This window comes from Kocuria nitroreducens, assembly GCF_042879195.1.
GTDB classification, from domain to species: Bacteria; Actinomycetota; Actinomycetes; order Actinomycetales; family Micrococcaceae; genus Kocuria; species Kocuria nitroreducens.
The window spans coordinates 1-56,131 of record NZ_JBHZTC010000009.1; the positions used below are offsets into that span (position 1 = coordinate 1).

At 72.7% G+C, this 56,131-nt stretch carries 50 protein-coding genes, 2 pseudogenes and 2 riboswitches (1 of these 54 cut by a window edge); of the genes and pseudogenes, 28 read left to right on the plus strand and 24 right to left on the minus strand.

What is annotated here, in order from left to right:
* Positions 1–536 precede the first annotated feature (536 nt).
* On the plus strand, positions 537–767 hold the full coding sequence (locus tag ACFYE1_RS07580) for a hypothetical protein (protein WP_387741517.1): 231 nt from the start codon (positions 537–539) through the stop codon (positions 765–767).
* 203 nt (positions 768–970) lie between these two features.
* Here the strand turns inward: ACFYE1_RS07580 and ACFYE1_RS07585 are convergent, their stop codons facing one another.
* Positions 971–1,399: a hypothetical protein gene (locus ACFYE1_RS07585; protein WP_387741519.1), complete on the minus strand. Its 429-nt coding sequence runs from the start codon at positions 1,397–1,399 to the stop codon at positions 971–973.
* 212 nt (positions 1,400–1,611) lie between these two features.
* Here ACFYE1_RS07585 and ACFYE1_RS07590 point away from each other — a divergent pair.
* Positions 1,612–1,740 (plus strand): annotated as a pseudogene (locus tag ACFYE1_RS07590) (hypothetical protein); the annotation flags it as partial.
* A gap of 390 nt (positions 1,741–2,130) precedes the next feature.
* On the opposite strand, the gene ACFYE1_RS07595 reads toward ACFYE1_RS07590, so the two are convergent.
* The 3 genes from ACFYE1_RS07595 to ACFYE1_RS07605 are packed head-to-tail and all read right to left on the minus strand — an operon-like array spanning position 2,131 to position 4,753.
* The gene (locus tag ACFYE1_RS07595; RefSeq protein WP_387741521.1) at positions 2,131–3,321 is read right to left on the minus strand and encodes an acetyl-CoA C-acetyltransferase; all 1,191 of its coding nucleotides are present in this window, start codon (positions 3,319–3,321) and stop codon (positions 2,131–2,133) included.
* Entirely contained in the window at positions 3,318–4,019 is a 702-nt protein-coding gene (locus tag ACFYE1_RS07600; protein WP_387741523.1) for a CoA transferase subunit B, read from the minus strand. The genes ACFYE1_RS07595 and ACFYE1_RS07600 overlap by 4 nt, the downstream gene beginning before the upstream one ends.
* Positions 4,016–4,753 (minus strand): CoA transferase subunit A, encoded by a 738-nt coding sequence (locus ACFYE1_RS07605; protein WP_387741525.1) that lies wholly within the window; start codon positions 4,751–4,753, stop codon positions 4,016–4,018. Before ACFYE1_RS07605 ends, ACFYE1_RS07600 begins: the two co-directional genes overlap by 4 nt.
* A gap of 142 nt (positions 4,754–4,895) precedes the next feature.
* Here ACFYE1_RS07605 and ACFYE1_RS07610 point away from each other — a divergent pair, with 142 nt between their 5' ends.
* Positions 4,896–5,675, plus strand: a complete 780-nt coding sequence (locus tag ACFYE1_RS07610) for an IclR family transcriptional regulator (RefSeq protein WP_387741526.1) — start codon at positions 4,896–4,898, stop codon at positions 5,673–5,675.
* 64 nt (positions 5,676–5,739) lie between these two features.
* On the opposite strand, the gene ACFYE1_RS07615 is transcribed toward ACFYE1_RS07610, so the two are convergent.
* On the minus strand, positions 5,740–6,495 hold the full coding sequence (locus ACFYE1_RS07615) for a 3-hydroxybutyrate dehydrogenase (RefSeq protein ID WP_387741528.1): 756 nt from the start codon (positions 6,493–6,495) through the stop codon (positions 5,740–5,742).
* 171 nt (positions 6,496–6,666) lie between these two features.
* A riboswitch (SAM riboswitch) is annotated at positions 6,667–6,769 on the plus strand.
* Between the two features lie 13 nt (positions 6,770–6,782).
* Here ACFYE1_RS07615 and ACFYE1_RS07620 point away from each other — a divergent pair.
* The 4 genes from ACFYE1_RS07620 (at position 6,783) to ACFYE1_RS07635 (ending at position 12,813) form a co-directional block, all read left to right on the plus strand.
* On the plus strand, positions 6,783–7,985 hold the full coding sequence (locus ACFYE1_RS07620; protein WP_387741529.1) for a cobalamin-independent methionine synthase II family protein: 1,203 nt from the start codon (positions 6,783–6,785) through the stop codon (positions 7,983–7,985).
* Positions 7,986–8,061: 76 nt separating this feature from the next.
* Positions 8,062–9,279: a cobalamin-independent methionine synthase II family protein gene (locus ACFYE1_RS07625; RefSeq protein WP_387741531.1), complete on the plus strand. Its 1,218-nt coding sequence runs from the start codon at positions 8,062–8,064 to the stop codon at positions 9,277–9,279.
* Between the two features lie 308 nt (positions 9,280–9,587).
* The gene (locus ACFYE1_RS07630; RefSeq protein WP_387741533.1) at positions 9,588–10,997 is read left to right on the plus strand and encodes an MFS transporter; all 1,410 of its coding nucleotides are present in this window, start codon (positions 9,588–9,590) and stop codon (positions 10,995–10,997) included.
* 151 nt (positions 10,998–11,148) lie between these two features.
* A complete protein-coding gene (locus ACFYE1_RS07635; protein ID WP_387741535.1) occupies positions 11,149–12,813 on the plus strand; it encodes a thiamine pyrophosphate-binding protein in 1,665 nt (554 codons plus the stop codon).
* 36 nt (positions 12,814–12,849) lie between these two features.
* Here ACFYE1_RS07635 and ACFYE1_RS07640 read toward each other — a convergent pair whose 3' ends face one another.
* Positions 12,850–13,341 (minus strand): alpha/beta fold hydrolase, encoded by a 492-nt coding sequence (locus tag ACFYE1_RS07640; protein ID WP_387741537.1) that lies wholly within the window; start codon positions 13,339–13,341, stop codon positions 12,850–12,852.
* Between ACFYE1_RS07640 and ACFYE1_RS07645 the strand changes: the two genes are divergently transcribed.
* Positions 13,336–14,157 (plus strand): hypothetical protein, encoded by an 822-nt coding sequence (locus ACFYE1_RS07645; RefSeq protein ID WP_387741539.1) that lies wholly within the window; start codon positions 13,336–13,338, stop codon positions 14,155–14,157. The genes ACFYE1_RS07640 and ACFYE1_RS07645 overlap by 6 nt on opposite strands.
* Before the next feature lie 24 nt (positions 14,158–14,181).
* Here ACFYE1_RS07645 and ACFYE1_RS07650 read toward each other — a convergent pair whose 3' ends face one another.
* The 3 genes from ACFYE1_RS07650 to ACFYE1_RS07660 all read right to left on the minus strand — a co-directional run bounded on the left by ACFYE1_RS07650 (position 14,182) and on the right by ACFYE1_RS07660 (position 17,350).
* A complete protein-coding gene (locus ACFYE1_RS07650; protein WP_387741541.1) occupies positions 14,182–14,562 on the minus strand; it encodes a DUF1622 domain-containing protein in 381 nt (126 codons plus the stop codon).
* A gap of 78 nt (positions 14,563–14,640) precedes the next feature.
* A complete protein-coding gene (locus ACFYE1_RS07655; RefSeq protein ID WP_387741543.1) occupies positions 14,641–16,350 on the minus strand; it encodes an FAD-dependent monooxygenase in 1,710 nt (569 codons plus the stop codon).
* A 31-nt stretch (positions 16,351–16,381) separates the two neighbouring features.
* Positions 16,382–17,350, minus strand: a complete 969-nt coding sequence (locus ACFYE1_RS07660; RefSeq protein ID WP_387741545.1) for an MBL fold metallo-hydrolase — start codon at positions 17,348–17,350, stop codon at positions 16,382–16,384.
* Between the two features lie 277 nt (positions 17,351–17,627).
* Here ACFYE1_RS07660 and ACFYE1_RS07665 point away from each other — a divergent pair, with 277 nt between their 5' ends.
* The 4 genes from ACFYE1_RS07665 (at position 17,628) to ACFYE1_RS07680 (ending at position 21,383) form a co-directional block, all read left to right on the plus strand.
* The gene (locus ACFYE1_RS07665; RefSeq protein WP_387741547.1) at positions 17,628–18,836 is read left to right on the plus strand and encodes a thiolase family protein; all 1,209 of its coding nucleotides are present in this window, start codon (positions 17,628–17,630) and stop codon (positions 18,834–18,836) included.
* A complete protein-coding gene (locus ACFYE1_RS07670) occupies positions 18,836–19,633 on the plus strand; it encodes an enoyl-CoA hydratase/isomerase family protein (RefSeq protein WP_387741549.1) in 798 nt (265 codons plus the stop codon). The genes ACFYE1_RS07665 and ACFYE1_RS07670 overlap by 1 nt, the downstream gene beginning before the upstream one ends.
* Positions 19,634–19,646: 13 nt before the next feature.
* Positions 19,647–20,516: a 3-hydroxyacyl-CoA dehydrogenase family protein gene (locus tag ACFYE1_RS07675; protein ID WP_387741550.1), complete on the plus strand. Its 870-nt coding sequence runs from the start codon at positions 19,647–19,649 to the stop codon at positions 20,514–20,516.
* Positions 20,517–20,672: 156 nt separating this feature from the next.
* Entirely contained in the window at positions 20,673–21,383 is a 711-nt protein-coding gene (locus ACFYE1_RS07680) for a tyrosine-protein phosphatase (RefSeq protein ID WP_387741552.1), read from the plus strand.
* A 49-nt stretch (positions 21,384–21,432) separates the two neighbouring features.
* On the opposite strand, the gene ACFYE1_RS07685 is transcribed toward ACFYE1_RS07680, so the two are convergent.
* Positions 21,433–21,870: a hotdog fold thioesterase gene (locus ACFYE1_RS07685; protein WP_387741553.1), complete on the minus strand. Its 438-nt coding sequence runs from the start codon at positions 21,868–21,870 to the stop codon at positions 21,433–21,435.
* Positions 21,871–22,023: 153 nt separating this feature from the next.
* Between ACFYE1_RS07685 and paaZ the strand changes: the two genes are divergently transcribed.
* The gene (gene paaZ / locus ACFYE1_RS07690; protein ID WP_387741555.1) at positions 22,024–24,114 is read left to right on the plus strand and encodes a phenylacetic acid degradation bifunctional protein PaaZ; all 2,091 of its coding nucleotides are present in this window, start codon (positions 22,024–22,026) and stop codon (positions 24,112–24,114) included.
* A 180-nt stretch (positions 24,115–24,294) separates the two neighbouring features.
* Positions 24,295–26,145, plus strand: a complete 1,851-nt coding sequence (locus ACFYE1_RS07695; RefSeq protein WP_387741557.1) for a gamma-glutamyltransferase family protein — start codon at positions 24,295–24,297, stop codon at positions 26,143–26,145.
* A gap of 70 nt (positions 26,146–26,215) precedes the next feature.
* On the opposite strand, the gene ACFYE1_RS07700 is transcribed toward ACFYE1_RS07695, so the two are convergent.
* The 3 genes and pseudogenes from ACFYE1_RS07700 to ACFYE1_RS07710 form a co-directional block, all read right to left on the minus strand.
* Entirely contained in the window at positions 26,216–26,839 is a 624-nt protein-coding gene (locus ACFYE1_RS07700; RefSeq protein ID WP_387741559.1) for a TetR/AcrR family transcriptional regulator, read from the minus strand.
* Between the two features lie 105 nt (positions 26,840–26,944).
* Entirely contained in the window at positions 26,945–28,288 is a 1,344-nt protein-coding gene (locus tag ACFYE1_RS07705) for a phenylacetate--CoA ligase family protein (RefSeq protein WP_387741561.1), read from the minus strand.
* Positions 28,289–28,382: 94 nt separating this feature from the next.
* A pseudogene (locus tag ACFYE1_RS07710) lies at positions 28,383–28,781 on the minus strand (hotdog fold thioesterase); the annotation flags it as partial.
* 211 nt (positions 28,782–28,992) lie between these two features.
* Between ACFYE1_RS07710 and paaA the strand changes: the two are divergent.
* The 7 genes from paaA to ACFYE1_RS07745 all read left to right on the plus strand — a co-directional run bounded on the left by paaA (position 28,993) and on the right by ACFYE1_RS07745 (position 35,840).
* Positions 28,993–30,009 carry a 1,2-phenylacetyl-CoA epoxidase subunit PaaA gene (gene paaA, locus ACFYE1_RS07715; protein ID WP_387741562.1) on the plus strand — a complete coding sequence of 339 codons (1,017 nt, stop codon included), beginning with the start codon at positions 28,993–28,995 and terminating at the stop codon, positions 30,007–30,009.
* A gap of 2 nt (positions 30,010–30,011) precedes the next feature.
* Positions 30,012–30,329, plus strand: a complete 318-nt coding sequence (paaB, locus tag ACFYE1_RS07720; protein ID WP_387741564.1) for a 1,2-phenylacetyl-CoA epoxidase subunit PaaB — start codon at positions 30,012–30,014, stop codon at positions 30,327–30,329.
* A complete protein-coding gene (gene paaC, locus ACFYE1_RS07725) occupies positions 30,326–31,153 on the plus strand; it encodes a 1,2-phenylacetyl-CoA epoxidase subunit PaaC (RefSeq protein ID WP_387741566.1) in 828 nt (275 codons plus the stop codon). The genes paaB and paaC overlap by 4 nt, the downstream gene beginning before the upstream one ends.
* Before the next feature lie 13 nt (positions 31,154–31,166).
* Complete coding sequence (gene paaD / locus ACFYE1_RS07730) at positions 31,167–31,721, plus strand: 1,2-phenylacetyl-CoA epoxidase subunit PaaD (RefSeq protein ID WP_387741568.1); 555 nt, start codon at positions 31,167–31,169, stop codon at positions 31,719–31,721.
* Positions 31,721–32,881, plus strand: coding sequence for a 1,2-phenylacetyl-CoA epoxidase subunit PaaE (gene paaE / locus ACFYE1_RS07735; protein WP_387741570.1), 1,161 nt, complete (start codon positions 31,721–31,723; stop codon positions 32,879–32,881). Before paaD ends, paaE begins: the two co-directional genes overlap by 1 nt.
* 113 nt (positions 32,882–32,994) lie before the next feature.
* Positions 32,995–33,771 (plus strand): enoyl-CoA hydratase/isomerase family protein, encoded by a 777-nt coding sequence (locus ACFYE1_RS07740; protein WP_387741572.1) that lies wholly within the window; start codon positions 32,995–32,997, stop codon positions 33,769–33,771.
* An 86-nt stretch (positions 33,772–33,857) separates the two neighbouring features.
* Positions 33,858–35,840 carry a M13 family metallopeptidase gene (locus ACFYE1_RS07745; RefSeq protein WP_387741574.1) on the plus strand — a complete coding sequence of 661 codons (1,983 nt, stop codon included), beginning with the start codon at positions 33,858–33,860 and terminating at the stop codon, positions 35,838–35,840.
* Positions 35,841–35,914: 74 nt separating this feature from the next.
* On the opposite strand, the gene ACFYE1_RS07750 is transcribed toward ACFYE1_RS07745, so the two are convergent.
* Complete coding sequence (locus tag ACFYE1_RS07750; protein ID WP_387741576.1) at positions 35,915–37,450, minus strand: DUF2142 domain-containing protein; 1,536 nt, start codon at positions 37,448–37,450, stop codon at positions 35,915–35,917.
* Position 37,451: 1 nt separating this feature from the next.
* Positions 37,452–38,258, minus strand: a complete 807-nt coding sequence (locus ACFYE1_RS07755; RefSeq protein ID WP_387741578.1) for a carbon-nitrogen hydrolase family protein — start codon at positions 38,256–38,258, stop codon at positions 37,452–37,454.
* 208 nt (positions 38,259–38,466) lie between these two features.
* Here ACFYE1_RS07755 and ACFYE1_RS07760 point away from each other — a divergent pair, with 208 nt between their 5' ends.
* The gene (locus tag ACFYE1_RS07760; protein ID WP_387741580.1) at positions 38,467–38,853 is read left to right on the plus strand and encodes a YidH family protein; all 387 of its coding nucleotides are present in this window, start codon (positions 38,467–38,469) and stop codon (positions 38,851–38,853) included.
* Between the two features lies 1 nt (position 38,854).
* Entirely contained in the window at positions 38,855–39,223 is a 369-nt protein-coding gene (locus tag ACFYE1_RS07765) for a DUF202 domain-containing protein (protein WP_387741582.1), read from the plus strand.
* A gap of 74 nt (positions 39,224–39,297) precedes the next feature.
* On the opposite strand, the gene ACFYE1_RS07770 is transcribed toward ACFYE1_RS07765, so the two are convergent.
* The 6 genes from ACFYE1_RS07770 to ACFYE1_RS07795 form a co-directional block, all read right to left on the minus strand.
* Positions 39,298–40,584, minus strand: a complete 1,287-nt coding sequence (locus ACFYE1_RS07770; RefSeq protein WP_387741584.1) for an adenylosuccinate synthase — start codon at positions 40,582–40,584, stop codon at positions 39,298–39,300.
* Positions 40,585–41,062: 478 nt separating this feature from the next.
* Positions 41,063–41,560, minus strand: a complete 498-nt coding sequence (locus ACFYE1_RS07775; RefSeq protein WP_387741586.1) for an SRPBCC family protein — start codon at positions 41,558–41,560, stop codon at positions 41,063–41,065.
* Positions 41,561–41,585: 25 nt separating this feature from the next.
* On the minus strand, positions 41,586–42,068 hold the full coding sequence (locus ACFYE1_RS07780; protein ID WP_387741588.1) for an SRPBCC family protein: 483 nt from the start codon (positions 42,066–42,068) through the stop codon (positions 41,586–41,588).
* A 3-nt stretch (positions 42,069–42,071) separates the two neighbouring features.
* A complete protein-coding gene (locus tag ACFYE1_RS07785) occupies positions 42,072–42,428 on the minus strand; it encodes an ArsR/SmtB family transcription factor (protein WP_387741782.1) in 357 nt (118 codons plus the stop codon).
* 46 nt (positions 42,429–42,474) lie between these two features.
* Entirely contained in the window at positions 42,475–43,884 is a 1,410-nt protein-coding gene (locus tag ACFYE1_RS07790) for a hypothetical protein (protein ID WP_387741590.1), read from the minus strand.
* Positions 43,881–44,873 carry a glycosyltransferase gene (locus ACFYE1_RS07795; protein ID WP_387741592.1) on the minus strand — a complete coding sequence of 331 codons (993 nt, stop codon included), beginning with the start codon at positions 44,871–44,873 and terminating at the stop codon, positions 43,881–43,883. The genes ACFYE1_RS07790 and ACFYE1_RS07795 overlap by 4 nt, the downstream gene beginning before the upstream one ends.
* Positions 44,874–45,076: 203 nt before the next feature.
* Positions 45,077–45,183: riboswitch (SAM riboswitch) on the plus strand.
* A 72-nt stretch (positions 45,184–45,255) separates the two neighbouring features.
* On the opposite strand from ACFYE1_RS07795, the gene ACFYE1_RS07800 reads away from it, so the two are divergent.
* Both ACFYE1_RS07800 and metE read left to right on the plus strand, forming a co-directional pair.
* Positions 45,256–46,182 (plus strand): methylenetetrahydrofolate reductase, encoded by a 927-nt coding sequence (locus ACFYE1_RS07800; RefSeq protein WP_387741594.1) that lies wholly within the window; start codon positions 45,256–45,258, stop codon positions 46,180–46,182.
* 55 nt (positions 46,183–46,237) lie between these two features.
* Positions 46,238–48,643, plus strand: a complete 2,406-nt coding sequence (gene metE, locus ACFYE1_RS07805; protein WP_387741596.1) for a 5-methyltetrahydropteroyltriglutamate--homocysteine S-methyltransferase — start codon at positions 46,238–46,240, stop codon at positions 48,641–48,643.
* A 73-nt stretch (positions 48,644–48,716) separates the two neighbouring features.
* Here metE and ACFYE1_RS07810 read toward each other — a convergent pair whose 3' ends face one another.
* Positions 48,717–50,642, minus strand: a complete 1,926-nt coding sequence (locus tag ACFYE1_RS07810; RefSeq protein ID WP_387741597.1) for an ABC transporter ATP-binding protein — start codon at positions 50,640–50,642, stop codon at positions 48,717–48,719.
* A gap of 73 nt (positions 50,643–50,715) precedes the next feature.
* Between ACFYE1_RS07810 and ACFYE1_RS07815 the strand changes: the two genes are divergently transcribed.
* Complete coding sequence (locus ACFYE1_RS07815) at positions 50,716–51,216, plus strand: MarR family winged helix-turn-helix transcriptional regulator (protein ID WP_387741599.1); 501 nt, start codon at positions 50,716–50,718, stop codon at positions 51,214–51,216.
* Between the two features lie 25 nt (positions 51,217–51,241).
* Here the strand turns inward: ACFYE1_RS07815 and ald are convergent, their stop codons facing one another.
* Positions 51,242–52,336 carry an alanine dehydrogenase gene (gene ald, locus ACFYE1_RS07820; RefSeq protein WP_387741601.1) on the minus strand — a complete coding sequence of 365 codons (1,095 nt, stop codon included), beginning with the start codon at positions 52,334–52,336 and terminating at the stop codon, positions 51,242–51,244.
* Positions 52,337–52,412: 76 nt separating this feature from the next.
* Positions 52,413–53,414: a D-2-hydroxyacid dehydrogenase gene (locus tag ACFYE1_RS07825; RefSeq protein WP_387741603.1), complete on the minus strand. Its 1,002-nt coding sequence runs from the start codon at positions 53,412–53,414 to the stop codon at positions 52,413–52,415.
* Between the two features lie 64 nt (positions 53,415–53,478).
* Here ACFYE1_RS07825 and ACFYE1_RS07830 point away from each other — a divergent pair, with 64 nt between their 5' ends.
* Both ACFYE1_RS07830 and ACFYE1_RS07835 read left to right on the plus strand, forming a co-directional pair.
* On the plus strand, positions 53,479–55,041 hold the full coding sequence (locus tag ACFYE1_RS07830) for an NAD-dependent succinate-semialdehyde dehydrogenase (protein WP_387741605.1): 1,563 nt from the start codon (positions 53,479–53,481) through the stop codon (positions 55,039–55,041).
* Positions 55,031–56,131 carry the 5' portion of a M24 family metallopeptidase gene (locus ACFYE1_RS07835; protein WP_387741607.1) on the plus strand. It continues 144 nt past the right edge of the window, so only the first 1,101 of its 1,245 coding nucleotides appear in the window; its start codon is at positions 55,031–55,033; its stop codon lies off the right edge, out of view. The genes ACFYE1_RS07830 and ACFYE1_RS07835 overlap by 11 nt, the downstream gene beginning before the upstream one ends.

Sequence of the window (56,131 nt, forward strand, 5' to 3'; positions counted from 1 at the left end):
GCGGTGGCCGCCTCACGTTCGGAACGCCACGCCCCCAGGGCCCGGCGTACACCACGCTAGGGGACGCTACTCACCTGATTGCCTGATTCATACAAGATCTCAGACGAGGAAGGAGTGAACACATGCGGGGATCAAAGATGCAGGGGCTGCTTACGGGGATGACCGCCCCTACAGCCCTGGCGGCTGCTGGTTGCTTCGCGGCTGGGTACACGCTCTTGGGGCTGGGACTTGTCGTACTGACTCTTGGTCTGGTCTATGCCGGTTGGCGCGCTGTGAAGCGCGGCCGGACGACTGAAGCGTTGGAAGCCAAGGCCGAGTACGACCGCTTGCACGAGAGAGAGCATCATGACGAGTCCAGCTGAGCCGCTGACACCCCGGGGGTGGGGATACTCCCGATCGGGAAATCGGCGCGCCCGGCGGTGCCTAGCAGGTCGAGGCCGGTACGGGTTCTGGACCTCGCCTTAGTAGTACTTCGTGAGGTCCGTCGTGGGGTGTTGCGTTCTGCGCTTCGGATAAGCAGACCGACAGGGGACATCGTGGCCACTGGAAAAGCTCCGATCAGCGGGAGCATCGCAATCGTCTTAGGCGTTCTGGCTGTGGTTCTCTTGGTCATCGCGATTTTCGACGGGCTTTCCTGGAGCACGGTGGTGGGTGCCTTCCTCAATTTCACAGTTTTCGTCCTGGTGTGGCGAGGCGCGAAGAAGCAGGATCGGGAGTACCACGAGCGCATCGAGCGTCTGGAGAAGCGCCTGGGAGGCGACCACTAGTTATACCCGCTGAGCCCCTGAACTTGCCCGCCATACGCCACGACTCCCACCGGCCCAGCTGATGGAGCACGTTCTTCCGGGACGGATGCACGATCAGGTCAGCGCTGGGCAGGAGAGCGCTGCAACCGAGGAAGTGGGACGGCCGCCTCGAGCTCGACGAGACGTCGCGCATCCCTTTGCACGGGGTACATCGATCGCTCTGATCACCTTCGCTCTTCCTCCAATCCAACCTCGCGGCGCAGGAACGGGAAGACCTGGTCGCTGATGACCTCGTACATTTTCTGGCCGTCGTCCGCGTTCTGAAGCGCGACCACCACAGGTGTTGATGGTCCGAGAGGAGGACAGGGCGCTCGATCAAGTGGAGCCGGGCTCATTGCTCCTCGTCCGTTCGGATGCCGCCCCGGGCGGTGCACGAGCAGCAGGTAGGGGATCTGCTGAATCAACGCCAGCAGATTGAATACCGCATCTGGTGAGAAGCGGTTCCACACGGCGTCGATCCTGCTCTTCAGTTCTCCGGTGATCGCCAGAAACTCCCATGGGACTCCCGCGAACAGCTGGTGCCCCGTGGCGGCTCCGACCACAGCAGGCAGCGGGCTACGGTAGACCGGGATGGACGGGGCAGGAATCCCCACATCGGTCCTACACAGACAAAGTCCCCGTCCAGCGTCCGTGGGTCCGACACCAATGAGACAAAGTGCTCCCTGCTGGTCCGAGGCGCCATGAACGGCTACGCAGGCCCCGGCTCAGTCCGAAATCAGGTTCCCCGAGGGTTGAACAGTTCTGCCCGCATCCCGACATCACCCGGCACCTGGACCGGCTCGGCGAGACGGACGCGCAGTGGGAGATGGCCTGGTCCAGCCTCTACCGTCCCCGCGCCCTGGCCCTCGACGAGTTCTGCCACGGCAACGTGCTGTTCGTGAGCGACGCCGCCCACCTCGTGCCGATCGTCGAGGTGCGCGGGATGATCCTCGGGCTGGAGGACGCGGCCACCGCTGCCCGGCAGCTCGCGGCCGTGGCCTCCGGTGCCGCGGAGTTCGCCCGGCGCACCGCCGACGCCTTCGCTGCGCAGTTCCCGGCCGAGGGAGCCACCGCGCCCGAGCTGTTCGCGGCGGACCGGGAGCTGGTCGGCGTCGAGGGCGGGCACGTCGTCATCGTCCACCCGGAGGGCCTGGTCGTCGCGGTGCCGGCACCGGAGGAGACCGCGGACCCGGCCGTGATCGCCGCGGGCGCCGCCGCCGGGCACACCAGCGGCGAGCGCCGGACGCACACCCCGAGGCCGAAACCGGCCGGCCCTCCAGGACCCGGCCGACCACGATTCGTCGTGGCCGCCCGGGTCCTGAGGGGTCGGTGGACGGGCCGAGGGTCAGTCGCGGTAGAGCAGCAGCGCCTCGCCCTGCCCGCCGCCGCCGCACAGCGACACCGCGGCCCTCCCGGACCCGCGGCGGGAGAGCTCGTAGGCCGCGTGCAGCGCCAGGCGGGCACCGGAGGCGCCGATCGGGTGGCCGACGGCCACGGCGCCGCCGTGGAGGTTGGCCCGTTCCAGTGGGTAGTCGAGGTCCCGCAGCGACTGGATCAGCACGGACGCGAACGCCTCGTTGATTTCGATGAAGTCCAGGTCCTGCACTGACCAGCCGGCCTTAGACACGGCGTCCTCGATCGCCCGGGACGGCTGGGAGTGCAGCGAGGTGTCGGGCCCGGCCACCTGGCCGGGGGCCCCGACCACGGCCAGGTACTCGAGTCCGTGGCGCTCGGCGTACTCCCGGCTGGTGAGGACCACGGCGGCCGCGCCGTCCGACAGCGGCGAGGAGTTGCCGGCCGTGATGGTGCCGTCCTTCGCGAAGGCCGGGCGCAGCTTCGCCATCGACTCCGCCGTGGACTCCGGCCGGACGCCCTGGTCGGTGTCGACGACCAGCGGGTCGCCCTTGCGCTGCGGGACGGTCACGGGGGCGATCTCGTCGCGGAAGACGCCGTCCTCCGTGGCGCGGGCCGCGCGCTGGTGGCTCTGGGCGGCGACCTGGTCCTGCTCCTCGCGGGAGATCGAGCGCTCGCTGTTTCCGGACTCCGTGAGGGAGCCCATGGACACGCACGCGGCGACGTCGACGAGCCCGTCCTTGGCCACGGCGTCCTCGAGCTTGAGGTCGCCGTAGCTCTTGCCCTGCCGCACGCCCATCGCGAGGTGCGGGGTGTTGGTCATGGACTCCTGGCCGCCGGCCACGACGATCTCGGCCTCGCCCGCGCGGATCATCCGGGCGGCATGGGTGACGGCCACGAGCCCGGAGAGGCAGACCTTGTTGACGGTCTCGGCGGGCACGTGCAGCGGGATGCCCGCGGCGACGGCCGCCTGGCGGGCCGGGTTCTGCCCGGCGCCGGCCTGCAGGACGTGGCCCATGACCACGTAGTCCACCTGCTCGGGGGCGATCCCGCCGCGCTCGAGCGCGGCGCGGATGGCGTGGGCACCCAGCTCGGCCGCGGTGAAGGACGCCAGGTGGCCCAGGATCTTGCCCTGGGGCGTGCGGGCGCCGGACAGGACGACGACGTCGGTGGCGGTGCTCATCGGTTCTCCTCAGCGCCGCCGGGGGCGGCGTTCTCGGTGGGGACGGTGTCGGGGGTGACGTCCTGCAGGTCGGTGCGGAAGGACGCCTCGGTCTTCTCGCGGATCTCGTCCTGGGTGACGCCGGGGGCGAGGCTGCGCAGCACGAGCCCGCCGTCCTCGACGTCGAACACGCACAGGTCCGTGACGATGCGGTCGACCACGCGCACGCCGGTGAGCGGGAGGTCGCACTCGGTCTTGATCTTGGCGGAGCCGTCCTTGGTCACGTGCTCGGTCAGCACCACGACGCGCGGGGTGCCGGCCACGAGGTCCATGGCACCGCCCATTCCCTTGACCATCTTGCCGGGGATCATCCAGTTGGCGAGGTCGCCGGTGCCGGAGACCTGCATGGCGCCGAGGATCGCGATCTTGACGTGGCCGCCGCGGATCATCCCGAAGGAGGTGGCGGAGTCGAAGACGGAGGCCCCGGGCAGCAGCGTGATGGTCTGCTTGCCGGCGTTGATGAGGTCCGGGTCCTCGTCGCCCTCGTAGGGGAACGGGCCCATGCCGAGCACCCCGTTCTCCGACTGCAGCACCACGTTGACGCCCTCGGGCAGGTTGTTGGCCACGAGGGTGGGGATGCCGATGCCGAGGTTGACGTAGTCGCCGTCGGAGAGCTCCACGGCGGCGATCGCCGCCATCTCGTCCCGGGTCCAGCTCATGCCTGGTCTCCGTTCTGCTCGGTGGCCCGCCCGGCCGGGCGGGGGCGGACGGTGCGCTGCTCGATGTCCTTGGGTGCGCCGCTGTACTGCGCGACGTGTTGGACGTAGACGCCCGGGGTGACGATGTGGTCGGGGTGGATCTCGCCGACCGCCACGACGTGCTCGACCTCGGCGAAGGTGACCTTCCCGGCGGTCGCGACGATCGGGTTGAAGTTGCGCGCGGTGTAGCGGTAGACGAGGTTGCCGTCGGCGTCCCCGGTGTGGGCGTGGACCAGGGCGATGTCGGCGACGATGCCGCGCTCCTGCACGTAGGTCTCGCCGTCGAACTCGGCGTGCGGCTTGCCCTCGGCCACGAGCGTGCCGACCCCGGTCTTCGTGTAGAAGGCGGGGATGCCGGCGCCGCCGGCCCGGAGCCGCTCGGCGAGGGTGCCCTGCGGGTTGAACTCGACCTCGAGCTCGCCGTCCAGGTACTGCTGGGCGAACAGCTTGTTCTCGCCCACGTAGGAGGCGAGGACCTTCTGCACCTGGCGGTTCTCGAGCAGGACCCCGAGGCCCTTGCCGTCCACGCCCATGTTGTTGGAGACCACCGTGAGGTCCGTGACCCTGGAGTCCCGCACCGCGTCGATGAGATCCCGGGGGATCCCGCTCAGCCCGAACCCGCCCACGGCGAGCGTCATGCCGTCCCGCAGGCTCTCCGCCAGCAGCTCGGCGGCGCTGTCTCTGACCTTGGACACCCTTGTCCCTCCCTCTCGTGCGACTGTGACTCAGCACTCAATCTAGGGAGCCTCCACATAACGGTCAACAGATCCGGCGGAATGACGGTGCTTCTCCTCATCATCCGGCCATTCGAGTCCCGGCTGTCCATATAGTGGAGTCATGGGACGGCAGTCGACGACAGGTGCGGGAACACAGGTGGTCCACCGGGTCGGCCGGCTGCTGCGGGCCGTCGCCGGGCGGGAGCAGGGCAGCACGGTCGCGGAGCTCGCGGCCGAGACCGGGCTGACCCGCCCCACCGTGCACCGGCTGCTCACGGGGCTGGCCGAGGAGGGCTTCGTCGACCGCGCCGCCGGGACCGGGGCCTGGCAGCTGGGCCCGGAGCTGTACGTGCTGGGCGCGGTGGCGGCCCAGCGCTATCCGATCCGGGAACTGGCCGGGCCCTCGCTGCGCCGGCTCGCGGAGGCCACCGGCGAGAGCGCGTTCCTGTCGGTCCGCCGAGGGCTGGAGACCGTCTGCCTGGCCCGCGTGGAGGGCGCCTTCCCCATCCGCTCCCACGTCCTCTACGAGGGGCTGCGGCTGCCGCTCGGCGTGGCCTCGGCGGGGCTGGCGATCCTGGCGCACCTCCCGGACGCGGAGGTGGAGCGGGTCCTCGCGGCCACGCCCGGCGCCCGCGCCGGGTGGGGTCCGCTGCACACGCCCGAGCGGATCCGGGACCTGCTCGCCGGCGTGCGGCGGGAGGGCTTCGCGGTCAACCCGGGGCTGATCGTGGAGGGCAGTTGGGGCATGGCCGCCGCGGTCTTCGACGCGACGGGCGCACCGGTCTACGCGCTGAGCCTCACGGGCATCGAGCCCCGGTTCACCGGCGAGCGCCGGCAGCCCCTGGGACGGGCCCTGCTCACGGAGGCCCACCGGCTCTCCCGGGAGCTGGGCCACCGCTGAGCGGCCCGGGCCGGCCCCGGTCGGTCCGGACGGGGCGCCCCAGCGCACCATCGCCGCGCGGTGCTCAGCGCGCCGTCCAGCCGCCGTCCATCGTGTAGGACGCCCCGGTGACCATGGACGCGTGCGGTCCGGCCAGCCACGCCACGAGGCTGCCGACGTCCTCCGGGTCCACGAGCTTCTTGATCGGCGTCTCACCGAGCATGATCCGCTCCACCACCTCGGACTCGGGGATCCCGTGCACCTTGGCCTGATCGGCGACCTGCTTCTCGACGAGCGGGGTGCGCACGTAGCCGGGGTTGATGCAGTTGCTGGTCACCCCGTGGGCCGCGCCCTCCACCGCGATGGTCTTGGACAGCCCTTCGAGGCCGTGCTTGGCCGAGACGTAGGCGCTCTTGTAGGGGGACGCCCGCAGCCCGTGCACGGAGGAGACGTTGATGACGCGCCCCCAGCCCTTCTCGTACATGTGGGGCAGGGCCGCGCGCACCAGCAGGAACGGGCTCTCGAGCATGAGCACGAGGATGCGGTGGAAGTCCGCGGGATCGAACTCCTGCAGGGGGGACACCTTCTGGATGCCGGCGTTGTTGACCAGCACGTCGACGTCGAGGCTCAGCTCGGCGAGCGCCCCGGTGTCGAGCAGATCCACGGCCCAGGCCCGTCCCCCGAGCTCGCCGGCGACGCGCTGGGCGCCGGCCTCGTCGACGTCGGCCACCACCACGTGGGCGCCGGAGCCGGCGAGAGCTCGGGCGGCCGCGAGGCCGATGCCGCTCGCTCCGCCGGTCACGAGCGCGGTGCGCCCCTCGAGGCCGTTGTCCTGGAACATGGGGGTCCTTTCTTCCGTCCGCGGTGCCCACCGGGTCCGGGGCACCGGTCACCGTCACGGTATGTGATCCGGACCACGACGGCGAGCAGGATCGCGCGTGTCACATTCCGTCACACCCGTCACGCGGGCGCCGAATGGCGCGACGCCCGCCGGTGCGCTTGGATGAAGAGGTCACCATCCAGAGCGGCCGAGAGATCTGGCTCGACGACGCCGCAGCAACCCGGGCGACGGTTCCCCGTCCCACCTCCGGTGCTACCGCCACGACCGATGGAAAGGACGTGCGACCCGTGCTGCACAGTGCCGACCGCATCCTCACGACCCACGCCGGGTCCCTCCCCCGGACCCCGGCGCTGCTCGAGGCGAACCGGGCGAAGGGCAGCGTCCCGGAGGCCGAGTACGACCGGCTCCTGCAGGACTCGGTGGTCGACGTGGTCCGCCGGCAGGACGAGCTCGGGATCGACGTGGTCAACGACGGCGAATACGGCCACGTCATGGCCGCGGAGGTGGACTACGGCGCGTGGTGGCACTACATCTTCGCCCGGATTTCGGGCCTCACCCCCGGCGAGGTGGACCTGTGGGAGCAGGAGCCCCAGCGCTCTGCCCCCGGCCGGGTGGTCCTGACGAGCTTCGGGGACCGCCGGGACCGCCAGATCTTCAACGAGGCGTACACGGACCCCACCTCGGGCATCACCGTGGGCAAGCAGGCGCCGTTCCCGAGGATCACCGGGAAGCTGGAGTACACGGGTCATGCGGCGCTGGAGGCCGACATCCGCAACCTCAAGGCGGGCCTGGCGGCGACGGGCGCGAGCGAGGGCTATCTCGCCGCGCTGTCCCCGGGCTCGTGCGCCCGCCTGGAGAACACCCACTACGCGGACGAGGACGAGGTCCTCACCGCGTGCGCCGAGGTCATGCGCGAGGAGTACCGGGCGATCACCGACGCCGGGCTGATCGTGCAGATCGACGACCCCTCCATCGCGGAGAACTGGGACCAGGTCAACCCGGAGCCCGGCGTGGCGGACTACCAGGCGTTCACGCGCAAGCGCGTGGAGGCCCTCAACTACGCCCTCGAGGGCATCCCGGAGGAGCAGGTCCGCTTCCACCTGTGCTGGGGCTCCTGGCACGGCCCGCACACCACGGACCTCGGGTTCGAGCACCTGGTGGAGCTCATGCTCTCCATCCGGGCCGGCGGCTACAGCTTCGAGGCCGCCAACGCCCGGCACGAGCACGAGTGGAAGGTCTGGCAGGACCACGTGCTGCCCGAGGGCAAGGTCATCATCCCGGGGATCGTCTCCCACGCCACCAACGTCGTGGAGCACCCCGAGCTCGTGGCCGACCGGATCGAGCGCTTCGCCCGCCAGGTGGGCCGCGAGAACGTCATCGCCTCGACCGACTGCGGCCTGGGCGGGCGCATCCACCCGCAGATCGCCGAGGCCAAGCTCGAGACCCTGGTCCGCGGGGCCGAGCTCGCCTCCCGCCGGCTCTGGTCCTGACCGGCCCGCGACGTTCCCGCCGCTCCCGCCGTTCCCGCCGTTCCCGCCGTTCCCGCCGTTCCCCAGGAGGAAACGCATGACCATGCAGAACACCGACCACGTGCGGACCACCCACGTGGGCTCCCTGCCGCGCACCCCGCGCCTGCTCGAGGCCAACCAGCGGCACGCCGAGGGCGCCATCACCTTCGAACAGCTCACCGACGAGCTCGCCGTGGGCGTCGAGTACGTGGTCCGGCGGCAGCGCGAGACCGGCGTGGACGTCGTCAACGACGGCGAGTACGGGCACTCCATGTCCAGCGCGGTCGACTACGGCGCGTGGTGGAACTACTCCTTCTCCCGCCTCGGCGGTCTCACCCCGTCCGACGAGGACCGGTGGGCGTCCACGGAGAAGAAGCGCTCCTCGCCCGGCAGCATCGTGCTCACGAGCTTCCCGGACCGCCGGGACCGCGAGCGCTTCCGGGAGGCGTACGAGGACCCGGCGTCGGGCATCCTCACCGGGCGCTCCTCGACCAAGCAGCCCAAGATCACCGGGCCGCTGACCTACACCGGCCAGGAGGCGGTGGCCTCGGACGTCCGCCACCTCCGGGCCGCCATGGCGGCCACCGGGGCGGAGACCGGATTCGTCGCCGCCCTCTCCCCGGGCTCCGCGGCGCGCGTGACCAACGAGTACTACGAGACCGACGAAGAGCTCGTCTACGCCTGCGCCGACGCGATGCGCGAGGAGTACCTGACGATCACCGGCGCCGGGCTGACCGTGCAGATCGACGACCCCTCCATCGCGGAGTCCTGGGACCAGATCAACCCCGAGCCCACGGTCGAGGACTACCTGGCGTTCACGCGCCTGCGCGTCGAGGCCCTCAACCACGCGCTGCGCGGGATCCCCGAGGAGCAGGTCCGCTTCCACCTGTGCTGGGGCTCCTGGCACGGCCCGCACACCACGGACCTCGAGCTGAAGCACCTCGTGGACCTGATGCTGACCATCAACGCCGGCGGCTACACGTTCGAGGGCGCCTCGGCCCGGCACGCCCACGAGTGGAAGGTCTGGCGGGACCACCCGCTGCCCGAGGGCCGCGTCATCATCCCGGGGGTGGTCTCGCACTCGACGAACGTCGTGGAGCACCCCGAGCTCGTCGCGGACCGGATCGAGCAGTTCGCCTCCGTGGTGGGCCGCGAGAACGTCGTCGCCTCGACCGACTGCGGACTGGGCGGGCGCCTGCACCCGCAGATCGCGTGGGCCAAGCTCGAGTCCCTCGTGGCGGGCGCACGCCTGGCCTCGGAGCGGCTCTACCGCTGAGCCGCCGCTCCTGACGTCACCGCCGTGCCGTCGGGCCCGGTCCTCCCCGGAGGGCCGGGCCCGGCCGCGTCCGGGCGGGCGGGGGCGGCGCGGGCGCTGCCGGCGAGGGTGATCCGTGCGCGGCCGGCCACCGGCTCTCTCTACGAGGTGGTCCGTGCCACATCGCTGGTGCACGGCCTGCTGGTTCGGCACCGAAGGTGACAGGCGTCACTTCCACCCGTAGTATCACCTTCAATTACCGAACGTTCGGTCATGATGCGTTCGGTCCCGCCGAGGACGTCGCCGTCCCCGATTCCCCTGGAGATCCCATGGCGCACACTTCATCCGCCCCGGCCGGGCGGCACGAGATGTCGCGCGAGGAGCGCAAGGTCCTCGCCGGCACCCTCGTGGGCACCACCATCGAGTGGTACGACTTCTTCATCTACGCCCAGGCCGCGGCCTTCGTCCTGGCGCCCCTGTACTTCGCGCCGCTGTCCGAGGAGAACGCCGGCCTCGCCCAGGTGGTCGCGTGGGCCTCCCTGGGCATCAGCTTCCTGTTCCGGCCGCTCGGCGCGGTGGTCGCCGGACACCTCGGCGACAAGTACGGCCGCAAGATCGTCCTGGTCCTCACGCTCGTGGGCATGGGTGCCGCGACGATGCTGATCGGCCTGCTGCCCACCTACGCCACGATCGGCATCTGGGCCCCGGTCTTCCTGGTGATCCTGCGCATCATGCAGGGCTTCTCGGCCGGCGGCGAGTGGGGCGGCGCGGCCCTGATGTCCGTCGAGCACGCCCCCCGGAACAAGCGCGGCCTCTTCGGCGCCTACCCGCAGATCGGCGTGCCGCTGGGCATGCTGCTAGCCACGAGCTTCATGTTCGCCCTGACCTCGATGATGTCGCCCGAGGACTTCCAGGCGTGGGGCTGGCGCATCCCGTTCATCTCCTCCGTGGTGCTGATCGTGGTCGGCTACCTGATTCGCAAGACTGTCGACGAGTCCCCGGTCTTCAAGGAGATGCAGCTGCGCAAGAAGGAGTCCTCCGCTCCGCTGGGCCAGCTGTTCAAGCACAACTCCAAGGAGGTGACCCTCGCGGCCCTGATCTTCGCCGCCAACAACGCCGCCGGCTACCTCGTGATCGCGTTCTTCGCCTCCTACGGCTCCAACGTGCTGGGCATGCCGCGCTCGCAGACCCTCATCGCCTCCCTGATCGGCGGCGTGGGCTGGCTCGTGTTCACGATGTTCGGCGGCTGGATCTCGGACAGGATCGGGCGGGTGCGCACCTTCCAGATCGGCTACGCCATCATCATCCTGTGGGCCGTGCCGATGTGGTTCCTGCTGGACACCGCGTCCCTGCCGCTGTTCGCCCTGGCCATCGTGATCCTCACCGTGGGCCTCGGCCCGTCCTACGGCCCGCAGTCGGCGCTCTACGCCGAGATGTTCCCGGCCCGCGTGCGCTACTCGGGCGTCTCGATCGGCTACGCGTTCGGCTCGATCATCGGCGGCGCGTTCGCCCCGATGATCGCCCAGCTGCTGCTCAACGAGACGGGGATGTCCTGGACGATCGGCGTCTACATCGCCGGCATCGCGATCGTCTCCTTCATCGCCGTCTCCCTGGTGCCGAAGGACATCCAGGAGATCGACCTGCACGTCGAGGAGGTGCACGAGGACTACGTCGCCGCCCACCCCGAGGCCGCCGAGATCCTCGAGGCCGCCGAGGTCGCGGAGAAGCACCGCGACTGAGCGCCGCACCCGGCCGACGACCGAGCCGCCCGCCGGCACCCACGGGTGCGGGCGGGCGGCTCCGCTCGTGCGGGCCGCCCCGAGCACACCACGAGCACACCCCGCTCCCACCCCGGGGCTCCCACCGGAGTCCCGCCGAAAGGACTCCTCCATGACCACCGACCCCCTGCTGCCGACGGTCTCGACGGCGGTGGCCGATGTGCTGGCCGAGCGCACCGACCACTTGTTCGGCCTGATGGGCAACGGCAACGCGCACCTGATCAGCTCGCTGACCTCCCGCGGCTTCGGCTTCACCTCCGCCCGGCACGAGGCCGCCACCGTGGCCATGGCCGACGCCTACCACCGGGCCACCGGGCGGACCGGGGCCGCGACGACGACGTACGGGGCCGGGTTCGCCAACACCTACACCGCCCTGGCCGAGGCGCGACTGGCCCGCATCCCGCTGGTCCTGGTCGTCGGCGACGCCCCGACCACCGGGCGGCGGGCGTTCGACATCGACCAGACCGCCGCCGCGGCCGCCGCCGGGGTCACCACCCTGGTCGCGGCGCCGGACAACGCGGCCGCGATCACCCACCGCGCCTTAGACCTCGCCGCCCAGACCGTCCAGCCGGTGGTGCTGGCGATCCCCTACGACCACGCCACCGCCCCCCTCACCGGGCAGACCGTCCTGGACCCGCTGCCGGTCAAGCCCGTCTTCACCGCCTCCACCGAGGACCTCGACCGCGTCGCCGCGATCCTGCGCAGCGCGACCAGACCCCTGATCCTGGCCGGGCGCGGAGTGCTCCTGACCGGGGCCACGACCCCCCTCACCGAGATCGGGGACCGGCTCGGGGCGCTGTTCATGACGTCCGCCATGGCCACCGGGGTCTTCGACTCCCCGTGGGACCTGGGCATCGCCGGGGGCTTCACCCGCGCCCACCGCCTGGAGCTGGCCCGGCAGGCCGACGTCGTCCTGGTCGCCGGGGCCTCACTGAACGCCTTCCAGCTGCGCTACGGCACCCTCTTCGCCCCCGGCACCCGGGTGGTCCGCATCGACAACGAACCCGAGGACCTCGAGCCCCCGGTCACCGACTACGTGCGCGCGGACCTGGGACCGTTCCTCCAGGGACTCACCGGCCGGATCTCCGCCGCCGCCCCGGAGGCCACCTGGCGGGCGGCCGCCCCCGAGGTCGCCACCGCCGCCTTCCGCGGCTCCGCCCCGGTCGAGGACCCGGCCGAGTTCGGCTCCGACGGCCGGCTCAACCCCCGGGCCGTCGTCGCGGCCCTCGACTCGATCCTGCCCACCGACCGGTCCGTGGTGATGGACGGGGGCCACTTCATCGGCTGGGCCCCGATGTACCTGTCCGTGCCCGACCCGCAGGCCATGGTCCTGGTCGGCACCGCCTTCCAGTCCATCGGGCTGGGCTTCGGCTCCGCGGCCGGGGTCTCGGTGGCCCGCCCCGACCGCACCACCGTGTTCTTCTCCGGCGACGGGGGCGGGCTGATGGGCCTGGCCGACCTCGAGACCTTCATCCGCGCCACCCGCCGCGGCGTGATCGTGGTGCTCAACGACTCCGCCTACGGCGCCGAGCTGCACCAGTACGCCGCCAAGGGCCTGGACCCCACCGCGATGCTCATCGACGAGGTCGACTTCGCCGCCCTGGGCCGGGCGATGGGCGCGTCCGGGACCAAGGCGCACACCCTGGACGACCTCCAGAGTCTGCGGGACTGGCTGGCCGGCCACGACGAGGGCGTGTTCGTCCTGGACGTGGCCATCTCCCAGCAGGTCGTCGCCGAGTTCATGAGCGCCTCCCTCGCCGCCGGCCGCCGGCTCTGACCCCACCGGTCCCGCCCCGGGCCGGCCCCGCCTGGATCAGGCGGCGGGACCGGCCGTCCAGCCCGCCTCCACCGCCCCCACGAGATCCGCGCACCGGCGCGGCCACTCGGCCAGCAGGTGCAGCAGGTCCTGGGCCAGCCGGGGCCAGGCCCAGTCCCCGGCCACGGGCTCCGCCGCGGAGCGGCCGTGGCCGCGGGCGTCGTAGCGCACCCCCCGGCACCCAGTCAGCCCGGACGCCAGGTCCAGGCCGCCGGCGGTGTTGGCGGACTGGTCGGAGGGCAGCCCGTGCAGCTGGGCGACCGGCGGGCCGGAGCCGGTCACGTCGTAGGCCAGTCGGCAGCGGGGGAGCTCGAGCGTCGGCATGCCGCCACGGTACGCGTAGACGGTGACCACCGGTGGGCCGGGCGCGTCCTCGGCGGCCGGACCGCGGGCCGCCCGGCCGGTGCGGGCCGTGCGCCCGCGGCGTCCTTCGCCGAGCACACCCGGGAGCTCGCCGGCCGGCCCCTGCGCGCGGTCCTTCCCGTGCACAGCCGCACCGAGCCGCGCTGGCGCGACGCCGCGGGCAGGTTCATCACCGACTCGGTCCTGGAGTGCTCGGACCCCGGTCCGCAGGCCTGCCGCGCCGCCGTGCGCGAGACGCTGGAGCTGGGCTCGCACGCCCTGGAGCCGATCCTGCGGCCCCACGGCGGCATGCCCGTCCCGCCGGGCATGTTCATGCTGTCCTACCTCGACTACCGGCCGCTGCCCGCGACGCTGGCGCCGGGGCTGCGGGCGCAGCACAGCTCCGCGTCGGCGCCGACGACCGGGGTGCAGGTGTGGTTCGTGGTGAGCGACGACGGCCTGCACCTGCGCGCCCGCTACCCCGGGCACCGAGGAGGCCCGCTCGTCGGTGGAGGCGTGGCTGGGCGCCGTCGGCGCCGGGCTGCGCGCGGAGGCGCGCCCGGAGCCGGACCGCGGGTCGTGGCCCTTCTCGCACCCCGGGAGCCCGTGCGAGCTCGGTCCGGGCCGACGTGCGACTGCCTCCGTCCCGGTCCGCCGACTATCCTGGTGGCAGCGGGCAGAAGGGGTCAGATGGACGACCGGACGATCGCCAGGACGCAGGCCAGGTTGATCCGCACCGCGCTGACGAGCACCGGGCTGGGTGCGCGCGATCTGTGGCTGCGGTACGTCCAGCTGGGCGGAGACGTCGGAGAGCTGGAGCTCGACGCCTACCTGCACCACGCCCTGTACCTGCCGCCCCGGCACCGGGACGGCCTGGCGAGGGCCGCCAACCAGCTGGTGCCCGGTCGCCGTGTCCCGTGCAGCCGCGACCTGCGCCCGGAGGAGTACCCGCCCGAGGCCTGAACGCCCGGCCGGGGCCCGGCGGACCTACACGGTCCGCTCGGGGAGGGGCGCGGACTTCTCGTGCTCCTTCTGCCACGGCCACCGCCCGCTGATCTCGAGCTCGAGGGACCAGCTGAGGAAGGTGCGCACGAGCACGATGAGCGCCAGCACCCCCACCGACTCGAAGGTGGGAGTGATGGCGACGGTCTTGATGATGTCCGCGGCCACGAGCAGCTCCAGTCCCAGCAGGATCGAGCGGCCGAGACGCTGCCGGTAGCTCTCGTAGGTGTCGCGCTCCCCGCCCCGGCGCCCCAGCAGGTCCCGCCCGGCCAGGAGGGTCGCGACCACCGTCCCGATGACGATGGCGACGACGCCTGCGACGTCGACGGCCTCTCCGACCAGCTCCATGGACTCCTGGAACGACATCCTGCACCTCCGGTGACCCCGGCGGGACGCGCCGGCTCGAGTCTGCGATGAGGACGCCAGGATCTCACGGGTCCGCCGTCATCCGGCGGCAACGACCTCGTGAGGCGCTGTGTCCGGCGCGGAGCCCCTCGGCCGCGGGGGTCCCGGCGAGACCTCGCGCTCGGCGAGGACCCGGGCCGCTTCCGAGCCGGGCGCGGCGATGGTGTTCTGCAGGGCCTGCTCCAGCGCCCGGGGGTCCGTGCCGTCCACGACCGCGGCGATGTGCGAGTCGGGACGGACGACCCACACGTCGGTGGGCTCCGGCCTCAGCGCCTCGGTGAGCTTGCCGGTGGTGTCGATGTCCGCGATGGCGTGGAGGCGCAGCGGGGACTTGATGGCGGCGAGCGCGGTCCCGCGCACGAGCTCCTGGTCGACCTCCGGGCCGGTGAGCAGCAGGATCCCGTAGCGGGCGAGTTCGCGGACGCGGTCGGCGCGGACGCCCGGGACGGCGACCGGGACGTCCGGCAGCAGCACGCCGGGGACGGGGTCGGGGACCTCTCCCTTGGGCGGGCGCCCGGCGAAGGTCCGGGACGGGTGCGGGGTGGTGAGCGGGGAGTCGACGTACCAGAAGGGCTCGGCCAGCCGGCCGGAGTCCACGTAGGTGGACGCGAACGGGTCGCCGACGGCTCGCTCCAGCTTGGCCAGCCGCTCGGCCAGCTGCTCCTCGTTGCGGGGCACGAGGAAGTCCATGGTGGCCTCGGTGACCTCCAGGTTCTCGAGCGCGGCGGCGCGGCGCTCGAGGTCGTAGGACTCCAGCAGCGCCGGATCGGCGTTGCCGCGCAGCACCGAGGTCAGCTTCCACGCGGCGTTCTCGGCGTCGGCCACGCCCGAGTTGAGCCCGCGGGCGCCGAACGGGGAGACGATGTGGGCGCAGTCCCCGGCCAGGAGCACCCGACCCACCCGCATCCGGGAGGCCAGCCGGGCATGGAAGCGGTACACGGACTTCCAGACGATCTCGTAGTCGGTGTCCCCGATGATCTGCCGGATCCTGGCGTCGAGGGCCCCGGTGGCCTCCTCGGCGGCGAGGTCGTAGTCGCCGGGCACCTGCCAGTCGATCCGGAAGGTCGAGTCCGGGCACGGGTGGATGAGCACCTGCCGGCCGGGGTTCCACTGCGGGTCGAAGTAGAACCGGCGCTCGGTGGCCCACCCGGGGATGTCGGCCCGGATGTCACAGATCAGGAACTTGTCCTCGAAGGAGCGGCCCTCGAAGCTCACCCCGAGCTGGTCGCGCAGCGCCCGCGCCCTGGAGCCGAGCGCGGCGACGGCGTAGTCGGCCACGATCTCGGCCTGCTCGCCGTCCACGCAGGAGCAGCGCACGGTCACGGACCGCTCGTCCTGGGTGATCGAGACGATCTCGTGGCCCCAGACCTCCTCGATCAGCGGCTCCGCGGCGATCCTGGCCGCGAGCAGCTCCTCGGTGCGGGTCTGCGAGATGTTCACGAACGGCGGAAACGGGGACTGGCCCCTGTCCCGGAAGGGCTGGGCGAACAGCTCCTGGTCCTGGTAGAAGGTGCGCGCGGTGTCCCACGTGACGCCCTCGGCGGCGACCTGCTTGCCCACGCCCACGGCCTCCCAGACCTCCAGGACGTCGCGCTGCTGGCAGATGGCCTTGGACCCGATGGGGTCCCGCTCGGCGCGGGCGTCCAGGATCGTGACGGGGATGCCCCACCGCGCCAGCAGCAGTGCGGCGGTCTGGCCCACGGGCCCGTTGCCGAGCACCAGCACCTTGCCGGAGTCGAATCGTCTCACTGTCGCCCTCCTCGTTCTCGTGTCCTCCGGGTCAGCCGTTCTGCAGCAGGTCCCAGACCTCGCGGTCGCGCTCGGCCGTCCAGATGACGGGCCGCTCGATCCCCGAGAGCTCGTCCCACAACCGGGAGACGTCGAAGGGTAAGCAGTGCTCGAAGATCGGCCAGTGGCCGAAGTCGTCGTAGAGGGCGGTGTGCACGGCCTCGAAGGCGTCCTTGAGCGTCCCGCCCTCCGCCTGCACGGTGCTCACCTGCTCGATCATGACCTCCAGGAACCGCCGGGTCTGCTCGACGGCGGCGTCGACCGCCTCCCGGCCCCGGGAGACCGCCCCGCGCCCGCCCACGAGCTGCTCCGCACCGAGGGCCTTGACGGCGTCGAGGGTGTGGCCGGCCCAGTCGCGGTGGAAGGCGTCGCCCGTGTAGAGGGCGGCCTCGGCCTCGACGAGGTCCCCGGCGAAGAGAATCCTCTGCTGCGGCAACCACGCCACGATGTCGCCCTCGGTGTGCCCGCGGCCGAAGTGCTGGAGCACGAGGTCCCCGCGGTCCCCGCCGAGGTCGATGGTCAGCTTGTCCCGGAAGGTCACCGTGGGCCAGGTCAGGCCCGGGACGGTGTCGGCGCCCTTGGCCAGGCGCGGCATGCGGCCGAACTCGGACGCCCAGTCCTCCTTGCCGCGCTCCACGATCAGGTCGTAGGTGTTCTCGTGGGCCACGATCGTCTCCGCGCCGAAGGCCGAGGCACCGAGCACGCGCACCGCGTGGTAGTGGGAGAGCACCAGGTAGCGGATCGGCTTGTCGGTGTGCCGGCGCAGCTCCGCGAGCCACTCGGCGGCCACCACCGGGGTGGCGAGGGCCTCGAAGCAGACCAGGAAGTCCTCCCCCTCGATCGCCCCGATGTTGGGGTCCCCCTCTGCCGTGAGCGCGTAGACGCCCTCGGCCAGGATCTCGAGGGTCTTCTTCTTCTCGCCGAGGTCCGCCGAGGACGCGAACGACTTGGTGGTGCTCATGTGCCGTCTCCTTCGTGGGGCCGCTCCGGCCCAGGGTCGGGAACCGGAGCGGGGTCGGGAACCGGAGCGGGGCCCGCCCGGAATAGTCAAATGTTGTATTAGTTCCACGGTAGCCTCCGGGGCCCGATTTGTGAAGCAGGCCACAGCGCACTGCGACGGAGCGCTCTGTTGACCCCACGGGTGCACGCGTGCGATGGTTTGATGAACGCTCGGTCAGTAATGTCGGGCAACGGTGCCCGGATGCCGGCCCCCTTCCGTCGCGACAGGAGTTCCGTCCATGCCTTCCACTCCTCAGGCCCTCCTCGTCGGCGGGGTCCGCACCCCCGTGGGCCGGTACGGCGGCGCGCTCTCCGGCGTGCGCCCCGACGACCTCGCCGCGCTCGTGGTCGGCCGCGCGGTGACCGACGCCGGGATCGACCCGCACGACGTCGACGAGGTGATCCTCGGCAACGCCAACGGCGCCGGCGAGGAGAACCGCAACGTCGCCCGCATGGCCTGGCTGCTCGCCGGCTTCCCCGACACCGTCCCCGGCATCACCGTCAACCGGCTCTGCGCCTCCGGGCTGTCCGCCGTCATCATGGCCTCGCACATGATCAAGGCCGGAGCCGCGGACATCGTCGTCGCCGGCGGCGCGGAGTCCATGTCCCGCGCCCCCTGGGTGCTGGAGAAGCCGGCCCAGGGCTTCGCGAAGCCCGGGGACGTCTTCGACACCTCCATCGGCTGGCGGTTCACCAACCCCGAGTTCAGGAAGCACGACAAGATGACCTACTCGATGCCGGAGACGGCCGAGGAGGTCGCGATCGTCGACAGGATCTCGCGCGAGGACGCCGACGCGTTCGCCGTGGCCTCGCACGAGCGGGCGATCGCCGCGATCGACGCCGGACGCTTCGCCCCCGAGATCGTCCCGGTGACCGTCAAGGGCCGCAAGGGCGCCGAGACCGTCGTCGACACCGACGAGGGCCCCCGTCCCGGCACCACCACCGACGTGCTCGCCAGGCTGCGCCCGGTGGTCGACCACGGGACGGTCGTCACCGCCGGCAACTCCTCGACGCTCAACGACGGCGCCTCGGCGATCCTGGTCGTCTCCGAACGAGCCGCCGAGAAGTACGGGCTGACCCCCCGGGCCCGGATCGTCGACGGCGCCTCCGCCGGTGTGCCGCCGCAGATCATGGGCCTCGGTCCTGTCCCCGCCACGCAGAAGGTGCTCGAGCGCACCGGGTGGGGCATCGGCGACCTCGGGGCGGTCGAGCTCAACGAGGCCTTCGCCAGCCAGTCCCTCGCCTGCATCCGCCGCCTCGGCCTCGACCGGGGCACCGTCAACAACGACGGCGGGGCCATCGCCCTCGGCCACCCGCTCGGCTCCTCCGGCTCCCGGCTGGTCGTGACACTGCTGGGCCGGATGGAGCGCGAGGGAGCGGACCGCGGCCTCGCCACCATGTGCGTGGGCGTGGGCCAGGGCACCGCGATGCTCGTGGAGAAGCTCTGATGGTCGGCCCCGACGACATCCCCGGCGACGTCCTCCGCGGGGAGTGCACCGCCCTGCGGCTCGAGGAGCGCGAGGACCGCCTGCATGTGGTCCTGGACCGCCCCGCCGTGCGCAACGCCATCGACGCGGCCATGGTCGAGGAGCTGCACACCGTGTGCGGCCACCTCGAGCGGCACCCGAAGGTCCTGATCCTCTCGGGCACCGAGGAGAACGGCAAGGGGGTCTTCGCGTCCGGCGCCGACATCGCACAGCTGCGCGAGCGCCGCCGCGACGACGCCCTGGCCGGGATCAACTCCCGGATCTTCGACCGGATCCACCGGCTGCCCATGCCCGTGATCGCCGCGGTCGACGGCTACGCTCTGGGCGGCGGCGCGGAGCTGGCCTACGCCGCGGACTTCCGCATCGCCACCCCGCACCTCAGGATCGGCCAGCCCGAGACGAACCTGGGGATCATCGCCGCGGCCGGCGGGCTGTGGCGGCTCAAGGAGCTGGTCGGCGAGGCGATCGCCCTGGACATCCTGCTCGCCGGCCGGATCCTCGACGCGGACGAAGCCCTGGCCCTGCACCTCGTCACCGAGCTGCACGAGCCCGCGGAGCTCGTCGGCGCCGCGCACGCCCTCGCCGACCGGATCGGCGCCCAGGACCCCCTGGCCGTGCGCATCTCCAAGCGGGTCTTCGCGGCCCCGCCGTCCGCCCACCCGCACATCGACGAGCTGGCCCAGGCCGTGCTCTTCGAGTCGCAGGCGAAGTTCGACCGCATGCAGGCCTTCCTGGACCGCAAGAAGAACAAGAAGTAGGAGCGCCCCGACCATGACCGAGAAGCACGCACTGGCCGTTCCCGCCGTCGTCGGCGTCCTGGGCGGAGGCCGCATGGGCGCGGGCATCGCCCACGCCTTCCTGCTCGCCGGGGCGAGGGTGACCGTGGTGGAGCGGGACGGGCAGGCCGTGGAGGCCGCGCGGGAGCGGATCGAGCGGGACCTGGCCAAGTCCCTGGAGCGCGGGAGCGTGGACGGCAACCTGGACGAGTGGGCCGAGAATCTGACGGTCTCCCTCGACCACGCCGACTTCGCCCCGTGCGAGCTCGTCGTCGAGGCCGTCCCCGAGGTGTGGGACCTGAAGGTCTCGGCCCTGCAGGAGGTCGAGCGCCGCCTGACGACGACCGCGTGGCTGGCCACCAATACGTCCTCGCTGTCCGTGGACGGACTGGCCGAGCAGCTGGCCCGCCCCGAGCGGTTCTGCGGGCTGCACTTCTTCAACCCCGTGCCGGCCTCGAAGCTCGTGGAGGTTGTGATCTCCAGGCACACCGGCGAGGAGCTCAAGCGGCGCTCGGTGCAGTGGGTAGAGGGCCTCGGCAAGACCCCGGTGGTCGTCAACGACGCCCCCGGCTTCGCGTCCTCGCGGCTGGGCGTGGCGATCGCCCTCGAGGCCATCCGCATGGTGGAGGAGGGCGTGGCCTCGGCCGCCGACATCGACAACGCCATGGTGCTGGGCTACAAGTTCCCGGTCGGCCCGCTGGCCCTGACGGACATCGTGGGCCTGGACGTGCGCCTGGGCATCGCCGAGTACCTCGAGTCGGAGCTCGGACCGCGCTTCGCTCCCCCGCAGCTGATGCGGGACATGGTGTCCCGGGGCGAGCTCGGCCGCAAGACCGGCAAGGGCTTCTTCGCCTACGACCAGTAGCAACCGCCCCGCCCCTCCTCCGCCGAGCTCACGGGTTCCACCCGAGACCGTACGGACTCTGCCGGCATCTCGGGCGGGACCGGTGAGCCCGCGCGTGCGGAAGGAGTGCACGTGCGGGACGAGCGCGCCGTCGGACGCGGGCCCTATCGTGGGGGCATGCACGCACAGCCCGGGGCCCCCGCCACGTGGGACGGCGCGCTCAACGCACGGCGTCTGGCGGGCGACGTGTGGCGGATGGGCCGCTCCGAGCGGCTGAGTCCCGCGGGGTGGCGCGGCGCCGCGGCGGACGGTGTGCGCACGGTCGTGGACCTGCGCAACGCGGACGAGCGGCGCCGCCGGCCCACGGACCCCGTCGACGAACCGGCCGCCCGCGCCGGCATCACGGTGCTGCACCGCCCCACCGAGGACCCCGCCCATCCGCAGTTCCCGCTGGTGGGCACGCCCTATCTCAACCACCCGCGCGGCTATCGCGACTACCTGCGGCTGTTCCCCGGATTCCTCGCCGAGGCGGTGCGGGCGGTGGCGACCGCCGAGGGCGCCGTGGTGGTGCACTGCTCGGCCGGCCGCGACCGCACCGGGGTGCTCGCGCTGCTGCTCCTGGGGCTGATCGGGGCGCCCCCCGAGCGCCTCGTCGCGGAGGACGAGGCCGCCGCGCGCGGGATCAACGAGTGGCACCGCGTCTCGCCCGTTCCCCACCCGGTCGAGCGCCACCACCCCGAGCACGAGCTCACCGCGCTGCTCGCGGAGCGCCGCGCGGCCCTCGAGGAGCTGCTGGCGGAGTTCGACGCCGAGCGCTGGCTCGTGGACGCCGGGCTGGCGCCTGTTGAACTGGCCGCGCTGCGCCGGCGGCTCGACCGCCCGTCCTGACCCGCTCCCCGACCGGTCCCGCGGTGCGGCTCCCGGCCGGGTTCCCGGCCTAGCTCTCGACCGGGTTCCCGGCCGGCCGCGGTTCGTCCTTGAGGTAGTTCGTGATCCGCACGGTGCACAGCCGGGCGCCGTCCTCGTGCTCGAGGACCACCTCGTGGCACGTGAGGGACCGGCCGAGCTGCAGGGCGGTGGCCGTGGCGGTCACGGTGCCCGTGCGGGAGGACCGGTGGTGGGTGGCGTTGACGTCCACGCCCACCGCGACCTTGCCCATCGTGGACGCGTGGATCACCGCGGCCCAGGAGCCCACGGCCTCGCCGAGGGCCACCATGGCGCCGCCGTGGAGCAGGCCCAGCGACTGGCGGTTGCCCTCGACGGGCATGGAGGCGACCACGCGCTCCGCCGACTCCTCGAGAACGGTGACGCCCATCTTCTCGTCGAGCTCGCCCAGGACGATGCGCCAGGGCTCGTGGGTCTCGGTCGTGGTCATGGCACTCCTCGGGAGCTCGGCGACGTGACAGGACCACCGTGGGGCAGTGGTCCCGGGGTGTGACGTAGGTTATCGTGGTCATAATACCGAACGATCGGTCAGGATGCGGGCGACGGACCGCCCGCACGCACCCGAGCGAAAGGACCACCCACCGTGGCAGCACAGACCCGGACCATCCTCCCCAGCTACCTGAGCGGCCGGTGGTGGACGCCGGAGGACCCGCAGAAGGTGACGGAGGTGGCCGACGCCTCGACCGGCGAGGTCGTGGCGCGCGTGTCCACGGACGGCATCGACATCGCCTCCGCCGTGGACTACGGCCGGACCGTGGGCCAGCGCTCCCTCGGGGAGCTCAGCATCCACCAGCGCGCGCTCAAGCTCAAGGAGCTCGCCCAGCACCTCACCGAGCACAAGCAGGAGCTCTACGACGTCTCCTACTCGACCGGGGCCACCCTGAAGGACCACTTCTTCGACGTGGACGGCGGCATCGGCACCCTCTTCACGTTCTCCTCCAAGGGCCGGCGGGAGCTGCCCAACGCCAACGTCATCGTGGACGGCGCCGTGGAGCAGCTCTCGCAGGACGGTTCCTTCCTGGGCGAGCACGTCTACACCCGGATGCCCGGCGTCGCCGTGCAGATCAACGCGTTCAACTTCCCGGTGTGGGGCATGCTCGAGAAGTTCGCCCCCGCGTTCCTCGCGGGCATGCCGACCGTGGTGAAGCCGGCCACGCCGACCGGCTACGTCACGGCCGCCTGCGTGCGCCTCATGCTCGACTCCGGCATCCTGCCCGAGGGCTCCCTGCAGCTGGTCTCCGGCTCCGCCCGGGACCTCCTCGACCACCTGGACTACCGCGACCACGTGGCCTTCACCGGCTCCGCCGGCACCGCGCAGTCGCTGCGCCACCACGACAACGTCATCAACGGCGGGGTGCGCTTCACCGCTGAGACGGACTCCCTCAACGCCGCGATCCTCGGCCCCGACGCCACCCCGGAGACCCCGGAGTTCGAGGCGTTCGTGAAGGCGGTGTTCGTCGAGATCACGTCCAAGGCCGGGCAGAAGTGCACGGCCATCCGTCGCGTCATCGTCCCGCAGGACCGCGTGGAGGACGTCGTGGCTGCCGTCGCCGAGCGCGTGCAGCAGCGCGTGGTCATCGGCGACCCCCGCACCGAGGGCGTCACCATGGGCGCCCTGGCCTCCAAGGAGCAGCAGGGCGAGGTGCGCAAGGCCGTGGAGCGCCTGATCGCCGCCGGCGGCAGCGTCCGCCTGGGCGGCCCGGACGCCTCCGTGGGGGACGCCGACACCGAGACGGGCGCGTTCTTCCCGGTCACCGTGCTGTCCTTCGACGACCCGGACACCCCCGAGGTGCACTTCGTCGAGGCCTTCGGCCCCGTGACCTCCGTGCTCGGCTACACCGACGTCGACGACGCCGTGCGGCTCGCCGCGCTCGGCGGCGGCTCGCTCGTGGCGACCGTGTGCACGAACGACGGCGTGACCGCCGCCCGGTTCGCGGCGGGCATCGGCTCGCACCACGGGCGCGTGCACTTCCTGAACCGCCAGGACGCCAGGACCTCGACCGGCCACGGCTCCCCCATGCCGCACCTGGTCCACGGCGGTCCCGGCCGCGCCGGCGGCGGCGAGGAGCTGGGCGGCGTGCGCGGCGTCAAGCACTACATGCAGCGCACCGCGATCCAGGGGCCCCCGGACATCCTCACGGCCGTGACCGGCGTGTGGCACCGGGGCGCCGCGGCGAACACCGTGACCCGTGAGGCGGTCGAGAACGGCACCGGCGAGCACCCGTTCCGCAAGTCCCTGGAGACCCTGCGGATCGGCGACCAGTTCGCCTCCGAGCTGCGCACCGTGACCCTCGAGGACATCACGGAGTTCGCCGAGACGACGGGTGACACCTTCTACGCGCACACCGACGAGGAGGCCGCCACGGCCAACCCGTTCTTCCCCCGCCGGGTGGCCCACGGCTACCTGCTGGTCTCCTGGGCGGCGGGGCTGTTCGTGGAGCCGGCCCCCGGCCCCGTCCTGGCGAACTACGGGCTGGAGAACCTGCGCTTTCTCACGCCGGTGACCTATGACGACCAGATCCGCGTGACCCTCACCGCCAAGCAGATCACCCCGCGGGTGACCGACGAGTACGGCGAGGTCTGCTGGGACGCGATCCTGCACAACCAGCACGACGAGATCGTCGCGACCTACGACGTGCTGACCCTGGTCGCGAAGACCTGGCCCACCGCCTGACCGGCGGGCCCCAAGTCGTCGAGTCCCCACGATGTTCTTGGGAGCTCTGGGGAACCGGCGCCGGGCTGTTGGGGCGTTGCACCCGGTGCTAGCCTGGCCAGCACGCTGCCCAGACCCTCGTGCGTGCCGGCACCCCGACGCCGGGGACCGCCGACGGGAGCCACGGCCGGAGGAGGAGCGATGCGCCGCAGTTCGAGCCCCGCCCACCGCACAGCCGCCGTCGTGCTGTGCCTCCTCCTCGCCCTCACCGCGTGCACCCCTCCCGCGGAGGACGGCGCGGAGGACGGCGCGGGAACCACGCCGGAGCCGACCGGCACCGCGGCCTCCGCACCGGTGTCCCCGGGAGGCACACCGGGGTCCGGCACGGCGCCCGCTCCGGATGCGGCCGAGGCGCCCGCCCCGCACGTGCAGGCGGTGGTGTCCTCGCACGAGCTGGCCACCGCCGCGGGCACGGAGATCCTCGAGGCCGGCGGCACGGCCGCCGACGCCGCCGTCGCGGTCGCCGCCGTGCTCAGCGTGGTGGAGCCCTACTACTCGAGCGTGCTCGGCGGTGGCACGTGGGCGCTGTACTACGACGCCGACGAGGACGAGGTGACGAGCCTCAACGGCGTGGGCCCGGTGGGCAGCGCGGCGACGCTCGACGACTACCGTCCGCGCGCCGGCGACTTCGGCATGCACCAGGCCATCCTCCCCGGCGCCTGGGACGGGTGGATGCTCTGGCTCGACGAGTACGGCGAGCTGGAGCTGGGGGAGGTCCTCGCGCCGGCGATCGCCGTGGCCCGCGAAGGGTGTCCCGCCAGCTCCGAGATGGTCTACTGGCTGACCCGGGAGGAGGCGAACATCCGGCGGAGCCCGGTCATGACGGACCTCTACACCCGCGACGGCGCCCTGCTGCAGGCCGGCGACACCGTGTTCCAGCGGGACCTGGCCGACACCTTCGAGGACCTGGTGGCGGCCTACGACGGCGAGGCCGACCGCGCCGCCGGGATCCGTGCCGCGCGGGACCACTTCTACCGCGGGCCGCTCGGGGAGGCCGTCGTCGCCTTCTCGGAGCAGAACGGCGGCTACCTCACCCGGGAGGACTTCAGCGGCTACTCGGCGCAGATCGTCGAGCCGATCTCCATCGACTACGGCGAGGACGTGACGGTCTACCAGAACCCGCCCAACAGCCAGGGCATCGCCATGCTCCAGGCCCTCAGCATCCTGGACGAGGACGACTTCTCCGGCCGCTCCCCCGACGACCCCGACGTGGTCCACCGGCAGGTCGAGGCCGTCAAGTTGGCTTTCGCCGACCGGTACGCCCACGTGGGGGATCCCGAGCGCACCGACGTGCCCGTGACGGAGCTGCTGTCGGACGAGTACGCCCGGGAGCAGCGGGCCCGCATCGACGACGACCGCGCCGCGCGGTGGCCGATCGACAGCGGGCTCGACCGGCAGGCCTTGGACACCACGACGTTCCATCTCACCGACCGGTCCGGCGACGCCGCGGCCGTGACCACGAGCCTGGGCGGCCAGTTCCTGGTGGTGGGCGACACGGGGATCCACATCAACGAGCGCATGAGCTTCCTGTCCCTCGACGCGGGCAACGTCAACGCCGTGGCGCCCGGGGCCACGGTGCGGCACACCTCCGCCCCCTTCATGGCCCTGCGGGACGGCCGGCCGTTCCTGCTCGGCGGCAACACCGGGATCGACACCCAGCCCCAGGGGCAGCTGCAGCAGTTCATGAACGTGGTCGACTTCGGCTTGACGCCCCAGGAAGCGGTGGCGCAGCCGCGCTTCGTCAGCACGGCCTTCCCCGCGTCCAACCACCCCCACAGGGTCGGCAACACCCTGCAGGTGGAGTCGGACTTCTCGGCCGCCGCGGTCCAGGAACTGCGCCGCCGGGGCCACGACGTCGCCGTGGGAGCGGGCATCTTCGGCACGGCGAACCTGCTCGCCGTGGACGGCGAGGGGGCGGGGGCCCGGCTGGGCGTGGAGCCGCGCAACGAGACCGCCAGCGGGACGGTGCTGCCCGCGCCGCCGGACCGGTAGCACCCGCCCGGGCCGGTGGCGGCCCGGCCCGGCCGGCTCCGAGAGGCGTCTCCGGGGACGGGCGACCGGATCAGGAGGCCCGCAGCCCCGAGAAGGCGAGCGCGACCACGGTGTCGGCCAGTCCGTCGTCGGCCTTGTCTGGGTCCGGCCGGTACCAGTCGACGATCGAGTTGATCATACCCAGGAGCAGCCGCGAGGCGGACCGGCCGCTGAGGTCGCGGCGCAGGTCCCCCTCGTCCTGGGCCTGCTCGATGAGCGCGCCCACCCGGCGGGTGACCGTGCGACGGCGCTCGAGCGCCCGCGTCTCGACCTCCGAGTTGCCCCGCAGCCGCAGCAGCAGGGTCACGTACGGCATCTGCTCCACGAGCACGTGCACGGTCCCGCGGATCACCTGCTCGAGCCGCTCGACCGCCGGGGCCTCCGTCCGCTCGGCGGCGCCCAGGACCTCCTCGAGCGCGTCGAGGGCCCGGCTCAGTGCCTGCTCGAGGATCTCCTCCTTGGACTCCACGTGGTGGTAGATCGCGGACTTGGAGATTCCCAGGTGCTTGGAGAGCGTGCCCATCGACGTGGCGTCGTAGCCGTGGACGTTGAAGACCTCGACGCACACGCCGAGCAGCGTCTCGCGGTCGTAGCCGGGCCGGCCACGGCGCGGTGCCGCGCCGTCCGGAGGGGCGGGCGCCGGTGCGTGCGTCATGGGGACCTCGATCTCGGTGGGGAGGGGCAGGACAACGATCTTATGACGCGGCGAGCCCCCGAGCGGTCTCGGGGGCCGTCGCGGCACGGGTCGGCGCGCGGGACGTCACGGGTCCTTCCGGTGGTCGTAGACGCGGCGCAGCTTGCCGGAGGACCGGGCGAGGGTTCCCGGCTCGGCGATCCGGATCGAGGCGGAGGAGCCGATCTTCGTCTTGATGGCGTGCAGGAGCTTCTGACCGCCGGCCTCGGCGGCCTCGACGGTCATCTGCTCGCGCCGCTCGATGTTGATGGTCATCTGGTCCATCCGGTGCGGGCGGGTGATCTCGAGCGTGAAGTGCGGGCTCAGCTCGGGCACCTGCAGGGCGAGCTCCTCGATCTGGGAGGGGAACAGGTTGACCCCGCGCAGGATGATCATGTCGTCGGTGCGGCCCGTGATCCGGCCCATCCGGCGGTGCCCGGGCCGGTCCGTGCCGGGCAGCAGGCGGGTCAGGTCGTGGGTGCGGTAGCGGATGATCGGCAGGGCCTCCTTGGTGAGCGTCGTGAACACGAGCTCGCCGGGCCGGCCGGTCTCCTGGACCTCGTCCGTGAACGGGTCGATGACCTCGGGTCGGAAGTGGTCCTCCCAGATGTGGGAGCCGTCCTTGGACGCGGCGGACTCCCCGGCCACGCCCGGGCCCATGACCTCGGAGAGGCCGTAGATGTCGCACGCGTCGACGTCGAAGGCCGTCTCGATCTCGCGGCGCATCTCCTTGGTCCACGGCTCGGCACCGAGCACGGCGGTGCGCAACGACGTCTCCCGCGGGTCCAGGCCGAGCTTCGTGAAGCCGTCGGCGATGGTCAGCAGGTAGGTGGGGGTCGAGAGGATGGCCTGTGGCTCGAAGTCCCGGATCATCTGGACCTGCTTCTCGGTCTGCCCGCCGGACATCGGGATGACGGCGCAGCCCAGGCGCTCGGCGCCGTAGTGGGCGCCGAGCCCGCCCGTGAACAGCCCGTAGCCGTAGGCGTTGTGCACCGTGTCGCCGGGCCGCACACCCGAGAGCCGGAAGCAGCGGGCCACGAGGCCCGCCCAGGTGTCGATGTCGTTCTGGGTGTAGGCGACCACGGTGGGCCGGCCGGTGGTGCCGGAGGAGGCGTGGATCCTCCGAATCTCGCTCATCGGCACCGCGAGGGCCTCGAACGGGTAGGCCTTCCGCAGGAACTCCTTGTCCGTGTACGGGAAGAGCCGGAGGTCCTCCAGGTCCTTGAAGTCCCCCGGGTGCACGCCGTGGGCGTCGAAGAGCTCCGTGTAGGCGGGCACGTTCTCGTAGGCGTGGTGCAGGCTCCAGCGCAGCCGCTCGACCTGCAGGGACTCGACCTGGTCCCGGCTCATCGTCTCCTCGGGGTCCGGCTGCGACCGGTCGGCGGGGGCGGGTGCGGGGGTGTGGGGGTTCGGGACGGAGCACTCGGTCATGTCAGACCTCCTCGGGCTGCTGCGCGGACTGCAGGACGGGCTGCGCGGCCGGATCGTCGGCCGGCCGCTCCGCGGACGTCGCCGCGTGGGGGGCCGGGTTCGGGATGGTGCGGCTGCGGCCCCGGAACTCGGCGATGAGCCGGCCGTCCGCCATGACCTGGATGTCGTAGACGCCGCTGCGCCCGGCCTGGGCGCGCACGGTCCCCACCGCGGTGAGCTCCTGACCGCGGTAGGCCGAGGCGAGGAAGTTGATGTCCACCCCCGCGGCCACCGTGATGGTGCTGCCGTCACCGGCGGGGTCGTTGCAGGCGAGGGCGAAACAGGTGTCCGCGAAGGCGAAGACCATGCCGCCGTGGGCGATGCCGAACCCGTTGAGCATCTCCTCCCGCAGCGTCATGCGGATCTGGGCGTGGCCGTACTCCGCACGGTCCACGGTGATGCCCATCCAGCGCGAGGTGTGGTCCCCCGCGAGGATCGGATGGCCCTGGGACATGTAACTCTCCTCACACTTCACGACCGAATGTTCAGTAGACAATCCCACTCCGCCGCCCGTGTCAACCCGCACCGCCGCGGGGGACGGTCCGGACCGCCCGGGGACCCGGCTGTTGACGCCGCCTCCGCGGACTTATATTCTGAACGAACGGTCAGTTAGTCGCGTGCGGCCCTCCCGCCCCGCGGCGCCATCTCGTCGGAAGAGGGACACCATGACTACGCAGAACACGGGGCTCCACGCCGTGTCCACCGCGGACGCGGCCGAGCAGGCGGAGCTGGACCGCGCGGGCGAGGAGCACTTCGACCGCATCATCGCCGAGGACTCCCGGATCGAGCCGCGCGACTGGATGCCCGCCGCCTACCGCAAGACCCTGGTGCGCCAGATCTCGCAGCACGCCCACTCCGAGATCATCGGCATGCAGCCCGAGGGCAACTGGATCTCCCGGGCGCCGTCCCTCAAGCGCAAGGCCATTCTCATGGCCAAGGTGCAGGACGAGGCCGGCCACGGGCTGTACCTCTACTCCGCCGCCGAGACCCTGGGCACCCCGCGCTCCGAGCTCAACCAGCAGCTGCTGGACGGCCGGGCCAAATACTCCTCGATCTTCAACTACCCCGCGCGCACCTGGGCCGACATGGGCGCCATCGGCTGGCTCGTGGACGGCGCGGCGATCGCCAACCAGGTCCCGCTGTGCCGGGCCTCCTACGGACCCTACGGCCGGGCCATGGTCCGGATCTGCAAGGAGGAGTCCTTCCACCAGCGCCAGGGCTGGGAGATCCTCTACGAGCTCTCCCACGGCACGCCCGCCCAGAAGCAGATGGCTCAGGACGCCGTGAACCGCTTCTACGGCCCCTCCCTGCAGATGTTCGGCCCCCCGGACGACGACTCGCCCAACTCCAAGCAGTCCATGGCGTGGAACATCAAGCGCTTCTCCAACGACGAGCTGCGCCAGCGCTTCGTGGACATGATCGTCGAGCAGGCCGCGGCACTCGACCTGACCCTGCCGGACCCGGACCTGGTGTGGAACGAGGAGCGCGGCCACTACGACTACGGCCCGCTGGACTGGGACGAGTTCAAGGCCGTCGTCGGCGGCCGGGGCCCGTGCAACCTCCAGCGCATGCAGCGCCGCCGCGCGGCCCACGAGGACGGCGCCTGGGTGCGCGAGGCCGCCGCCGCCTACGCCCGCAAGACCGCCGCGGAGCGCGCCTCCGCCGAACTCATCGGAGCCTGAGCATGAGCGAGAACACCGTGCGCCCGATCGGCGGGTCCTCGGACGAGTGGCCCCTGTGGGAGGTGTTCGTGCGGTCCTCGCGCGGGCTCTCCCACGTCCACGCCGGATCCCTGCACGCCCCGGACGCCACGATGGCCGTGCGCAACGCGCGGGACCTCTACACCCGCCGCAACGAGGGGACCTCCGTGTGGGTCGTCCCCTCCACCGCCATCACCGCCTCGGACCCCGACTCCAAGGGCGGGTTCTTCGAGTCCGCGCAGGGCAAGAGCTACCGCCACGCCACGTACTACACCAAGAGCGAAGGGGTGAAGCACCTGTGAGCTACGCATCCCACGAGTCCGCGACCAGGATCAGCGCGGGAGACGCGATCACCGCGGAGGACATCCAGGCCGGCGGCGCGAAGGCCCCCGAGGACGTGGCCCGCTACGCCCTGTGCCTGGGCGACGACGCCCTGATGCTCGCCCAGCGCCTCGGCTGGTGGATCGCCCGGGCCCCGGAGCTCGAGGAGGACATCGCGCTGGCGAACATCGCCCTGGACCTGCTCGGGCACGCCCGCTTCTTCCTCACCTACGCGGGCACTGCGTGGGGGAGGACCGAGGACGACCTCGCGTACTTCCGCGACGAGGAGCAGTTCCGCTCCTGCCGCCTCGTGGAGCAGGAGAACGGCGACTTCGGGCAGACCATCGCCCGGCAGCTGATCTTCTCCTACTACCAGTACGAGCTCTACCGCCGCCTGGCCCGCTCCACCGACCCGACGCTCGCGGCCATCGCGGACAAGGCGCTCAAGGAGATCGAGTACCACCAGGACCACGCGAGCCAGTGGGTGCTGCGCCTGGGCCTCGGCACGGAGGAGTCCAAGCGCCGCGTCCAGGCGGGGCTGTACTACATGTGGCCCTACGTGGACGAGCTGTTCCACGACGACGAGCTCATCGAGTCCCTCGGGGACGCCGCCGTGCGCCCGTCCTCCCTGCGCGCCGACTTCGACCGGCGGATCACGGCGATCCTGGACGAGGCGGAGCTCTCCGTCCCCGAGGTCCTGGGCGCCTACGGCGGGAACCGCTCCGGGCAGTTCAGCGAGCAGCGCGGTCACCTCCTCGCCGAGATGCAGGTGCTCGCCCGCCAGCACCCCGGCGCCACCTGGTGAGGAGGCGGTGACGATGACCGAGCGCCACCCGCAGCGGCAGGAACAGACCGCCGCGCCGGAGGTGACCGGCCGGGAGCTGCGCCCCCGGGACGAGGCCGCCGGCCGCGTCTGGGACATCGCCGCCACGGTGAACGACCCGGAGATCCCTGTGCTCTCCATCGCCGACCTCGGCATCCTGCGGGACGCCCGGGTCGAGGCCGGGCGCGCCGTCGTCGTCATCACCCCGACCTACTCCGGGTGCCCCGCGATGGAGACCATCACCACGGACGTCACCCGCGCGCTCAACGCGCAGGGCTGGGACGACGTGCGGGTCGACCTCGTGCTGCAGCCGGCGTGGACCACGGACTGGATGAGCGGGGACGGCAGGCGCAAGCTCGACGAGTACGGCATCGCCCCGCCCACCGGCCGGGCCGCCGCGGGCCCCGTCCGGCTGGGACTCACCGTCAAGTGCCCGCGCTGCCACTCGCTGAACACCCGCGAGCTGACCCGCTTCGGGTCCACCGCCTGCAAGGCGCTCCACGTCTGCACCGAGTGCCTGGAACCCTTCGACTACTTCAAGGTGCACTGATGACCGAGATCACCGCCCCGGCCCGGCGCCGGGCCACGTTCAACACCCTCGAGGTCTCCCAGGTCCGCAAGCTCACCGCGGACTCCGTGGAGGTCGCCTTCTCGGTGCCCCCGGAGCTTGTCGACGACTACGACTACCTGCCCGGGCAGTACGTGGCGCTGCGCGCCCGGATCGACGGGCAGGAGGTCCGCCGGTCCTACTCGATCTGCGCGGAGCCCCGGCCCGGCGAGATCCGGGTGGCGATCAAGCAGGACATCGGCGGGGTCTTCTCCACCTGGGCCAACGGGTCCCTGAAGGCCGGCGACACGCTCGACGTCATGAACCCGCAGGGCGCGTTCACCTCCAAGCTCGGACTCACGAGCATGAACGACCCCGAGAAGCTCGCCGCCGAGGAGGTCGCGAAGAACGCGTCGGTGCACCTGGTGGCCTTCGCAGCGGGCTCCGGGATCACCCCGCTCATGGCGATCGCCAAAGCCGTGCTGCGTGCCTCAGAGTCCTCCACGTTCGACCTCGTCTACGCGAACCGCTCCGCCATGGAGGTGATGTTCGCCGAGGAGCTCGGGGACCTCAAGGACAAGTACCCCGCCCGCCTGGCGATCCACCACGTGCTCTCCCGTGAGCAGCGGATCAGCCCGCTGATGTCCGGGCGGATCGACGCCGACAAGCTCCAGGACATCCTCGACGAGGTGCTCCAGGTGGACCGGACGGACGAGTGGTTCCTGTGCGGGCCGTTCGAGCTCGTCCAGCTGTGCCGGGACACGCTCGCCGAGCGCGGCGTGCCGGAGGACAGGATCCGCTTCGAGCTGTTCAGCACCGGCCGCCCCGAGACCCCCCAGGGGCAGCAGGGACGCGTGGTCCCGGCGGACCCCTCGGGCGAGAGCTACGACATCACGTTCACCCTGGACGGGCTCTCCTCCTCGATCGGGTCCCCGAGGAACGCCCAGGAGACCGTCCTCAACGCCGCCCTGCGGGTCCGCCCCGACGTCCCGTTCGCGTGCGCCGGCGGGGTGTGCGGCACGTGCCGCGCGAAGGTCGTCTCCGGGGAGTTCGTGATGGAGGAGAACTACGCCCTCGAGAAGGACGAGATCGACAAGGGCTACGTGCTCACCTGCCAGACCCGTCCCACCTCCGAGCAGCTCGTCGTCGACTTCGACGCCTGAGCCGCGCGCCCCCGGGGCCCGGCACCTGCGCGGTGCCGGGCCCCGGGCCGTCCCGCCCCGGCCCTGCCCCCAGTCCCCGACCTCACCGTCCCCGACCTCACCGAGGAGCAGCAGTGATCGACCTGACCATCGACGGATCCGTGGCCGAAGTGGTGCTGAACGCGCCCGGGAAGATGAACGCCCTGGACGAGGCCGCGCTCACCGAGCTCGGCGACGCCTACGCCGAGGCCGGGAGGGCCGGCGTCCGGGCCCTCGTGCTGCGCGGCGAGGGCCGCGGCTTCTGCGCCGGCCGGGACATCTCCGCCGTGGACCCCGCGACTGACGACGCCCACAGCTACCTGGCCGGGAAGGTCACTCCGCTGCTGCGGGCCATGACCCGGTTCCCCGCCCCGACGTTCGCCGCCGTGCAGGGCCCATGCCTGGGCGTGGGGCTCGGCCTCGCGATCGCCACCGACGTGGTCTACGTCGCGGACAGCGCGAAGATCGGCTCCCCCTTCGCCCGCCTGGGGGCGACCCTCGACTCGGGCGGGCACGCCCTGTTCACCGAGCGGCTCGGCGCCCACCGAACCCTGGACCTCGTCTACACGGCCGAGCTGATGAGCGGGCAGGAGGCTGTGCGCTCCGGGCTGTTCAGCCGCTCGGTGCCCGCCGACGAGCTGCTCGAGTTCACCCGGGCCAAGGCGGCGGCCGTGGCCGAGGGCGCGACCGGCGCGTTCCTCGCCTCCCGCGAGCTCGTGGCCCAGATCCGTGACGAGCGCCTGGGGCTGTGGGCGTCCGTGGACCACGAGAACCGGGTGCAGGGCGAGCTGTGCCGCAGCGCCGACTACGTCGAGGGCTTCGCCGCGTTCCAGCAGAAGCGCCCGCCGCGGTTCACCGGGGCGCGGCGCTGAGCCAGGAGGACGGTCCGGGGGGACCTGGGTTAAGCGGTCGGGGAACAGTCCGCCCGCCCGGTCGCACGCCGGTTAATGTGGTGGGCATGACATCTACGGTGACCTCTTCGGTGTTCGACCTCTCCGGCTTCGACCGCTCCGTCCGCCCCCAGGACGACCTCTACCGCCACGTCAACGGTTCGTGGCAACGCCGGACCGAGATCCCCGACGACAAGCCGTCTGTGGGGGCGTTCATCGAGCTGCGGGACCAGGCGGAGGCGGCCGTGCGCGAGCTCATCATCCGGGCCCGGGCCGGGGACCCGGAGGCCGTCGAGTCCAAGATCGCGAACCTCTACGCGTCCTTCATGGACGAGGACCGGATCGAGGCGCTCGGCGCCTCCCCCCTCGCCCCGGACCTCGCGGAGGTCGACGCCGTGGCGGACGTTCCCGGGCTGGTGCGCCACCTGGGCCGGATGATCCGCCGCGGTGCGGGCGGGCTCGTCGGCGTGGACGTCGACGCCGACCCGGGCGATCCCGAGCGCCAGCTCGTGTTCGTGGGGCAGTCGGGGCTGGGTCTGCCGGACGAGGAGTACTACCGGGACGACCAGCACGCCGCGATCCGCGGGAAGTACCTGGAGCACGTGCGGACCATGCTGGCCCTGGCCGGGTTCGAGGACGCCGAGGAGCAGGCCCGCGCCGCCGTGGAGCTCGAGACCCGGATCGCCTCCCGCCACTGGGACAAGGTCACGGTCCGCGACCTCACCAAGATGTATAACCCCATGAGCTTCGAGGAGCTCGCGGACTCCACCACGGTCCTCGACTGGGGGCTCCTGGCCGAGGGCGCAGAGCTGCCCGTGACGGCGCTGCGCACCGTGGTCAACGCCCAGCCGTCCTTCTTCACCGGGGTGGAGGAGCTGCTCGCCGACGAGCTGCTGCCGGCGTGGCGGTCCTGGGCGCGCTGGCACCTGGTCTCCGCCCGCGCCTCCTACCTGTCCTCCGCGTTCGTCGAGGAGGACTTCGCGTTCTACGGCACCGTGCTCTCGGGGACCCCGCGGCTCAAGGACCGCTGGAAGCGCGGGGTCGAGCTCGTCAACGGGGTCCTCGGCGAGGCCGTGGGCGAGCTCTACGTCGCCGCGCACTTCTCCCCCACCGCCAAGGAGCGGATGGACGAGCTCGTGGCCAACCTCCTGGAGGCCTACCGCGTCTCGATCACGGGTCTGGACTGGATGACCGAGGAGACCCGTCAGGAGGCGTTGAAGAAGCTCTCCCAGTTCACCCCGAAGATCGGCTATCCGGAGCAGTGGAAGGACTACTCCTCCCTGCGGATCGACCCCGAGGACCTCGTGGGCAACCGGATCCGCACCACGGAGTTCCGGCTCGCCGAGCTGGTCCGCAAGGCCGGTCACCCGGTGGAGAAGCACGAGTGGCTCATGACCCCGCAGACGGTCAACGCCTACTACCACCCGCTGCGCAACGAGATCGTCTTCCCGGCCGCGATCCTGCAGCCCCCGTTCTTCGACGAGGACGCCGACGACGCCGTGAACTACGGCGCGATCGGCTCCGTGATCGGCCACGAGATCGGGCACGGCTTCGACGACAAGGGCTCGACGTGCGACGGTGACGGCCGGCTGCGCAACTGGTGGACCGACGCCGACCGGCAGGCCTTCGAGGAGCGTACGGCGGAGCTGGTGCGCCAGTACGACCGCCTGGTCCCGGAGCAGCTGGAGGAGGAGGGCACGCACGTCAACGGCGAGCTCACCCTGGGCGAGAACATCGGTGACCTGGGCGGGCTCACCATCGCCCACCAGGCGTGGCGGATGTCCCGGAGGACCGGCAGCGCCTTCGGCCCCGGGGAGCTGATCGACGGCTACAGCCCCGAGCAGCGGCTCTTCCTGTCCTGGGCCTACGTCTGGCAGCAGAAGTCCCGCGACGAGGCGCTGCGCCACCGCATCGCCACCGACCCGCACTCCCCCAACGAGTTCCGGGCGAACCAGGTGGTCCGCAACGTCCCCGCCTTCTACGAGGCGTTCGGGGTCGCGGAGTCGGACGCGCTGTGGCTGCCGGAGGTGGAGCGCGTCAGCATCTGGTGAGCCCGGCGCGGCGGGGACCAGGGCGGTCGTCGTCCACGGGGCCCTCCGGGTCTCGGCGGTCGGCCGGGTGCCGGTCAGGGCAGCGCGTAGTGACCCGTCACGTGGACCACGGTGGCGTAGCCCGCCACGGCCAGCGCGGCCGAGAGCGGCACGAGCACGATAACCGTCGTGTCCACCCTGCGCAGCGACTGCGGGGTGGCGGGAAGCCGTGCGCTCACCAGCGGGACGAGCGTTCCCAGCAGCAGCAGGGCGAGCGGTACGAAGTAGCGGCCCTGCACCCCATTGACGATCCCGGACTGCACGGGGGCGAAGCTCAGGTACAGCGTCCCGAAGATGGCCGCGACGTTGAGCAGCAGCACCACCGCGAACCAGACGACGACCCGGCGTGACGCCCGGCCGCGGGGCCCGTGCAGGAAGGCGGCGCCCACGGCGACGAGCCAGCACACCGCACCGACGAACGGTCCGTTGATGTTCCCGCCCGGCCCGTAGCCCATCTGTCCCACGAAGCCCGCCGCGTACTGCCAGTCCAGGGTCAGGATCGTCCGCGCCGCCACGCCCAGGACGGCGACCGGTTCGCCGAGCACGAAGGCCAGCTGGTCCCCGGGGCGCACCATGTGCCGTTCCTCCGGTCCGCGCAGGATGCCCATCGCCTCGGTCGTGCCCGCGGCCAGCGACATCCACACCGCGAAGCCCAGCAGGGTCAGCAGCAGGCAGCCGGTGAGCACCAGCGCGGCGGCCACCGGCCGCCCGTCGGCGCGGCGGGGCAGCGGATACCGCCGCAGCGGGACCGCCGGCAGCAGCAGGGAGAGGATGACGTAGGTGGGCTTCATCAGCGGGAGGACGCACGCGCACACGAGCACCGCCCCCAGCTCGAAGCGGGAGAGGGGCTCCTCGGAGCGGTTCAGCACCGTGGCCCGCAGCACGAGCGCGATGAAGGTGAACACCACGGCGTTGGTCACGGAGTCGGCGGAGATCACCGCCGACTGGTAGAGCGCGGTGGGCACCAGCGCCACGCAGAACCCCACCCAGAGGAAGCGGGAGTGCCGCAGGGACCGGAGTCCCACCGCGACCACTGCTGTGCAGGAGAGCACCTGCAGTACCCGCATCAGGGCCCAGGTGCTGCCCACGCTGAGGTCCGCGGCGGTGGCGATCCGCGCCCCGAGCGCCGAGGGCAGGTAGGGCACGGGCGAGTACGCCGCGGTGTTGGCGAACGAGGTCTGCACGTGTTCGTCCCCCAGGGGGGCTGCGAGCGCCTGCTCGCGGGCCTCGGACGGGACGAACAGGGGGTCGGAGCCCCGCTCCTTGGCTCTGGGCGGGCCGCCGTGGCCGGTCATGAACTGCGCCGCGGCCACGGGGACGGACCCGCCGTACACCGGGTAGGGGCCGTCGTCCGCGAGCCGTTCGGGGGCGAAGCCCCCCTGGGAGACCTGATAGGCGCGCTTGAAGTGGGAGCTCTCGTCCGGGCCCCATGCCGACGGCACCATGGCGGCGAAGACCGCCCCGAAGAGCAGGGACAGCCCCGCGAACAGGACCACCACGCCGCGGGGGCGCAGACCCGGCTGGAGGACGTGCTCGGGGGCCCGGCCGGGCGCCAGGACAGCAGAGGCCACCTCAGCCCTCGTCCGCGGGTCGGAGCTCCCCGGGGCCGAACCGGCGGTTCGCGAGCACGGGCACGGTCTCCCGGACCTCGGCGATGCGCTCACGCACGACGTCGGCGGTCAGCACGGTCTCCTCCTCCCCGGCCTCGGCGACCACCACGCCGAGCGGATCGAGGACCGCGGAGCGGCCCACCGTGTGCTCAGAGCACGTGTCCGCGGCCGCGACCCAGACGGTGTTCTCGATCGCGCGGGCCTTGAGCAGCGCCTGCCAGTGGTCCACCTTGTGCTCGCCGGCGAACCAGGCGGCGGGCACGGTGAGCAGCTCCGCCCCGGCGTCGACCACGGCGCGGCAGATCTCGGGGAAGCGCAGGTCGTAGCACGTGATCATGCCGACCGTGAGCTCACCGATCGGCACCACCGTGACGCCCTTGTCCCCCGGGCGGATCCGGTCGGACTCCCGGTGGCTGAAGGCGTCGTAGAGGTGGAGCTTGCGGTACGTGCCGAGGATCGCGCCCTGCGCGTCCACGGCCACGAGCGTGTTGTAGGGGCGCCCGTCGGCGGAGCCCTCGTAGCCGCCCGCGATCACGGCGACGCCGGTCTCCGCGGCCAGGAAGGACAGCTGCTGGACGAACCCCGACCAGCCGCGCAGGACCAGGTCCTCGAAGTCCTCCCCGATGAGCCGCTCGGAGAACATGGCCTCCTCCGGGAACACCACCAGCTGCGCCGCGCCGGCCGCGGCCTGCTCGGCCAGCCGGCGCATGGTCCGCAGGTTCTCGGCCGTGTCGGCGGTGGGTGCGAACTGTCCGACGGCGATCTTCACGGGTGTCCTCCTCGGGGCGGCGACGGGTCCGGGGCGCCCGGCGTGGTGTGCCGGCGGCGCCGCTGCGCCCACTGTAGCCGCCGCGCACGGACCGCCCGGGCCGTCTCCGTCATGGTCAGCGAGGTCCGGCGGATCGGGCACCGCCGGCCCGGACCGGGCGCCGTGACAGGATGGGTCGTGAGACGACCGGGCGAGCGAAGGGCAGGCGATGGGCGAGCAGTCCGAGACCCCGGGACGGCGCCGGCTGGGCGACCGGGTGCTCGGCGGCGGGATCGAGCCCGATCCGCGGTTCACGCTGGCCAACGAGCGCACGTTCCTCGCCTGGATCCGGACCGCGCTCGCGTTCCTGGCCGGCGGCATCGCCATCGAGGCGTTCACCGCGGACCTGTTCGACGACGGCATCCGGAAGTTCCTCGCGATCGTCCTGCTGGTGCTGAGCATGCTCGTCAGCGCGGGCGCCACGTTCCGCTGGATCGGGGTGGAGCGGAGCATGCGGCGCCAGGCCCCGCTGCCCCTGCCCCTGATCGCACCGGTGCTCGCGGTGGGCGGGGCGATCGCGGCCGGAGTGCTCGTCGTCGTCGTCCTGCAGGGCTGAGATGCCGCGCACGCTGCTCCGCCGCCCGCCGGGTCCCCCGGATCCTCCGCGGCCGCCGCACGGGGACCCCGGGCTGCAGCCGGAGCGGACCACGATGGCCTGGGGCCGGACCTTGATGTCCTTCGTGGTGGTCTCGGCGGTCTTCCTGCGCTGGCTGCCGCACCACGGGCCGTTCGTGCTGGTGCTGTTCGGTCTGGCCGTCGTCACGGCGGCGGCCATCTACCTCACGCAGCGCTCCCGCTACGTCCGCAGCGCCCGGGGCATCGCCGAGGACGGCACCGAGCCCGAGGTCGGCGCCGTGCTGGCCACCTCGGCCGCGATGCTCGCGCTCGGCAGCCTCGGCATCTGGGTGGTGCTGGTCCTCGTCTGAGCCTCCCCCGCGGGGTCAGGGTCGCCCGTGCCGACGGCGCGCCGGCACGGCGACCTCGCGGGCGGGCTGACGGGTCAGTCGACGAGGTCGCGCACCACGATGGTGTCGTCGCGGTCCGGGCCCACGCCGATGGCCGACATGCGCGTGCCGCTCATCGACTCGAGCGCCTCGACGTAGGCCCGGGCGTTCGCCGGCAGGTCCTCCAGGGTGCGGCAGCCGGTGATGTTCTCCTCCCACCCGTCGAAGTGCTCGAAGATCGGCTGGGCGTGGTGGAACTCTGTCTGGGTCATCGGCATCTCGTCGTGCCGGACGCCGTCGACGTCGTAGGCCACGCAGACCGGGATCTGCTCGATGCCGGTGAGGACGTCGAGCTTGGTGAGGAAGTAGTCGGTGAAGCCGTTGATCCGGGAGGCGTGGCGCGCCATCACGGCGTCGTACCAGCCGGTGCGGCGGGGGCGGCCGGTGTTGACACCGAACTCCCCGCCGGTGGTGCGCAGCTGCTCGCCCATCGCGTCGAAGAGCTCGGTGGGGAACGGCCCGGCGCCCACGCGGGTGGTGTAGGCCTTGATGATGCCGATCGCCCGGGTGATGCGGGTCGGCCCGATGCCCGAGCCCACGGACGCGCCGCCCGCAGTGGGATTGGAGGACGTCACGAAGGGGTAGGTGCCGTGGTCGACGTCGAGGAAGGTCGCCTGGCCGCCCTCCATGAGGACCACCTTGTCCTCGTCGAGCGCCTGGTTCAGGAGGTACGTGGAGTCCACGATCATCGGGGCGAGCCGGTCGGCGTAGCCCAGGAAGTACTGCACGACCTCCTCGACGTCGATGTCCCGGCGGTTGTAGAGCTTCACGAGCAGCTCGTTCTTCTGGCGCAGGGCCCCTTCGATCTTCTGCCGCAGGATCGACTCGTCCAGGACGTCCTGGACGCGGATGCCGAGCCGGCCGACCTTGTCCATGTAGGCGGGGCCGATGCCGCGGCCCGTGGTGCCGATCGCCCGTTTGCCGAGGAAGCGCTCCGAGACCTGGTCCATCGTCTGGTGGTACGGGGCCACCAGGTGGGCGTTCGCGGAGATCCGCAGCCGTGAGGTGTCCGCCCCGCGCGCCTCGAGCCCGTCGATCTCCTCGAAGAGGGCCTGGGGATTGACGACGACGCCGTTGCCGATCACGGGGACGGCGTTGGGGCTGAGGATGCCCGCCGGCAGGAGCTTGAGCTCGAACTTGTCGCCGCCCACCACCACGGTGTGCCCGGCGTTGTTGCCGCCGTTGGGCTTGACCACGTAGTCCACGCGGCCTCCCAGCAGGTCGGTGGCCTTGCCCTTGCCCTCGTCGCCCCACTGGGCGCCGACGATCACGATTGCTGGCATTGAACGACTCTCCTGCCTGGATGGAACGGGACTTCCCCCGCGGGACCCGGCGGAGGCGCGCACCGGCCGGGCACGACAACGCCCCTGCGTCGGCCCGCTCCCGTCCGCACGCCCGAGGCGGCGCGGCGCCGGCGGGAGGAGACCCAGGGGCTCGTACCGTGCAAGTCTAGCGGCCCGTGACCCGGGGCAGGCACTCCGCCGCCCCGTCCGGGGACCACCGCGGTCCGATACCCCCGATGCTCATGGGTTCGCCGTCCACGAGGACCCCGGCCGGGTCCCCGTCCTCCGCCGTGCTGTCGTGCTGCGCAGCACCGTGGGCGCCACGGGCCTCGTCGTCCGGGGGCTCGCCCCGGACTCGCAGATCGTCCCGCGCCGCCCCGCGGACCCCCGGCCGGTGGGCGGAGCACTGTTCCCGCGACGGAGCACGGGCTCCCGGCCGAGCACGGACTGCCGTGGTCGGCCGGGAGGTCGTGCCGGGTCAGGCCCCGTCCTGCGCGGATCGCCCGGACAGCAGTTCCTCCAGCCGGTCGTAGCCCTCGGCCATCCCCGCCTCCATGCCGGTGGCCAGGTACTGCTCGCGCGACTCGACGGACGGGTGGACGGACCGGCCCGTGAGCCGGGAGCGCCCGCCGGGCAGGTCCTCGAACGTCGAGAACTCGAGCGTGACCACGTCCGGCCAGCCCTCGAACTCGAACGTCTGGACGATGAGGGCGTCCCGCCGGACGGTGTGGAAGACGCCGTGGAAGGCGTACTCGTCACCGCCTCCCGCGCCCCGCTGGACGAACCGGTAGGACCCGCCGCTGCGGCAGTCGAAGCCGTCGATCCGGGTCTCGAGCCCTCGCGGACCGATCCACTGCCGATACAGCTCCGGGTCCGCGTGGGCGCGGAAGACCTCGGCGGCGGGAGCGTCGAACTCGCGGGAGTAGTCGACGCAGGGGACGCCCTCGGGCGCCGTGACGTGCAGGGTGTTGGTCATGACGGGCTCCTCGGTGGCGGGCGGCTCAGCGGACCCGGGAGGCGAGCAGCTCTTCGAGCCGCTCGTAGCCGTCGGACATGCCGCTCTCCATGCCGGAGCCGGCCATGCCGTCGCGGGCCTCCTGGGTGGGGTAGACGGCGTGGCCGACCAGCCGGCACCGTCCGTCCCCGAGGTCCTCGAAGCGCAGGAACTCGAGGTCGACCACGTCGGGGTAGCCCCCGAACTCGAAGGTCTGGACCACGAGCTCGTTCTCGCGCACGGTGTGCAGGATGCCGCGGAACGCGTAGGAGACGCCGTCCGGGCCGGTGTGGTGGTACTCGTAGGCGCCGCCGCTGCGGAAGTCGTAGGAGTCGACCTCCACGTGCGTGCCGCGGGGGCCGAGCCACTCCCGCAGCAGGGCCGGGTCGGCGTGGGCGCGGAAGACGTCGGCCACGGGGTGGTCGAACTCGCGCTCGAAGTCGATGAAGGGCAGGCCGTCGGGGACGGTCAGGTGCAAGGGGTGTCCCATGGTTCAGTCCTGGGTGTGCTCGCCGCGGTCCGCGGCTCGGGTGTCGAGCACGGCGTCGAGGCGGCGGAACTGCTCCTCCCGGACCAGCCGGTAGCGGTCGATCCACGTCGTGAGCGCCTCGAGCCGTGCAGGGTCCAGGTGGACGGGCCGGCGCTGGGCGTCACGGGTGCGTGTGACGAGCTGCGCCTGCTCGAGGACCTGGATGTGCTTCGAGACCGCCTGGATGGAGATCGCGAAGGGTTCCGCCAGTTCGGTGACCGTGGCCGGTCCGCGGCTGAGCCGGGCGACGATGCGGCGGCGGACCGGGTCGGCGAGGGCCAGGAAGGCCTTGTCGAGGAGGTCGTCGTCGCCGGGGTCCACGGTGTTTGTCAACTGATTCCTTGATCAATCTGTTGGTTGTTAAAGGTTAGGTCTCCTGCGCGGTCCCGGCAAGACCCGAGACCGGATCGTGACGGGCGGGGGTCTCCCCGGGCTCCGCGCGCTCCGTGGAGAGCTGCGACGGCCCGGCCTGCGGCGCCCCGGTTGCCGTGCGCGGCCGCACGGCCGCGGCCAGGCAGGCGGCGGCGACGACGGCCAGCGCGGCCGCCACCCCGCGGTTGACGAAGAACGCGTGGATCTGGGAGTGGTTGCTGAGCACCGTGTACCAGAAGGGCACGGCCAGGGCGGGCAGGGCCAGGACGGCGGCGACCATCCACCGGGCGGGCCCTCCCCGGCGCAGCGCCAGGACCAGGCCCACGCCCGCCGCGAGCAGGCAGCCGGTCAGCACCAGCCCCGAGGTGGGCACGACCTCCCACCAGTAGACGAGGTTGCGGCGCACGCCCGCGCCGAACGCCTCGGAGACCCCCGAGTGGTCGCCCCCGGTCCGGATCCCGACGTTGCGGCGGACCACCTCCAGGGTGGCCGGGACGCCCAGGAAGGCACCGGCGATGACCCAGCGGGCGAGCCACGTGACGGCGAAGGCCACCGGCCAGACCAGGCCGCTCAGCAGCACGGCCACGACGGTCTCCCGCAGTGCCCCCGTGCGGCACCAGACCGCCGCGCCGACCACGAACGCGGACATCGCCCACGGCACGGCGGGGGTCGTGAGGAGGTCGACGAAGCAGAACAGCGCCGCCCCCAGCGCCACCCCCGCGTGCGCCGTCCGGGGCGAGCGCCCCGCCCCGAGCGCGGCGAGGACCACCGAGAGGAAGATGAAGGCGATGGAGATCGACTGGCTGAAGGAGGTCGAGGGCGTGGACAGCAGGTTGGTCCCTGCCAGGTAGGGCAGGGTCAGGGCCAGGGCCACGGCGGTGGAGGTCCGGGCGCGGACGGCGAGGAACGCCCCGCCCAGGGCGAGCACCATCAGGGTGCCCGAGACGATCCGGAGGCCCTCGAGACCGGTCAGCGCCAGCACGGGGCGGGTGAGCACGGTGTAGCCGGCCCAGTACTTGTAGTAGTCGTTGTCGGTGAGCACGGCCCCCTCGGAGAGGGCCCGCAGCTGCTCCGGGCCGCCGCCGCAGGTGGCGAGCCGGGGCATCCGGACCGCCCGGCTGAACGCGGACTCCTCCGGGGACGCCCCCAGGCCCGTGCCCGCCACGACGCACTCGGTGAAGGTGTCCGCGGGGCCGCCCATCCGGTCGATCGTCCCGTGGGGGCCGTAGGTGCCGTCCTCGACCGCCGCCAGCAGGTTCTCGACGATGGGCCGGTCCGGCACCGCCTGGGCCGCCGTCAGCAGCCCGAACAGGGCGAACTGCAGGACCAGGAGCATCCCGAGGCCCTGGGCCCAGGGCAGCAGGGGGGCCAGTCGCGACCGCAGCCCCTCCCGTCCCGCGCTCACGGGAGCTGCCGCCGGTGCTCCGCGTCGCGGGGTCCGGCCCCGTCCGGTCCGTCCCCACCGCTCCACGGCGGAGCCGGCTGCCGCAGGTAGAACAGCCGGGAGGTCTCCCGGCGGATCTTGGCCTGGCCGCTCAGCAGCACGCCCATGAGCAGGAACACCCCGGCCAGGATCACCAGGGAGGCGGCCAGGAAGGCCGTCGGGAAGCGGGGGACGAGGCCGGTGCTCGCGAACTCCGCGACCACGGGGAGGCCGAGGACCAGACTCAGCAGGAACAGCGTCAGCGAGACGGCGCCGGTGACGAGGAACGGGCGCTCGTGGAAGAGCAGCTGCCCGAAGACGCCCAGGATGCGGAAGCCGTCGTGGTAGGTCCGCAGCTTGCTCTCGCTCCCCTCCGCCCGGTCGCGGAAGCCGACGGCGACCTCGGTCTGCGGCATCCGCGCGTTGACGGCGTGCACGGTCAGCTCCGTCTCGATCTCGAAGCCCCGGGAGAGGCCGGGGAAGGACTTGACGAAGCGGCGCGAGAAGACCCGGTAGCCGCTGAACATGTCGGAGACCTTCCGGCGGAAGGCGAAGGTGACGAGCGCGTTGAAGAACCTGTTGCCGGACTCGTGCCCCGACCGGTAGGCGGTGCCGGTGACCTGTCGGCGCACGCCCACCACGTGGTCGTAGGGCCCGGCCAGCAGCGTCTCGATGAGGGCGGGGACGTCGGCCACGTCGTAGGTGTCGTCGCCGTCGATGAGCACGTAGACGTCGGCGTCGAGGTCCGCGAATGCGCGCCGGACCACATTGCCCTTGCCCTTCTCCTCCTCGCGCCGCACGTGCGCCCCCGCACGCCGTGCGGCCTCGGCGGTGCCGTCGGTCGAGCAGTTGTCGTAGACGTGCACCTCGATGCCGGGCACCGCGGCGAGCAGGTCGGTCACGACCCGGGCGACCGCCGTCTCCTCGTTGTGGCAGGGCACGACGGCGACGATGCGGGGGGTGGAGAGCATGGGCACTCGTTCCTGCGGTCGGGGGGCGGGCTCGTCCATTATGACGAGCGGGCGCGGGGCGCGGGACCGCGGGCCGCCGCCCGTGCGTCACCGTGCGTCCGTGTTGCGTCCTGTGACGCCGCGGTCGTCACAGTCGGCGCACCGGCGTCTTCTGGGCGCCCGCACTTGGCAGCACGGCGGGACAGCCGCTGGAATGGGTCCTGCATCTATCCAGAGCGGCCGAGAGACCTGGCTCGTCGACGCCGCAGCAACCATCCGCGCCCCCGCCACGGGGTCCGCGGAACGGTGCTCCCGCCAGGACCGATGGAGCTGTCGCAGCCTCCCGGGTCCACCCCGAGGAACGGCTGCTGCCCTCCCTCGGGGTGACCCTTGGAGGAAGAACGTGACCCCACGCCCGACCGCCCGGCCGGCGCCGCCGTCCCTGTCCTACGAGCTCTATCCACCGCGCAGCGCGGCGAGCGCCGACACGCTGCTGCAGACCATCGAGGCGCTCGAGCCGACCTGTCCCGACCACGTCTCGGTGACGTACAACGGTGACGAGCGGCGCCGGGACGGCTCGCTCGCCCTGCTCGACCACCTCCTGGCCCGCACGAGCCTGCGGCCCCTGGCGCACCTGACGTGCGTCGGCAGCACCCGGGCCGAGCTGGAGCAGACCGTGGCCGCGCTGGTCCGCCGCGGGGTCCGGGGCGTCCTGGCCCTGCGCGGGGACCTGGACCCGGGGGCGGAGCCGGGCGAGCTCCGGCACGCCGGCGAGCTCGTGGAGCTGGTGCGCGAGGTCGAGCAGCGCCACACCGCGGCTCTGGCGGCCGGCCGGCTCGCTGTGGGCGTGGCAGCCTATCCGACCCGGCACGCGGAGTCGCCCTCGTTCCGGCACGACGTCGAGGTGCTGCTGGCCAAGCAGCGCTCCGGGGCGGACTTCGCCATCACGCAGGTCTACTTCCGCCCGCAGCGCTACGAGCGCCTGGTCGCGGCGGCGCGTGCGGCGGGGGTGACCATCCCGATCGTCCCGGGGATCATGCCGGTCACCGACCCGCGGCGGCTGCGGACGCTGTGCCGGCTGGCCGGTCTGGCACCCCACCCCGGTCTGGCCGCCGCGCTGGAGGACGCGCCCGGTCCTGCCGAGCGGCACCGCGCCGGCGTGGCCTTCGCAGCACGGCTGGCCCGGGCCGCCCTGGACGCCGGTGCCCCCGGCCTGCACCTCTACACCTTCAACGAGCACCCGGCCGTGCTCGACCTGCTGGAGCACGTGGACCTCCCGCGCGTGCCGCACGTGCCCGTCCCGCTCGACGACCTGCTGCTCCCCGCCTGAGCACGCACCGCACCACCGTTCCGCACGACCACCGACACTTCTTCAGGAGATCCGCATGACCACTGTCCCGTTCCCCGCCGCCACCATCACCGGTTACCCCCGGATCGGCCGCCGCCGCGAGCTGAAGAAGGCCCTCGAGGCCTACTGGGCCGGGCGCTCGACCCGCGAGGAGCTCGAGTCGGCGGCCGCCGACCTGCAGCTGGCGACCCACCGCCGGCTCGTGGAGCTGGGCCTCGGCGCCCAGGACTCGTCCCTGCCCGCGGCGTTCCCCCTCTACGACCAGGTGCTGGACACCACCGTGGCCCTCGGCGCGGTCCCGTCCCGCTTCGCCGACCTCGCCGACGCCCAGGGCCGGCTCGACCTCGACGCGGGCTTCGTGCTCGCCCGCGGCGACGCCGGGCGCGCCCCGCTCGAGCTGACCAAGTGGTTCGACACCAACTACCACTACCTCGTGCCCGAGATCGGCCCGGGAACCCCGTTCCGCGCCACCGCCGACCGGCTGGTGGCCGACGTCCGCCGCGCAGCCGCGCACGGATTCAGCGTCCGGCCGGTCCTCGTGGGCCCCGTGTCCTTCCTCCTCCTCGCCAAGGCCGACGACGACGCCCCTGCGGGCTTTGACCCGCTGCAGCGGCTCCCCGAGCTGCTGCCCGTGTACGCGCAGCTGCTGCAGGAGCTGCGCGCGGCCGGCGCGGACTGGGTGCAGCTGGAGGAGCCGGCCCTCGTGGCGGACCAGGACGTCCCCGCCGAGCAGCTCGCCGCGTCCGTGTGGGACGCCTACACGACCCTGACGGCCGTGGCCGGGCGCCCGCAGCTGTTCGTCACCACCTCCTACGGCTCCCCCGGGCCGCTGCTGCACCCGCTGGCCTGCTCCGGGGTGGAGGCCCTGCACCTCGACCTCGTCAAGGGCGGGGTCCCCACGCCCGAGGAGCTGGAGTTCTTCCAGGGCGAGGACTCCGCCGTGCTCGTGGCCGGCGCCGTGGACGGGCACAACGTGTGGCGGGCCGACCTGGCCGGCCGGCTCGACCAGCTCGCGGAGCTGGCCCGCGGGGGTGCCCAGGTGTCCGTGGCCTCCTCCACGTCCCTGTTCCACGTCCCGCACGACGTGGCCGAGGAGACCCGGCTGGACCCGCAGCTGCGGAGCTGGCTCGCCTTCGCCGATCAGAAGGTCGGCGAGATCGTCACCCTGGCCCGCGGTCTCGCCGCCGGGCCGGAGGCGGTCGCGGAGCAGCTGGCCGAGGCGGCCGAGGCCCGCCGCACCCGGCAGGACGCGGCGGGGGTCCACGACGCGGCCGTCCGCGAGCGCGCCGGGTCGCTGACCGCCGCGGACATCGGGCGGACGGCCGCGGCGGTCCGCCGGGCCGCGCAGGAGGGCCGGTCCTTCACGGCGTCCGGGCCCCTGCCCCCACTGCCCACCACCACGATCGGCTCGTTCCCGCAGACCGGCGAGGTCCGTGCCGCCCGCGCCCGGCACCGCGCCGGCGCCCTCACCGACGCCCAGTACGACGCCTTCCTGCGGGAGGAGATCGAGCGGGTGGTGCGGCTGCAGGAGGAGCTGGGCCTGGACGTGCTGGTGCACGGCGAGGCGGAGCGCAACGACATGGTCCAGTACTTCGCGGAGCACCTCGACGGCTTCGCGACCACCGTCCACGGCTGGGTGCAGTCCTACGGCTCCCGCTGCACCCGCCCCTCGATCCTGTGGGGCGACGTCAGCCGGGAGGGCGAGGGCCTGCGCGGCGAGGCGTTCACGGTGCCGTGGATCGGCCACGCCCAGTCCCTCACCGACCGGCCGGTCAAGGGCATGCTGACGGGCCCGGTGACGATCCTCGCGTGGTCCTTCGTGCGGGACGACCAGCCGCTCGGCGAGACGGCGAACCAGGTGGCGCTCGCGCTGCGGGACGAGGTCGCGGACCTCGAGGCCGCCGGGATCGGGATCATCCAGGTGGACGAGCCGGCGCTGCGGGAGCTCCTGCCGCTGCGCCGCGCGGACCAGCCCGCCTACCTCGCCTGGTCGGTGGACGCGTTCCGCCTGGCCACCTCGGGCGTGCGGGACGAGACCCAGATCCACACCCACCTGTGCTACTCGGAGTTCGGCGAGGTGGTCGGGGCGATCGACGGCCTGGACGCCGACGTCACGAGCATCGAGGCGGCCCGGTCCCGGATGGAGGTGCTGACGGACCTCGAGGCCGCCGGATTCTCCCGCGGCATCGGGCCCGGCGTGTGGGACATCCACTCCCCGCGCGTGCCCTCCCAGGAGGAGATCGAGCAGCTGCTCGAGCGGGCCCTCGAGCACGTCCCGGCGCGGACCCTGTGGGTCAACCCGGACTGCGGTCTGAAGACCCGCGGCTACGAGGAGACGACGGCGTCGCTGGAGCACCTCGTGGCGGCGGCCCGGACCGCGCGCGAGCGGGTGGCGCAGCCCGCCGGCCGGCCGCTGATCGTCCAGCACGGCACGCGCGGCTGACCCCGGGCGCACCGGCTGGCCCGCGGGAGCCCGCACGACCACGAGGATCCGTGGTCGTGCGGGCTCCCGCGGGTCAGAGGGCCGCGGCGTGGTCGCCGACCGGGGCGGGCCGCGCGGCCAGCAGGGTGAACGGACCGCCGGCCTCGCGCAGCTCCCGCGGCGCGCCCCGTTCGACGATGCGGCCGGCCTCGAGCACCACCACCTGGTCGGCGTTCTCGACCGTGGAGAGCCGGTGGGCGATGGTCAGGGTGGTGCGGTCGGCGGCCAGCCGGTCGAGGGCCTCCTGGACCTGTGCCTCGGTGGTGTTGTCCAGTGCGCTGGTGGCCTCGTCGAGGACCAGCACGGGCGGATTGCGCAGCACGGTCCGGGCGATGGCCAGGCGCTGCTGCTCGCCGCCGGAGAAGCGGTGGCCGCGGGCGCCGACCACGGTGTCCAGCCCGTCCGGCAGCCCGGCGACGGTGTCGGCGATGCGCGCGGCGCCCAGGGCGCGCCACAGCTCGGCGTCCGAGGCGTCCGGATCGGCGAGCAGGAGGTTCGCGCGCACCGTGGCGTGCACCAGGTAGGTCTCCTGGGAGACGACGCCCACGATCCGGGCGAGGTCGGCCGGATCGATGTCCCGCACGTCGACGCCGTCGACGGTCACGCGGCCGTGCGTGACGTCGTTGAGCCGTGGCAGCAGGGAGCCGAGGGTGCTCTTCCCCGAGCCGGTGGGCCCGACCACCGCCGTGGTGGTGCCCGCCGGCAGTACCAGGTCGAGGTCGCGCAGGACGTCGGCCCCGTCGTCGTAGGCGTAGCGCACGCCCTCGAACCGGACCTCGCCGCGCACGCCGGCCGGGTCCAGCCGGACGGGAGCGGCGGGCGGGACGATCTGCGGCTCGAGGTCGAGGTACTCGAAGATCCTGCTGAAGAAGGCGAGCGCGGACACCCACTGGACGCCGATGTTCAGCAGACCCATCACGGGCCGGAAGATGGCCCCCTGCAGGGCCGTGAACGCCACCAGGGTGCCGATCGTCATCCCGCCGCTCGTGGCCGGGAAGCCGGCGGCCAGGTAGATCACGGCGGGGATCGCGGCGAAGACGATCTGCATGGTGGCCATCCGCCAGCGCCCGGCCAGCTGGCTGCGCAGCTCCAGGCCCACGAGCCGGTCGGAGCGCTCGGTGAAGCGGGCCGCGTCCCGCGCGGTGGTGCCCAGGGTCTTGGCGAGCCGGACCCCCGACACGGACAGGCCCTCCTCGACGTGGGTGTGGAGGGCGGCGAGCTCCCGCTGGCGCTCGTCGGTGACGTCCCGGCGGATCAGCGCCACGCGGCGGGAGATCCAGACGGCCGGCGGCAGCACCAGCAGGGAGACGAGGCTCATCGCCGGGGACAGCGCCACCATGGCCACGGCCGTGGCCACGGCGGTGGTGAGGTTGGACGCCACGCCCGTGGCGGAGCTGGTGACCACGGACTGCATCCCGGCGATGTCGTGCGTGAGCCGCGACTGCACCTCCCCGCCCCGGGTCCGGGTGAAGAAGCCCAGCGACTGGGCCTGCAGGTGGGTGAACAGCTGCACGCGCAGCGCGTGCATGACCTGCTGGCCCATGGCGGTGGCCATCCAGGTCTGGACCACGCCGATCACGGAGGTCAGCGCCGCGACCCCGACCATCGAGGCGGAGAGCACCAGCAGCAGACGGGTGTCGCCGCTCGGCAGGGCGTCGTCGATGACGCCGCGGACCAGGAAGGGCTGGGCGAGGTTGACGACCGAGGACGCGGTGATGAGCACGACGACGAGCGCGATCGTGCTCCGGTGCGGGGCGAACAGCGCCGCGATCCGGCGCGGGCTGACGGGGTGGCGGGCGAGCTGCTTCCGGTCCGCGGGGTCCGGGCGGGCAGGACGGCCGCCGCCACTGCCTCCAGCACCGGGGCCGGCCCCGGGCAGGCCGGCCGGTCCGTCGGCCGGGGCGCCTCCGCCGTCGTGCGCCGGGGTGCGGACGCGGCTGGTGTGGTGGGTCGTCGCCATGGGATCCTCCTCGGGAACTATCAAGGAGGTTACCTCTCTATGAGGTAGCCCGCAATGCGGATAGGATGACGCCATGCCCTACCACGACCCCGATCCGGCCCGCCTGGGGGACCTGCTGCACGCCGTCTTCCGCCGGCTGCGCCGCCGCTGGGCCGAGCAGCTGGCCCCCTTCGGGCTGACCCCGCACCAGTTCCGGGCGCTCGACGCCCTCGCCGGGCGCACCGGTGGGCGGGGGCACCGGCACGGCCCGGCCGAGAGCTGCCGGCGCGGCGGCGGGCCCGGCAGCCTGCGCGTGAAGGACCTCGCCGACGTCCTGCGGATCGCCCCCCGGTCCGCCACGGAGGTCGTGGACCTGCTCGAGCAGAAGGGGCTCGTGGCACGGGTGCCGGACCCCTCCGACCGGCGCGCCACGCTGGTGGCGCTGACCCCCCGGGGCACCGCCCTGCGCGAGCAGGTCCGGGAGGACCGGCGCCGGGAGTCCGACGAGTACTTCTCACGGCTGGACCCGGCGGACCGGGTGGAGCTGGAGCGGCTGCTCCGCCTGCTCACGGCGGACGGCCCCGCGCCGGACTGACGTCCGGCGGCGGGCCCGCCGGGACTCAGTCCAGCAGCGCCGGCAGGTCCGCGAAGGCCTCCGCCACCCCGGCGTGCCGGATGCTGCCGGCGGCCGTGTTGAGCCCGGCCGCGAACTCCGGATCCGCGGCCAGGGCCTGCTCCGGGCCGCGGGCCAGCCGCCGCAGGTAGGGCGTGGTGGCGTTGGCGAGGGCCCGGGTCGCGGTGCGCGGCACCGCGCCGGGCATGTTCGCCACGCAGTAGTGGGTGATGCCGTCCACCTCGAACGTCGGGTCGTCATAGGTGGTCGGGTGGGAGGTCTCGAAGCACCCGCCCTGGTCGATGGCGACGTCCACGAGCAGGGCGTGGTCGTGCAGCACCCCGAGGTGCTCGCGGCGCACGAGCTTGGGCGCCGCCGCCCCCGGAACGAGCACCGCCCCGATCACCACGTCCGCCCCGGAGATCTCGTCCTCGAGCACGTGCTCGTCGCTCATCAGCACCCGGGCCCGGTACCCGAGCAGGTCGGTGAGCTCCCGGATCCGCGCGCCGTTGGCGTCCAGCACGGTGACGTCGGCCATCAGGCCCGAGGCCATCAGGGCGGCCTGGGTGCCCACGGTCCCTCCGCCGACCACCACGACCTTGGCCGCGGCGACGCCGGGGACCCCGCCCATCAGCAGCCCCGGGCCACCGGCGTTGGACTGCAGGTGGTGGGCGGCGGACTGCGCGGCGAGCCGGCCCGCGATCTCGGACATCGGCTGGAGCAGGGGCAGGATCCGGCCGGCGCGCACGGTCTCGAAGGCCACGGCGGTGGTGCCCGCCTCGAGCAGCGCCTCGGTCAGCGGCCGGTCGGCGGCCAGGTGCAGGTAGGCGAAGAGCGTGAGGTCGGGGCGCAGGAATCCGTACTCCTCGGCCACCGGCTCCTTCACCTTGACCAGCAGCTCCGCCCGCTCCCACACCGTGGACCGGTCGACCACCTCGGCCCTCGCGGCGGTGTAGGCGTCGTCGTCGAACCCGGAGCCCTCCCCCGCGCCGGTCTCCACGAACACCTCGTGGCCGTCCCGCACGAGCTGGGTCACCCCGGCGGGCACGAGGCCCACCCGCCGCTCGGCCGGCTTGATCTCTCTGGGAACTGCTACGCGCATGGTCCGCGCTCTCCTCTCGTCGTGGCCCGCCGGCACGGGACCCGCGGCGCCGTCGCCGCAGGTCCCGTCCGCCCCTTCACGAGGAGCGGACGTAGCCGGCGTCCTTGTCCACCTGGTTGACCAGCTGCTCCCCGGCCGCCCAGCGCCGGAGGTTGTCCTCGAACTGGGCGGCGAGCTCGTCCCGCCACCCCTCCACGTCCCCGCACATGTGCGCGGACACGTGCACATTGTCCATCGCCCAGAAGGGGTGGCCCGGGGGAAGGGGCTCCGTGTCGAAGACGTCCAGGGTCGCGGCGGCCGGACGTCCCGCCCGGAGGGCCTCGTGCAGTGCGTCCTCGTCCACCAGCGCCCCCCGGCCCACGTTCACGAGGTGCGCGTGCGGGAACATCGCCGCGAGCACCCGGGAGCCCACGATCCCGCGCGTCCGCTCGGTCAGCGGGGCGGCCAGCACCACGTGGTCGGCCCACCCGGCGTGCTCGGCCAGTGCGGCAGAGGGGACGACGGTCCCGAAGTCGGGATCCTCCGCCCGGGCCGTGCGCCCGGCGCCGCGGACGTCCATCCCCACGGCCCGCAGCAGGCGGGCGGTCTCGCGGCCGATCCCCCCGGTGCCCACCACGAGGACCGTGGAGCCCCCGGTGCGCCGCAGCTCGCGGTGCACCCACCGGCGCTCGCGCTGCAGGGCCCGGCTGCGGTGCAGCTGCTTGTCCTGGGCCAGGACCGCGGCGAGGACGAACTCCGCGATGGGCCGGTCGAAGACCCCGTGCGCGTTGGTCAGCCGGACGTCGGAGGCGCGCAGCGCCGGGAACAGCATGGCGTCCACTCCGGCCGCCGCGACGTGCACCCAGCGCAGCCCCGCCGCGGCGTCCCACGCGCCGGCGAGGGCGTCCGAGAAGAAGTCCCACAGCAGCAGCACCTCGGCCGGACGCCGCCCACCGGTCCCCGCGAGGGCGTCGGCCAGGCCGTCGCGCGTCACCACCGTGACATCGGCGAGGGCCCGGAGGGCGTCCTCGTTGCGGGGCGGTGGCGTGTCCTCGGCGGTCAGCACGACGACACGGGGCAGCTCGCGCACGGTGCTCATGGAACCACCCTACGGGTGCGGTCCGATTGTTGACAATCGGCGCGGGCTGTTCCCATGATGAGCCATGACCGCACCGAGTCCGCTCCGGAACCCGCACCGACCCCGACCGGCAGGACGTCCCGTGACCACCTCCGGCGCGCCCACCACCGCCTCCGACGACGTCCTGCGCCGGTCCCGGGAGGCCGTCGCCGGGGTCAGCACCGGGGTCTTCCTCCAGGGCGAGTGGTCCGAGGCCGCCTCCGGCCGACGCTTCGCCGTGGTGGACCCGGCGACCGAGGAGGTCGTCGCCACGGTGGCCGACGGCGGCCCGGAGGACGCCGCCCGCGCGATCCAGGCCGCGGGGCGGGCCCAGAAGGACTGGGCGCGGACGGCTCCCCGCGAGCGCGGGGAGATCCTGCGCCGCTCCTACGACCTCATCATGGCCCGCCAGGACGAGCTCGCGCTGGTGATGTCCACGGAGATGGGCAAGCCCCTCGCCGAGGCCCGGGCCGAGGTCGCCTACGCCGCCGAGTTCTTCCGCTGGTTCTCCGAGGAGGCCGTGCGGATCGGCGGGGACATGACCGTCTCGGGCGATGGGCGGACCCGCATCCTGGTGTCCAAGGAGCCGGTGGGGCCCTGCGTGCTGGTCACCCCGTGGAACTTCCCGCTGGCCATGGGCACCCGCAAGATCGGCCCGGCCGTCGCCGCCGGCTGCACGATGGTGTTCAAGCCCGCGAACCTCACGCCGCTGTCCTCCCTGGCGCTCGTGGACGTCCTGGTCGACGCTGGCCTGCCGGCGGGCGTGCTCAACGTCGTGTGCACCTCGAAGGCCTCCTCGGTGGTCGGGCCCTGGATGTCCTCGGGGATCGCCCGCAAGATCTCCTTCACCGGCTCCACCGAGGTGGGGGTCCGGCTGCTCGAGCAGGCGGCCCGGCACGTCATGCGCTCGTCCATGGAGCTGGGCGGCAACGCCCCCTTCATCGTGTTCGAGGACGCCGACCTCGACGTGGCGGTCGAGGCCGCGATGACCGCCAAGATGCGCAACATGGGCGAGGCCTGCACCGCGGCCAACCGCCTGTTCGTCCACCGCTCCGTGGCCGAGGAGTTCGCCGCGCGCCTCGCCGAGCGCATGGGCTCCCTCACCGTGGGCCACGGCGTGGCCGAGGGCACCCAGGTGGGCCCCCTCGTCGAGGAGAAGGCCCTGACCAAGGTCGAGGAACTCGTGGACGACGCCCTGACCCGGGGCGCGAGCGTGCTGTGCGGGGGCCGCCGGTCCGGGGGCCGCGGCTGGTTCTACGCCCCCACCGTCCTGTCCGGGGTCAGCCCCGACGCCGCGCTCATGTCCCAGGAGATCTTCGGGCCGGTGGCGCCCGTGGTGCCCTTCGCCTCCGAGGAGCAGGTGCTCGGGTGGGCCAACGACACCCCGTGGGGGCTCGTGGGCTACCTCTTCACCCGAGACGTGGACCGCAGCTTCCGCGTCAGCGAGGCGCTCGAGGTCGGCATGGTCGGGGTCAACACGGGACTGGTCTCCGACCCGGCGGCGCCCTTCGGCGGGGTCAAGGCCTCGGGCCTGGGGCGCGAGGGGGGCCGTGCGGGGATCGAGGAGTTCCTCGAGACGAAGTACACGGCGGTGCCCCGTGGCCGATGACACCGGGCGTGCCGACACCGGGAGCGCCGGGACCGTGGTCGACCCGGACGTCCGACCCGCCCTGTTCCGCGACGAGGAGTACGCCGCCCGGCTGCGCGCGGTGCGGGAGAGGATGGCGGAGCAGGGCCTGAGCGCGCTGATCGTGACCGACCCCGCGAACATGTTCTACCTGACGGGCTACGACGCCTGGTCCTTCTACACCCCGCAGCTGCTGTTCGTGCCGACGGAGGGCGAGCTGCTGCTGTTCCTGCGGGAGATGGACGCCAACGGCGCGTTCCGCACGGCCCGGCTGCACCCCGAGCAGATCGTCGGCTACCCCGAGCGCTACGTGCACCGCCCGCACCTGCACCCCTTCGACTGGGTGGCCTACGCCCTGCGCCGCCGCGGCCAGGTCGCCCCGGCCGCCCGGGGGTGCGTGGGCCTGGAGATGGACTCCCACTTCTTCTCCCCCAAGGGCTACCGGTCCCTCGTCAACGCGCTGCCGGAGTGGACCCTCGTGGACGCCTTCGACCTCGTGAACTGGGTGCGCGCCGTCAAGTCCCCGGCGGAGATCCAGTATCTGCGCACGGCCGCCCGCGTCACCACGGCCGCGATGCGGGCCGCGATCGACGCGATCGGCCCCGGGATCCCGCAGCACCGCGTCGCGGCGCAGATCGCCCGGGCCCAGGCCGAGGGGGTCGACGACGCGTGGGGGGACTTCCCGGCCATGGTCCCGATGCTCCCGACCGGGGCCTCCGCCGACACCCCGCACCTCACGTGGTCGGACCGGGTGCTGCGGGAGGGCGACGCCGTGGTGGTGGAGCTGGCCGGGGTGCACCGGCGCTACCACGTGCCGCTGGCCCGCACGGTCATGCTCGGTCCGCCCACGCCGGAGCTGGGCCTGCTCGAGGAGGCCGTGGCCTCCGGGCTCGAGGCCGTGCTGGACGTCACCGCCGCGGGCGTCCCGGTGCGCGAGCTCGCGAGCACCTGGAACTGGGCGCTCGCGGAGTTCGGGCTCGAGAAGCCCAGCCGGATCGGCTACTCCGTGGGCATCGGCTATCCCCCCGACTGGGGCGAACGCACCATCAGCATCCGCTCGGAGGACGAGAGC

Coding starts and splice junctions, on each gene's coding strand:
- ACFYE1_RS07780 (WP_387741588.1), bottom strand. CDS start 42,068: ATGGGACACCCCTTGCACCTGACCGTCCCCGACGGCCTGCCCTTCATC.
- ACFYE1_RS07625 (WP_387741531.1), top strand. CDS start 8,062: ATGACCATGCAGAACACCGACCACGTGCGGACCACCCACGTGGGCTCC.
- ACFYE1_RS07665 (WP_387741547.1), top strand. CDS start 17,628: ATGCCTTCCACTCCTCAGGCCCTCCTCGTCGGCGGGGTCCGCACCCCC.
- ACFYE1_RS07635 (WP_387741535.1), top strand. CDS start 11,149: ATGACCACCGACCCCCTGCTGCCGACGGTCTCGACGGCGGTGGCCGAT.
- ACFYE1_RS07615 (WP_387741528.1), bottom strand. CDS start 6,495: ATGTTCCAGGACAACGGCCTCGAGGGGCGCACCGCGCTCGTGACCGGC.
- ACFYE1_RS07825 (WP_387741603.1), bottom strand. CDS start 53,414: ATGAGCACCGTGCGCGAGCTGCCCCGTGTCGTCGTGCTGACCGCCGAG.
- paaB (WP_387741564.1), top strand. CDS start 30,012: ATGAGCGAGAACACCGTGCGCCCGATCGGCGGGTCCTCGGACGAGTGG.
- ACFYE1_RS07660 (WP_387741545.1), bottom strand. CDS start 17,350: ATGAGCACCACCAAGTCGTTCGCGTCCTCGGCGGACCTCGGCGAGAAG.
- ACFYE1_RS07675 (WP_387741550.1), top strand. CDS start 19,647: ATGACCGAGAAGCACGCACTGGCCGTTCCCGCCGTCGTCGGCGTCCTG.
- ACFYE1_RS07610 (WP_387741526.1), top strand. CDS start 4,896: ATGGGACGGCAGTCGACGACAGGTGCGGGAACACAGGTGGTCCACCGG.
- paaE (WP_387741570.1), top strand. CDS start 31,721: ATGACCGAGATCACCGCCCCGGCCCGGCGCCGGGCCACGTTCAACACC.
- ACFYE1_RS07770 (WP_387741584.1), bottom strand. CDS start 40,584: ATGCCAGCAATCGTGATCGTCGGCGCCCAGTGGGGCGACGAGGGCAAG.
- ACFYE1_RS07830 (WP_387741605.1), top strand. CDS start 53,479: ATGACCGCACCGAGTCCGCTCCGGAACCCGCACCGACCCCGACCGGCA.
- ACFYE1_RS07650 (WP_387741541.1), bottom strand. CDS start 14,562: ATGTCGTTCCAGGAGTCCATGGAGCTGGTCGGAGAGGCCGTCGACGTC.
- ACFYE1_RS07695 (WP_387741557.1), top strand. CDS start 24,295: ATGCGCCGCAGTTCGAGCCCCGCCCACCGCACAGCCGCCGTCGTGCTG.
- metE (WP_387741596.1), top strand. CDS start 46,238: ATGACCACTGTCCCGTTCCCCGCCGCCACCATCACCGGTTACCCCCGG.
- ACFYE1_RS07795 (WP_387741592.1), bottom strand. CDS start 44,873: ATGCTCTCCACCCCCCGCATCGTCGCCGTCGTGCCCTGCCACAACGAG.
- ACFYE1_RS07810 (WP_387741597.1), bottom strand. CDS start 50,642: ATGGCGACGACCCACCACACCAGCCGCGTCCGCACCCCGGCGCACGAC.
- ACFYE1_RS07745 (WP_387741574.1), top strand. CDS start 33,858: ATGACATCTACGGTGACCTCTTCGGTGTTCGACCTCTCCGGCTTCGAC.
- paaA (WP_387741562.1), top strand. CDS start 28,993: ATGACTACGCAGAACACGGGGCTCCACGCCGTGTCCACCGCGGACGCG.
- ACFYE1_RS07775 (WP_387741586.1), bottom strand. CDS start 41,560: ATGACCAACACCCTGCACGTCACGGCGCCCGAGGGCGTCCCCTGCGTC.
- ACFYE1_RS07815 (WP_387741599.1), top strand. CDS start 50,716: ATGCCCTACCACGACCCCGATCCGGCCCGCCTGGGGGACCTGCTGCAC.
- ACFYE1_RS07680 (WP_387741552.1), top strand. CDS start 20,673: ATGCACGCACAGCCCGGGGCCCCCGCCACGTGGGACGGCGCGCTCAAC.
- ACFYE1_RS07765 (WP_387741582.1), top strand. CDS start 38,855: ATGCCGCGCACGCTGCTCCGCCGCCCGCCGGGTCCCCCGGATCCTCCG.
- ACFYE1_RS07595 (WP_387741521.1), bottom strand. CDS start 3,321: ATGAGCACCGCCACCGACGTCGTCGTCCTGTCCGGCGCCCGCACGCCC.
- paaD (WP_387741568.1), top strand. CDS start 31,167: ATGACCGAGCGCCACCCGCAGCGGCAGGAACAGACCGCCGCGCCGGAG.
- ald (WP_387741601.1), bottom strand. CDS start 52,336: ATGCGCGTAGCAGTTCCCAGAGAGATCAAGCCGGCCGAGCGGCGGGTG.
- ACFYE1_RS07670 (WP_387741549.1), top strand. CDS start 18,836: ATGGTCGGCCCCGACGACATCCCCGGCGACGTCCTCCGCGGGGAGTGC.
- ACFYE1_RS07700 (WP_387741559.1), bottom strand. CDS start 26,839: ATGACGCACGCACCGGCGCCCGCCCCTCCGGACGGCGCGGCACCGCGC.
- ACFYE1_RS07705 (WP_387741561.1), bottom strand. CDS start 28,288: ATGACCGAGTGCTCCGTCCCGAACCCCCACACCCCCGCACCCGCCCCC.
- ACFYE1_RS07685 (WP_387741553.1), bottom strand. CDS start 21,870: ATGACCACGACCGAGACCCACGAGCCCTGGCGCATCGTCCTGGGCGAG.
- ACFYE1_RS07760 (WP_387741580.1), top strand. CDS start 38,467: ATGGGCGAGCAGTCCGAGACCCCGGGACGGCGCCGGCTGGGCGACCGG.
- ACFYE1_RS07630 (WP_387741533.1), top strand. CDS start 9,588: ATGGCGCACACTTCATCCGCCCCGGCCGGGCGGCACGAGATGTCGCGC.
- ACFYE1_RS07600 (WP_387741523.1), bottom strand. CDS start 4,019: ATGAGCTGGACCCGGGACGAGATGGCGGCGATCGCCGCCGTGGAGCTC.